The organism is Paenibacillus sp. URB8-2 (genome assembly GCF_013393385.1).
Taxonomy (GTDB): domain Bacteria; phylum Bacillota; class Bacilli; order Paenibacillales; family Paenibacillaceae; genus Paenibacillus_AQ.
Window position 1 is genome coordinate 807,401 of sequence record NZ_AP023239.1, and the last position, 57,671, is coordinate 865,071.

General features: G+C 51.1%; 56 protein-coding genes and 1 pseudogene (2 of these 57 running past the window's edge). 50 read left to right on the forward strand and 7 right to left on the reverse strand.

The genetic code is table 11. The annotated features are described in order from the left end of the window. The 10 genes from PUR_RS03750 to corA all read left to right on the forward strand — a co-directional run. Positions 1 to 284: the 3' portion of a DUF3048 domain-containing protein gene (locus PUR_RS03750; protein WP_179034090.1), read on the forward strand. It extends 802 nt beyond the left edge of the window; the window shows 284 of its 1,086 coding nt (coding positions 803-1,086); its start codon lies beyond the left edge, outside the window; its stop codon occupies positions 282 to 284. Between the two features lie 212 nt (positions 285 to 496). After that, positions 497 to 1,111 (forward strand): DUF47 domain-containing protein, encoded by a 615-nt coding sequence (locus tag PUR_RS03755; protein ID WP_179034091.1) that lies wholly within the window; start codon positions 497 to 499, stop codon positions 1,109 to 1,111. Between the two features lie 13 nt (positions 1,112 to 1,124). Further along, complete coding sequence (locus PUR_RS03760; protein WP_179034092.1) at positions 1,125 to 2,114, forward strand: inorganic phosphate transporter; 990 nt, start codon at positions 1,125 to 1,127, stop codon at positions 2,112 to 2,114. A gap of 312 nt (positions 2,115 to 2,426) precedes the next feature. Beyond that, positions 2,427 to 3,155, forward strand: a complete 729-nt coding sequence (locus PUR_RS03765) for an amino acid ABC transporter ATP-binding protein (RefSeq protein ID WP_179034093.1) — start codon at positions 2,427 to 2,429, stop codon at positions 3,153 to 3,155. A 30-nt stretch (positions 3,156 to 3,185) separates the two neighbouring features. Beyond that, the gene (locus tag PUR_RS03770; RefSeq protein WP_179034094.1) at positions 3,186 to 4,013 is read left to right on the forward strand and encodes a glutamate ABC transporter substrate-binding protein; all 828 of its coding nucleotides are present in this window, start codon (positions 3,186 to 3,188) and stop codon (positions 4,011 to 4,013) included. Between the two features lie 259 nt (positions 4,014 to 4,272). Beyond that, on the forward strand, positions 4,273 to 4,917 hold the full coding sequence (locus tag PUR_RS03775; RefSeq protein WP_179034095.1) for an amino acid ABC transporter permease: 645 nt from the start codon (positions 4,273 to 4,275) through the stop codon (positions 4,915 to 4,917). A gap of 153 nt (positions 4,918 to 5,070) precedes the next feature. After that, a complete protein-coding gene (locus PUR_RS03780; RefSeq protein ID WP_179034096.1) occupies positions 5,071 to 5,721 on the forward strand; it encodes an amino acid ABC transporter permease in 651 nt (216 codons plus the stop codon). 96 nt (positions 5,722 to 5,817) lie between these two features. Continuing rightward, entirely contained in the window at positions 5,818 to 7,101 is a 1,284-nt protein-coding gene (locus tag PUR_RS03785) for an ATP-binding protein (protein WP_179034097.1), read from the forward strand. Positions 7,102 to 7,104: 3 nt separating this feature from the next. Next, a complete protein-coding gene (locus tag PUR_RS03790) occupies positions 7,105 to 8,004 on the forward strand; it encodes a response regulator (RefSeq protein WP_179034098.1) in 900 nt (299 codons plus the stop codon). Then, positions 8,001 to 8,960, forward strand: a complete 960-nt coding sequence (gene corA, locus PUR_RS03795) for a magnesium/cobalt transporter CorA (RefSeq protein ID WP_179034099.1) — start codon at positions 8,001 to 8,003, stop codon at positions 8,958 to 8,960. The genes PUR_RS03790 and corA overlap by 4 nt, the downstream gene beginning before the upstream one ends. A 57-nt stretch (positions 8,961 to 9,017) precedes the next feature. Here corA and PUR_RS03800 read toward each other — a convergent pair whose 3' ends face one another. Beyond that, positions 9,018 to 9,566: a tyrosine protein kinase gene (locus tag PUR_RS03800; RefSeq protein ID WP_179034100.1), complete on the reverse strand. Its 549-nt coding sequence runs from the start codon at positions 9,564 to 9,566 to the stop codon at positions 9,018 to 9,020. Between the two features lie 365 nt (positions 9,567 to 9,931). On the opposite strand from PUR_RS03800, the gene PUR_RS03805 reads away from it, so the two are divergent. From PUR_RS03805 to PUR_RS03855, 11 genes are all read left to right on the forward strand, one after another. Further along, positions 9,932 to 10,222: a YerC/YecD family TrpR-related protein gene (locus PUR_RS03805; protein WP_025333183.1), complete on the forward strand. Its 291-nt coding sequence runs from the start codon at positions 9,932 to 9,934 to the stop codon at positions 10,220 to 10,222. A 4-nt stretch (positions 10,223 to 10,226) separates the two neighbouring features. Next, positions 10,227 to 11,012 carry a sirohydrochlorin chelatase gene (locus tag PUR_RS03810; RefSeq protein ID WP_179034101.1) on the forward strand — a complete coding sequence of 262 codons (786 nt, stop codon included), beginning with the start codon at positions 10,227 to 10,229 and terminating at the stop codon, positions 11,010 to 11,012. A 240-nt stretch (positions 11,013 to 11,252) separates the two neighbouring features. After that, entirely contained in the window at positions 11,253 to 12,143 is an 891-nt protein-coding gene (locus tag PUR_RS03815; RefSeq protein ID WP_179034102.1) for a diacylglycerol kinase, read from the forward strand. Between the two features lie 69 nt (positions 12,144 to 12,212). Beyond that, positions 12,213 to 13,787: a 23S rRNA (uracil(1939)-C(5))-methyltransferase RlmD gene (gene rlmD, locus PUR_RS03820; protein ID WP_179037728.1), complete on the forward strand. Its 1,575-nt coding sequence runs from the start codon at positions 12,213 to 12,215 to the stop codon at positions 13,785 to 13,787. Between the two features lie 200 nt (positions 13,788 to 13,987). Beyond that, a complete protein-coding gene (locus PUR_RS03825) occupies positions 13,988 to 14,977 on the forward strand; it encodes a tRNA dihydrouridine synthase (protein ID WP_179037729.1) in 990 nt (329 codons plus the stop codon). Positions 14,978 to 15,078: 101 nt separating this feature from the next. Further along, positions 15,079 to 15,648: an SF0329 family protein gene (locus PUR_RS03830; RefSeq protein ID WP_179037730.1), complete on the forward strand. Its 570-nt coding sequence runs from the start codon at positions 15,079 to 15,081 to the stop codon at positions 15,646 to 15,648. Positions 15,649 to 15,911: 263 nt separating this feature from the next. Continuing rightward, positions 15,912 to 16,094 carry a DUF3934 family protein gene (locus tag PUR_RS03835; RefSeq protein WP_179034103.1) on the forward strand — a complete coding sequence of 61 codons (183 nt, stop codon included), beginning with the start codon at positions 15,912 to 15,914 and terminating at the stop codon, positions 16,092 to 16,094. Positions 16,095 to 16,183: 89 nt separating this feature from the next. Beyond that, positions 16,184 to 16,474, forward strand: a complete 291-nt coding sequence (locus tag PUR_RS03840; RefSeq protein WP_165099999.1) for a hypothetical protein — start codon at positions 16,184 to 16,186, stop codon at positions 16,472 to 16,474. A 212-nt stretch (positions 16,475 to 16,686) separates the two neighbouring features. After that, complete coding sequence (locus tag PUR_RS03845; protein ID WP_179034104.1) at positions 16,687 to 17,394, forward strand: nuclease-related domain-containing protein; 708 nt, start codon at positions 16,687 to 16,689, stop codon at positions 17,392 to 17,394. A 33-nt stretch (positions 17,395 to 17,427) separates the two neighbouring features. Further along, a complete protein-coding gene (locus PUR_RS03850; RefSeq protein WP_179034105.1) occupies positions 17,428 to 19,617 on the forward strand; it encodes an McrB family protein in 2,190 nt (729 codons plus the stop codon). Beyond that, positions 19,589 to 22,012 (forward strand): restriction endonuclease-like protein, encoded by a 2,424-nt coding sequence (locus tag PUR_RS03855; protein ID WP_179034106.1) that lies wholly within the window; start codon positions 19,589 to 19,591, stop codon positions 22,010 to 22,012. Before PUR_RS03850 ends, PUR_RS03855 begins: the two co-directional genes overlap by 29 nt. 148 nt (positions 22,013 to 22,160) lie before the next feature. Here the strand turns inward: PUR_RS03855 and PUR_RS03860 are convergent. After that, positions 22,161 to 22,601, reverse strand: a pseudogene (locus tag PUR_RS03860) (FAD-binding protein); the annotation flags it as partial. Between the two features lie 52 nt (positions 22,602 to 22,653). Here PUR_RS03860 and PUR_RS03865 point away from each other — a divergent pair. Further along, positions 22,654 to 22,929, forward strand: coding sequence for a hypothetical protein (locus tag PUR_RS03865; RefSeq protein ID WP_197970122.1), 276 nt, complete (start codon positions 22,654 to 22,656; stop codon positions 22,927 to 22,929). A gap of 153 nt (positions 22,930 to 23,082) precedes the next feature. Here PUR_RS03865 and PUR_RS03870 read toward each other — a convergent pair whose 3' ends face one another. Both PUR_RS03870 and PUR_RS03875 read right to left on the reverse strand, forming a co-directional pair. Further along, the gene (locus PUR_RS03870; RefSeq protein ID WP_179034107.1) at positions 23,083 to 24,147 is read right to left on the reverse strand and encodes an iron-containing alcohol dehydrogenase family protein; all 1,065 of its coding nucleotides are present in this window, start codon (positions 24,145 to 24,147) and stop codon (positions 23,083 to 23,085) included. Further along, positions 24,144 to 24,797, reverse strand: coding sequence for an MtnX-like HAD-IB family phosphatase (locus PUR_RS03875; RefSeq protein WP_179034108.1), 654 nt, complete (start codon positions 24,795 to 24,797; stop codon positions 24,144 to 24,146). The genes PUR_RS03870 and PUR_RS03875 overlap by 4 nt, the downstream gene beginning before the upstream one ends. Positions 24,798 to 25,028: 231 nt before the next feature. Here PUR_RS03875 and PUR_RS03880 point away from each other — a divergent pair, with 231 nt between their 5' ends. From PUR_RS03880 to PUR_RS03995, 24 genes are all read left to right on the forward strand, one after another. After that, entirely contained in the window at positions 25,029 to 26,486 is a 1,458-nt protein-coding gene (locus PUR_RS03880) for an ethanolamine ammonia-lyase reactivating factor EutA (RefSeq protein WP_232101705.1), read from the forward strand. A gap of 45 nt (positions 26,487 to 26,531) precedes the next feature. Continuing rightward, positions 26,532 to 27,896 carry an ethanolamine ammonia-lyase subunit EutB gene (locus PUR_RS03885; RefSeq protein WP_179034109.1) on the forward strand — a complete coding sequence of 455 codons (1,365 nt, stop codon included), beginning with the start codon at positions 26,532 to 26,534 and terminating at the stop codon, positions 27,894 to 27,896. Positions 27,897 to 27,918: 22 nt separating this feature from the next. Continuing rightward, entirely contained in the window at positions 27,919 to 28,620 is a 702-nt protein-coding gene (gene eutC, locus PUR_RS03890; RefSeq protein WP_179034110.1) for an ethanolamine ammonia-lyase subunit EutC, read from the forward strand. Between the two features lie 19 nt (positions 28,621 to 28,639). Beyond that, positions 28,640 to 29,542, forward strand: coding sequence for an acetamidase/formamidase family protein (locus PUR_RS03895; RefSeq protein ID WP_179034111.1), 903 nt, complete (start codon positions 28,640 to 28,642; stop codon positions 29,540 to 29,542). A gap of 117 nt (positions 29,543 to 29,659) precedes the next feature. Then, positions 29,660 to 30,286, forward strand: coding sequence for a GntR family transcriptional regulator (locus tag PUR_RS03900; protein ID WP_179034112.1), 627 nt, complete (start codon positions 29,660 to 29,662; stop codon positions 30,284 to 30,286). 29 nt (positions 30,287 to 30,315) lie between these two features. Continuing rightward, positions 30,316 to 31,134, forward strand: coding sequence for a carbon-nitrogen hydrolase family protein (locus PUR_RS03905; protein WP_232101706.1), 819 nt, complete (start codon positions 30,316 to 30,318; stop codon positions 31,132 to 31,134). Positions 31,135 to 31,155: 21 nt separating this feature from the next. Further along, the gene (locus PUR_RS03910; protein ID WP_179034113.1) at positions 31,156 to 31,938 is read left to right on the forward strand and encodes an HpcH/HpaI aldolase family protein; all 783 of its coding nucleotides are present in this window, start codon (positions 31,156 to 31,158) and stop codon (positions 31,936 to 31,938) included. Between the two features lie 53 nt (positions 31,939 to 31,991). Then, positions 31,992 to 33,560: an ABC transporter substrate-binding protein gene (locus PUR_RS03915; protein ID WP_179034114.1), complete on the forward strand. Its 1,569-nt coding sequence runs from the start codon at positions 31,992 to 31,994 to the stop codon at positions 33,558 to 33,560. 28 nt (positions 33,561 to 33,588) lie between these two features. Then, on the forward strand, positions 33,589 to 34,509 hold the full coding sequence (nikB, locus tag PUR_RS03920) for a nickel ABC transporter permease (protein WP_179034115.1): 921 nt from the start codon (positions 33,589 to 33,591) through the stop codon (positions 34,507 to 34,509). A gap of 15 nt (positions 34,510 to 34,524) precedes the next feature. Next, positions 34,525 to 35,424, forward strand: coding sequence for a nickel transporter permease (gene nikC, locus PUR_RS03925; RefSeq protein ID WP_179034116.1), 900 nt, complete (start codon positions 34,525 to 34,527; stop codon positions 35,422 to 35,424). Between the two features lie 28 nt (positions 35,425 to 35,452). Next, a complete protein-coding gene (locus tag PUR_RS03930) occupies positions 35,453 to 36,436 on the forward strand; it encodes an ABC transporter ATP-binding protein (RefSeq protein ID WP_179034117.1) in 984 nt (327 codons plus the stop codon). Then, on the forward strand, positions 36,433 to 37,398 hold the full coding sequence (locus tag PUR_RS03935) for an ABC transporter ATP-binding protein (protein ID WP_179034118.1): 966 nt from the start codon (positions 36,433 to 36,435) through the stop codon (positions 37,396 to 37,398). The genes PUR_RS03930 and PUR_RS03935 overlap by 4 nt, the downstream gene beginning before the upstream one ends. Positions 37,399 to 37,471: 73 nt before the next feature. Beyond that, positions 37,472 to 38,311, forward strand: coding sequence for an alpha/beta hydrolase family protein (locus tag PUR_RS03940; RefSeq protein ID WP_179034119.1), 840 nt, complete (start codon positions 37,472 to 37,474; stop codon positions 38,309 to 38,311). Between the two features lie 16 nt (positions 38,312 to 38,327). Beyond that, entirely contained in the window at positions 38,328 to 39,437 is a 1,110-nt protein-coding gene (locus PUR_RS03945) for a PepSY-associated TM helix domain-containing protein (RefSeq protein WP_179034120.1), read from the forward strand. A gap of 74 nt (positions 39,438 to 39,511) precedes the next feature. Next, the gene (locus PUR_RS03950) at positions 39,512 to 39,931 is read left to right on the forward strand and encodes a DUF1284 domain-containing protein (protein ID WP_232101707.1); all 420 of its coding nucleotides are present in this window, start codon (positions 39,512 to 39,514) and stop codon (positions 39,929 to 39,931) included. Positions 39,932 to 40,085: 154 nt separating this feature from the next. Beyond that, entirely contained in the window at positions 40,086 to 41,627 is a 1,542-nt protein-coding gene (locus PUR_RS03955; RefSeq protein WP_179034121.1) for a bifunctional GNAT family N-acetyltransferase/carbon-nitrogen hydrolase family protein, read from the forward strand. A gap of 12 nt (positions 41,628 to 41,639) precedes the next feature. Beyond that, complete coding sequence (locus tag PUR_RS03960) at positions 41,640 to 42,512, forward strand: carbon-nitrogen hydrolase family protein (protein ID WP_179034122.1); 873 nt, start codon at positions 41,640 to 41,642, stop codon at positions 42,510 to 42,512. Between the two features lie 190 nt (positions 42,513 to 42,702). After that, a complete protein-coding gene (locus PUR_RS03965) occupies positions 42,703 to 44,442 on the forward strand; it encodes a sensor histidine kinase (protein WP_179034123.1) in 1,740 nt (579 codons plus the stop codon). Between the two features lie 11 nt (positions 44,443 to 44,453). Continuing rightward, positions 44,454 to 46,091 carry a helix-turn-helix domain-containing protein gene (locus PUR_RS03970; protein ID WP_179034124.1) on the forward strand — a complete coding sequence of 546 codons (1,638 nt, stop codon included), beginning with the start codon at positions 44,454 to 44,456 and terminating at the stop codon, positions 46,089 to 46,091. A gap of 74 nt (positions 46,092 to 46,165) precedes the next feature. Further along, positions 46,166 to 47,128 (forward strand): ABC transporter permease, encoded by a 963-nt coding sequence (locus PUR_RS03975; protein ID WP_179037734.1) that lies wholly within the window; start codon positions 46,166 to 46,168, stop codon positions 47,126 to 47,128. 9 nt (positions 47,129 to 47,137) lie between these two features. After that, complete coding sequence (locus PUR_RS03980; RefSeq protein WP_179034125.1) at positions 47,138 to 48,019, forward strand: carbohydrate ABC transporter permease; 882 nt, start codon at positions 47,138 to 47,140, stop codon at positions 48,017 to 48,019. A 59-nt stretch (positions 48,020 to 48,078) separates the two neighbouring features. Beyond that, entirely contained in the window at positions 48,079 to 49,659 is a 1,581-nt protein-coding gene (locus PUR_RS03985; protein ID WP_179034126.1) for an ABC transporter substrate-binding protein, read from the forward strand. A gap of 99 nt (positions 49,660 to 49,758) precedes the next feature. Further along, positions 49,759 to 50,583, forward strand: coding sequence for a sugar phosphate isomerase/epimerase family protein (locus PUR_RS03990; RefSeq protein ID WP_179034127.1), 825 nt, complete (start codon positions 49,759 to 49,761; stop codon positions 50,581 to 50,583). A 17-nt stretch (positions 50,584 to 50,600) separates the two neighbouring features. Further along, positions 50,601 to 51,962: an MATE family efflux transporter gene (locus PUR_RS03995; RefSeq protein WP_179034128.1), complete on the forward strand. Its 1,362-nt coding sequence runs from the start codon at positions 50,601 to 50,603 to the stop codon at positions 51,960 to 51,962. A 102-nt stretch (positions 51,963 to 52,064) separates the two neighbouring features. Here the strand turns inward: PUR_RS03995 and PUR_RS04000 are convergent, their stop codons facing one another. After that, the gene (locus tag PUR_RS04000; RefSeq protein ID WP_179034129.1) at positions 52,065 to 52,811 is read right to left on the reverse strand and encodes a ThuA domain-containing protein; all 747 of its coding nucleotides are present in this window, start codon (positions 52,809 to 52,811) and stop codon (positions 52,065 to 52,067) included. Next, positions 52,798 to 53,871, reverse strand: a complete 1,074-nt coding sequence (locus PUR_RS04005) for a Gfo/Idh/MocA family protein (protein WP_179034130.1) — start codon at positions 53,869 to 53,871, stop codon at positions 52,798 to 52,800. Before PUR_RS04005 ends, PUR_RS04000 begins: the two co-directional genes overlap by 14 nt. A gap of 135 nt (positions 53,872 to 54,006) precedes the next feature. On the opposite strand from PUR_RS04005, the gene PUR_RS04010 reads away from it, so the two are divergent. Beyond that, complete coding sequence (locus PUR_RS04010; protein ID WP_332107947.1) at positions 54,007 to 54,897, forward strand: AraC family transcriptional regulator; 891 nt, start codon at positions 54,007 to 54,009, stop codon at positions 54,895 to 54,897. Positions 54,898 to 54,917: 20 nt separating this feature from the next. On the opposite strand, the gene PUR_RS04015 is transcribed toward PUR_RS04010, so the two are convergent. Then, positions 54,918 to 55,742 carry a nitroreductase family protein gene (locus PUR_RS04015; RefSeq protein ID WP_179034131.1) on the reverse strand — a complete coding sequence of 275 codons (825 nt, stop codon included), beginning with the start codon at positions 55,740 to 55,742 and terminating at the stop codon, positions 54,918 to 54,920. A gap of 247 nt (positions 55,743 to 55,989) precedes the next feature. Between PUR_RS04015 and PUR_RS04020 the strand changes: the two genes are divergently transcribed. The 3 genes in view from PUR_RS04020 to aroE are tightly spaced (at most 57 nt apart) and all read left to right on the forward strand, a layout consistent with a single transcriptional unit that may run on beyond the window. Beyond that, on the forward strand, positions 55,990 to 56,736 hold the full coding sequence (locus tag PUR_RS04020) for a FadR/GntR family transcriptional regulator (protein WP_197970123.1): 747 nt from the start codon (positions 55,990 to 55,992) through the stop codon (positions 56,734 to 56,736). A gap of 57 nt (positions 56,737 to 56,793) precedes the next feature. Next, entirely contained in the window at positions 56,794 to 57,471 is a 678-nt protein-coding gene (locus tag PUR_RS04025; RefSeq protein ID WP_179034133.1) for a DUF2271 domain-containing protein, read from the forward strand. Between the two features lie 20 nt (positions 57,472 to 57,491). After that, positions 57,492 to 57,671: the start of a shikimate dehydrogenase gene (gene aroE, locus PUR_RS04030; RefSeq protein ID WP_179034134.1), read on the forward strand. The gene runs 678 nt beyond the window's last position; 180 of the gene's 858 nt are visible here — the first part of the coding sequence; its start codon is at positions 57,492 to 57,494; its stop codon lies off the right edge, out of view.

Consider the following 57,671-nt stretch of genomic DNA (forward strand, 5'->3'; position numbering starts at 1 on the left):
ATAACGGCCTGCCGGTTGAAGCCGCCAACGTGATCGTTATGGGCGCCGACCATACCGTGCTTGACAATGCCGGACGGCTGTCCATCAATCTGGAATTGGGCGGGGAGGCGCTGCTGTTCCAGCGGGGCCAAGTCATCCAAGGAAGATGGGCCCGCAAAGCCGGCGATGTCGTCCGCTTTGTGCAGGACGGGAAGGAAGCGGCGATGTATCCGGGGATTACCCATATTTTAATTGTGCCGAATACCCCTTCTTTTGACAGTCACGTATTGATATCGGCGTCCTAGTACCCATTTCGTTCCAGTCATTCCGAAGATAGCGCATTCTTTCGTAACATTCGACAAACTATTACCTGCGATGTAAAAAAGTTCGCCGGTTTTGCTATCTATCCTTCCTGACGATATGTTAAGATAACAAAGGTCGTCATTCAATTTAATACTGCGTTTACATTTGAATGCTACCGCCGTTCCAAGGAACTTTATGTAAAGGAGTTTATAATATGAAGTTGAGAAAAAAGGACATCTTCTTCGAGACGCTTGAGAATATGGCTGACACGATCGTACAGGCTGCCGATTATTTTGCCCAGCACCTTTCCGATCTGAGCGATCTGGAGCTGTTTGCCGTAGAGATGAAGAAATACGAATCCCAGTGTGACACCTATACGCACACGATAATCAAAGAGCTGAACAAGACATTCATAACCCCGCTGGAGCGTGACGATATTATGGCGCTGACCACGAGCATGGATGATGTCATCGACGGACTTGATTCTTCCGCTACCCGTTTCTATATGTACAATATGACTGTGACTGACGAGTATATCAGCCAGTTCGCCGAAATTTTGCGCCAAAGCTCCTACGAAATTCAAAAAGCCGTTCATCTGCTGTCCCAGAAGAAATTGCTGGCCATCCGGGAACATACCATCCGGCTGAACGATTTGGAGAACCAGGGCGATGAAGTGCTGCGCCATTGCACGAAGGCATTGTTCGAGCAGGTCAAGGATCCGATTGAGCTGATCAAGCGCAAGGAGCTCTATGAACGGCTCGAAACGACTACGGATAAATGCGAAGACGTAGCGAACATGCTGGAATCAATTATTATGCGCAACTCATAAGGGGCAAGTTACTATGGATACATCTTTATTGGTGCTAGGCATCGTCATATTTCTCGCACTCGCCTTTGACTTTATCAACGGTTTCCATGATACGGCCAACGCGATAGCAACCTCGGTCTCGACCCGGGCGCTTCCGCCGCGGACCGCGATTATTATGGCGGCATGTATGAATTTTGTCGGCGCGATTATTTTTACCGGCGTAGCCAAAAGAATCGGCGGCAGTGTAACTGATCCGACGAAACTGGATAACGGGATCGAGATCGTCATCGCGACGCTTGTGGCTGCGATTATCTGGAACCTGATAACCTGGTGGTTCGGGATTCCTTCGTCCTCTTCCCATGCGCTGATCGGAGCGCTTGCCGGAGCCGTTTACGTAGGGGCGGGCCCGGATCATATCAAATGGAGCGGATTTACGGAAATTGTCGAGGGGCTTATTTTCTCTCCGATTATCGCTTTCGTCATTGGATATATAGTCATGACCATACTCAAATGGATATTTGCAAAGCGAAGTCCGCACACCGTCAACAAAGGCTTCCGTACGATGCAGATTTTGACTGCCGCATTCCAGTCCTTCACTCACGGGACGAATGATGCGCAGAAGGCCATGGGGATCATTACGTTTGCGCTTGTGACCTCCGGCCGTCTGGATACGATGGAAGTACCCCTTTGGGTAAAAATTTCGGCGGCCACCGCCATGGCGCTTGGCACTTCGATCGGCGGCTGGAAGATCATCAAGACGATGGGCACGAAGATTTTCAAAATCGAACCGATCAACGGATTTGCCGCCGATATATCGGCCGCTTCCGTTATTTTCTCGGCGACCCTGCTGCATTTACCGGTGAGTACGACCCACGCGATTACATCCGCGATTCTCGGCGTCGGCTCGGCGAAGCGCTTTTCCGCGGTCAAATGGGGTGTGGCGGGCCGGATTATCGTCACCTGGTTTATTACGATACCGATCAGCGCCGTGCTGGCGGGCATTATTTTCAAAATTCTGTTTTAATTTCTGAAACGGCAGGCATAGAACCGGATCGACAACGTCGATTCGGTTTTTTTGTTAGAAAGTGAAATCAAGAGACTAATGTCATAAAAAGTTACAGCAATCCGATAAAAAACATTAATCAATAGAGAAAGAAAATAAAATATCGCACATTCTGCAAGGGAAATTGCGGTTTTTATGCGAAAGTCATTGTAGGAATTTGTAGTTTTTTATAGTCGTTACAGTAAGGTTGTTCTCAAGTGTTACCATAGCTGACAGAGGTCGTTTTTGAAAGATTTCGAATGTCGGACAACATAGAGCAAGGGGGGGCAGTCGTTGATCGATTTTCATAAGGTAGAGAAGCATTACGGACATTTCCATGTGCTCAAAAGCATCGATCTGCATGTGGATGAAGGGGAAGTGGTCGTCGTGGTCGGTCCGTCCGGCTCCGGCAAGAGTACGATGCTCCGCTGCATCAATCGTCTGGAGACGATCACGAGCGGAGGGCTTACCGTGAACGGCGTTGCCGTCAATGACAAGAAGACCGACATCAACAAAGTGCGGCGGGATATCGGGATGGTGTTTCAGCACTTCAATCTGTATCCGCATAAAAAAGTAATCGACAACATTACGCTGGCTCCGGTCAAGGTGCTGGGCGTATCCAAGACGGAGGCCGAAAAAACGGCCATGTATTATCTGGAGAAGGTCGGCATTGCCGACAAGGCGCAGTCCTATCCGAGTCAACTGTCCGGCGGACAGCAGCAGCGGGTGGCGATTGCCAGGGGGCTGGCGATGAAGCCGAAGATCATGCTGTTCGACGAACCGACCTCGGCGCTTGATCCGGAAATGGTCGGCGAGGTTCTTGACGTTATGCGCGCGCTGGCCAAGGAAGGCATGACGATGGTTGTCGTTACCCACGAGATGGGCTTTGCCCGCGAGGTGGCGGATCGCGTAATCTTTATGGACCAGGGACAGATCGTCGAGGAAGCCGCTCCGGAGCAGTTCTTCGCAAGTCCGCGCGAGGAGCGCACAAGGACTTTTCTAAGCCGGGTATTAAGCCATTAATATAAACAGACACTGGGGAGGAACTAGTAAATGAAAAAGAGCTGGAAGCTGTTAAGCGTAATGATGGTCGTCGCACTGTTCATACTGGCAGGATGCGGCAATAACGGCAACAATGCGGGTGGAAGCAACGCGGCTGCGGGAGAGGGCGGTCTCGCGGCAATTAAAGAGCGCGGCAAACTGCAGGTCGGCGTTAAATTCGACACGAAGCTGTTCGGTCTGAAAGATCCTTCGAGCGGCCAGGTTGAAGGCTTTGACATCGATATCTCTAAAGCGATCGCGAAGCATATTCTCGGCGACGAGAACGCGATTGAGCTGAAAGAAGTAACCTCCAAGACGCGGATTCCGATGCTGAACAACGGTGAAATCGATATGGTCGTTGCGACGATGACGATTACGGAAGAACGCAAGAAAGAGGTTGACTTCTCCGACGTCTACTTCCAAGCGGGACAATCGCTGCTGGTGAAGAAAGGCAGCCCGGTTAAAGGCATCGCCGACATTACGAAAGACTCCACAGTGCTGGGCTCCAAAGGCTCCACTTCGGTCAAAAATATTAAAGAAAAAGTTCCGGGCGTAACCGTGCTGGAATTCGACAACTATCAGGACGCTTTCACTGCACTGAAAACAGGCAAAGGCGACGCACTGACGACGGACGACGCCATTCTGTACGGTATGTCCGCTCAGGATCCGAACTATGAAGTTGTAGGCGAAACGTTCACCGACGAGCCTTACGGTATTGCCGTGCAAAAGGGCAACAGCGAAGTGGTCAAGGCCATCAACGACACATTGGCCGAGCTGAAAACGAATGGTGAATACGACAAAATTTATGAAAAATGGATCGGCAAAGCGCCGGCCAAATAAGTTTATTACCAACGAATTTCTTTGAGCGGCAGGCTCACCGTCTGATGTACATGGGGATGTACAAAGAGGGGATATATACAAAGGGACCGGCTTGAAGCCGGCAGCAGCGAAAGGATGGAACGGGCGCATTCCGCCGGCCATCCTTTCGTGCTTGTCAAAGGGCGCCCGTGAAGAGAGAGCGGGAACAATAATTGATTCGGAACGATTAAGAGCACCGGACTGTACCAATCGCTATATATGAAAAAGGCAGGTGATCAAGATGCAGTTTTCCATTTTGACGGATTATTTCGGCACTTATATGGAGGGATTTCGCGGTACGATTCTTTCCAGCTTGCTGGCGCTGGCCGGGAGCTTTCTGCTGGGTACCCTAATCGCGGTATTCCGCATTTCTACCGTAAGAGCGCTGAGATGGTTCGGGACGGGATACGTTGAGTTCATCCGAAATATTCCGCTCCTGCTCGTCGTCTATATTTTTTATTACGGCCCTTCGGCATTCGGGATGTCTCTGGACGGATTTACTGCCGGCACCATTGGCCTTACGGTGTACACGTCGGCGTTTATCGCCGAAGCGATCCGCGCAGGGATAGCGGCCGTTCCAAAAGGACAGACCGAAGCGGCGCGTTCATCGGGCCTGACCTATGTGCAGGCGATGATCCATGTCGTACTGCCGCAGGCGATCAAGCTCGTTATTCCGCCGCTGGGTAACCAGTTCATCAACCTGATCAAGAACTCGTCGGTGCTGACGATCGTGGCAGGCCTTGATCTGATGTATTTCGCGGATATCGTCAACAGCGATACGTTCCGCACGTTTGATACTTACGTATTCGTCGCGCTGTTCTATTTGGTGCTGACTCTGCCGCTCAGCTATGGCATGAGAGTATGGGAGCGCAGATTGCAGCGCTGAGTAACCCCACAAAGTGAAGAAAATGCTTCGAGGCGAAATCCGAATACTTTGCGGGGGCCCCGGAAGAGACAAAACAATCCCCACAAAGTGAAGAGAACGCTGACGGAGCGTATTCCAAGCACTTTGCGGGATGATTTGAAAGGAGGATAAACGATGGATTTTGCCGGCGCTTATTCGGCGGAAAATCTCAAGTTTCTGCTGGACGGATTGTATATTACGCTGATCGTCGCTTTTTGGGCGATTATTCTCAGCTTCTTGTTAGGCTGTATCATCGGTGTGGTCCGCTATGCGAAGGTTCCGGTATTGTCGCAGATCAGCTTCGTGTTTGTGGAATTAATCCGCAATTTACCGCTGCTGCTCATTATCTTCTTTATGCGCTTTGCGCTGCCGGAGGTCGGAATCAAGCTTGGGCTGATCACTGCGGCGGTTGCGGCGCTGACGATTTTTGAAGCGGCGATGATTTCGGAGATTGTGCGCGGCGGGCTTTCCTCGGTCGACAAAGGGCAGATTGAAGCGGGACGCTCGTCGGGGCTTACGGGAGTGCAGACGCTTTGGCATATCGTGCTTCCCCAAGGTCTCCGGCGCATGGTTCCGCCGCTGGTCAGCCAATTTATTTCTCTGCTGAAGGATACGTCGCTGGCGGTGATCATTTCTCTGGCGGAGCTGATGCACAATGCCGGAATCATTATCGGACACGGCTTCAACTATACAATTCCGACGCTGCTGCTTGTAGCGCTGATCTATTTTACGGTCAATTTCCTGCTGTCCCTGCTGTCCAAACGACTGGAAACGAAAAATGCCTGACGCCATGACGAAGTCGGTTTTCGTAGTATTTTATAGGAATTCACTGCGGTTTATGGTACTATAATGGCTAACACTTGCACGCGGGAGTATTGGCTAATGGGGCAGCCGTTTAACAGACATCCATATATTCAGATTCTGCTGGTCGCGGTCGTAACGGCGATTGCCGGGGAGTTCAAGATCAATCCCTTCGACGGCGACATCTTCAGAATCGGCCTGGGCAGCAGTGCATTTCTGCTGTTTTTGCTTTTGTTTCGGCATCTTCCCTTTATGCTCACAGGCGCGGTCACAGGCGTATTTATACTGCTGTTCCGGACGGGCCTTGATTTGGTGGGAACGGATTTAACCGTGCGGGACATTCTGGCCAGGCACTGCTCGGCAATGGTGTATTACATGGTCTTCGCGGTGCTGATGGGTGTCATCAAGGGCCGGGTGGATCGTTTCCATCCGCTGGTGCTGGGTGCCGTGGCGGCCGTCATCGACCTTCTCTCCAATGAAATGGAGCTGCTGACCCGGCTTTTGGTGCTGGGAACGACCTCGTTCCGCCTGAACGAATGGACGTATCTGATGGCGATTGCCATGCTGAGGACCTATTTTACAACCGGCCTGTACAGCAGCATATCCGTCAGCCAGCTTCGGCTGGTGCAGAAGGAACAGAACCGCCGGATGGAGCAGATGCTCGGTTTCGGTTCGGGCCTCTATGGGGAAGTGTTTTATTTGAAAAAATCGATCGGAACGCTGGAACAGGCTACGCTGGACAGCTACGAGCTGTACCGCAGCCTAAAGGACGGCCAAGATGACGCTCACAGCCGCCGGGTGCTTCATATGACGCAGCAGATCCATGAGGTGAAGAAGGATTCGCAGCGGATTCTCGCGGGTCTGACGAAGCTCGTGGACCGCGAGGTAACCGGCGATATGCCGCTGTCGGGCATTCTCCGCTTTACCGTCAAGAGCAACCAGAAGTATGCCGATATGCTGGGCAAACACATCACGTTCACCCGGCAGCTCACCTCCGATTATGCCACTGTTAGCTATATCCCTCTGCTCACGCTGCTTAACAATCTCACCGCCAATGCCGTCGAAGCGATTAAAGATAAAGGAACAATCTATCTGAATGTATACGAAAAAGAGGACATGACCGTGTTCACCGTCACCGACAGCGGAGGCGGAGTGAAAGAGCGCGACCGGGAATTGCTGTTCGAGCCGGGCTTCACGACCAAATTCGATGACGAGGGTGTGGCGGCAACGGGAATCGGCCTGTCGCATGTGCAGGACATTGTTCGTTTATTCGAAGGAGAAATTACGGTGCATAATGCACTTCACGCTGGCGGGGCCATGTTCAAGATTGCGATTCCCACAAAGAAGCTGCACAAGGAGGACTAGAGCATGCCGCTTTCTTTCTGTATTGTAGACGACGACCGGAGCGCAAGAAGGATGCTGCAGCATATTATCGAGGACAGCGGTCTTGGGGAAGTCGCGGGAACGGCCGAGGGAGGACAGGAAGGCGTCCGGTTGATTCTGGAAGAATCGCCCGACATCGTGCTGATGGATCTGCTGATGCCCGATCAGGACGGGATCGAGACGATCCGTTCCCTCCAGGCGCAGGGCTGCAAGTCCAAGTTCGTCATGATTTCGCAGATCGAGAATCAGGATATGGTCGGCCGGGCGTATGAGAGCGGCATCGAATTCTTCATCCGCAAGCCGATTAACCGGATCGAGGTGGAGACCGTGCTGCGCAGAGTGAACGAGCGCTATGCCATGAGCCGTTACCTTGATGAAATCAAATCGAGTCTGGAGAAGCTGGAGGGGCTGCAGTTCGGAGCCGCCCCGGTGATTCCTGCCCGGCGTACGGTCAAGGATGCCGTCCAACCGATTCTGATGAACATGGGAATGATCGGCGAGAGCGGCGGACGCGATATTTTGGCCATTATGGAAATCCTGATGGAGCGGGAGGATACGGGGACGCTTCCACCGCTCAAGGAGCTGTACGAAACCGTGGCCGCGCGTTACAAGGACAATAAAAGCGACATCGCCAAAGAGACGAAGGCCATCGAGCAGAGGCTGCGGCGGGCGCTGGCGACCGGGCTGACGCATCTGGCTTCCATCGGTTTGACCGATTACAGCCATCCCAAATTCGAGTATTATGCGCCGCTTTACTTTGATTTTGAAGATGTGCGAGCCAAGATGAAGGAAATCGAGCAGGGCCGGGAGTCCGGCAAGACCAAAGTGAATATCCGCAAGTTTTTGCAGGTAATGGTTCTGGAGCTTCAGGAGGGAAGGCTATGATACGGACGCTGGCGGTCACCCATCAGGGTGAAGTGCTGACTGATATGCCGCTGCGGGAGATCAGGGTAGAGGAATACAAGTGGATATGGGCGGATTTTTCGGAGCCGGCTCCGGAGGAGACGCGGCTGCTGGATACCTTTTTTCATTTTCATCCGCTGGCGATTGAGGACTGCATGCATGTGCTTCAGCGGCCGAAGCTCGATTACTATGAGGATGTGCAGTTTTTGGTGCTGCATGCGCTGAATGAATCCTCGTTGAAGGCGGAAGAGGTGGATTTATTCGTCGGCAAATCCTTCTTGGTGTCTTTTCATCTTCAGCAGCGAACAGAGCTGGATGAAGCCTGGAATCAGGTCGTGAAGGAAATCCATAACCGGAAGGGATGGTCCGGCGGTTCGATACTGGCAGCTTACACGGTGATGGACAAGCTGGTGGACAACTATTTTCCGAGCCTGTATTTGATTGAGGACGAGCTGGCGGAGCTGGACAGCAGGGGAAGCAATGAGTCCGTGGAGGAACTGATGACCCAGGTATTCGATGTTCGCGGGCGTCTCTTGAAGCTCCGCCGGACGATTGTGCCGATGCGTGATTTGATGTACAGAGTTCTCAATTCCCAGCATATTCAGAGCAATTCGGTGGAGCGTATGTATTTCGGCGATATTTACGATCATTTGCTCAAGCTGACCGATATGATCGAGGCCGACCGTGAAATGACCGCGGACCTGCGCGACAGTTACATATCGCTGAATTCGAACCGGATGAATTCCATTATGAAGACGCTGACGGTAATTACCACCATATTCATGCCCTTGACGCTGATCGCCGGCATTTACGGCATGAATTTCAATGTAATGCCCGAACTGAACACACTCTACGGCTATCCTGTAGTCTTGATGATCATGGTGCTGCTCGGCGGAGGCATGGTGCTGTGGTTTAAAAAGCGGGGCTGGTTCAACTAAATAGACGGCGGCAGCCCGCATGACGTTTTCTGCCGCCGAGCTTAAAGGCGGCGCCGCTTACTTGCGGCGCCGCTTGCCGGAGGATGAGCCTGAACGCCGCCGCCCTGAAGAGCCCGATTTGCGGCGCTTTGGGGCGGTTCTTTTTTTACGCCGGGAAGGCGCATAGGATGCGGAATCCTCTTCCGCCGCGAGCAGCCCCGCCCCGCCCTTCCCCTTACCTTTGCCTATGCTGCCCATAACCAGCTTGAACATCGGGGCCATCTGCTGAAAGCCCTGCATAACCTTCTGCACTTTGCCCATAGAACTGACGATTCCGTCAATTCCCCCCATGCGGTCGATAAGCCCCTTGATCTGATCCATATTCGCCAAATTGGCAAGTCCGCCGAGGTTCCCTAATAGTCCGCCGCCTTTGGCCGCCGTCTCCGCCGCGGCCGGAACCGCAAGCGCAGTTTCGGCCGCTTCCGCACCCAAAGGGGAGAACGCCCCTGTCGTCCCGGGTCCTGGTACCTGAACGTAATTGGAGATCCCGGGATAGGGAGAAGCATTGTACGGTTCAGTCAAAGCGCGGCTGCTCCGGTGGGAATGATTATAGTAATGATGCGGCATGATATCACATTCCTTTGTCGGTGATTTTGCTATACTGTATGTCATGGGCGAACATAAGGTATGGACGTATGCCCGGGGTAACAGGGATAGGAGCGGAAAAGGGCGGATGCCCAGCGGTCCTAGGAAATCTTGAAGAATCCTTGTCCGGCTTTGTTTTTAGCACTCTAATAGAGTAATATAGGAAGGGCGCCGTCAGAGTGGGAGAGGCGAACGGAGCACGGCAGGCATAACCGTTTTGTACGCTGTGGGTGGACATATGTCCGCCATTTTCGTTCTTTACAGCGTGAAATCGTTAATGCTTGAAAAAACTGCTCTGGTGCAATATAGTAAAAGGCAGAAAAGCCATTTTAGGGGATGATTATTTTATGCAGCTGAAGAAGCTAAACGATAAAAGTATCGATCAGTTATTCGAAGCTATTTTAACTTTAAAAAATATGGAAGAATGCTATGTTTTCTTTGATGATCTGTGCACGGTGAACGAGATCCAGTCGCTCTCCCAGCGGCTTGAGGTGGCGCGCATGCTGGGCAAGGGCTGCACATATAACCAGATCGAAGCCGAGACCGGGGCGAGCACGGCGACCATTTCGCGGGTCAAACGTTGCCTTAACTATGGAAATGACGGTTACAAGCTGACTCTGGAACGCCTGGGGCGCTAAGCGTATGAAAGCGGGCGTTCTCATCATCAGTCACGGTTCGCGCGATACGTCCTGGGTGGCGATCGTCGATGAAGCCGTTAACGGTTTATCGCTGCGGGAAGCTGTTCCCGTGGCGGTTTCTTTTTTGGAGCTGGTGGAGGGGCGCTCCATTCAGGACGGGATTGACCGGCTGGAAGAGCAGGGCGTTACGGATATTCTGGTTATCCCCCTATTCGTCTCTTCGGGCAGCACCCACGTCGATGAGATAGCCTATGCGCTTGGGGCCAAGGATGAGCCGGAAAAAGAGACCGATCTTGAGCGGTTTAGAGTAACTGCCCACATTCACTACGGCGATCCCGTCGACGACGACCCGGATATCGCGATCATGGTCTGGGATAAAATCCGGGAGCTGTCGGAAGACCCCGCCAAAGAGACCGTTCTCCTGGTCGGCCACGGGAGCGTGCATTCCGGCTTCCGCCAGCGCTGGGAGCGGGGGATGTCGTCGCTCGCGGAACGCGTCCGCCAGATTAGCGGCCTTGCGGCGGCGGATTACGCGCTGCTGAGTCTGGGCGGTGTGGGCGATAAGGTGCGATACTGGCGGGAGCAGGGACATGAGGTGCTGGTGGCGCCGATTTTTTTAAGCGAAGGTTATTTCACCAAGAATGTCATTCCAGGCAGGCTAAAAGGCTTAACCTACAAATACACAGGCAGAACGCTGCTGCCCCACCCGCTGCTGCCGCACTGGATCGCCGATCAGGTGGAGACGATGCTGAAACGGCTGCGCGGGGAAGAAACGGAAACGGGTCGATAAAGGGCCGGTAAAAGATAAGGCTTGCCTCAGTCGTCCACCGTTTTTCAGATGCATGATTTTACCCGGATTTGACATCCATCCGCGCGGAATCCATCTGCTTCGGGGTGTTCCCTGTGGGGACCGTATCGCAGCTATCCTCCCTGTGTTTTTTCTCTCCCTTCCCGCATATATTGATTGTGCCCTCCAGAATTGGGTATAATCAGTTAAGTTGTTCAATAAAGAAACGGGTGGCGTTCCGGAATGAAAACTGCAAGATTAATATATAATCCAACTTCCGGGCGGGAAGAAATGAGGAGAAGGCTTGCCGATATTCTGGACCGTCTGGACCAGGGGGGCATTGAGGCTACCTGTCATGCGACGACAGGCGAAGGCGATGCGACGGAGGCTGCGGCCGATGCGGTGAATCGCGGATACGATCTCATTATCGCGGCCGGAGGTGACGGTACGCTTAACGAGGTTGTTAACGGAATGGCCGAGAAGCCGAATCTTCCGCCGCTTGGTGTGCTTCCGCTGGGAACTACGAATGATTTTGCGCGTGCTATGGGGATTCCGAAATACTGGGAAGAATCCTGTGATCTGATCATTCAGCAGCAATCGCGCCTTATCGATCTTGGCAAGGCCAATGACCGTTATTTCATCAATATTGCCGGCGGCGGTACGCTGACCGAGTTGACATATGAAGTGCCAAGCAAGCTGAAGACAATGATGGGCCAGCTTGCCTATTATTTAAAAGGGATCGAGAAAATGGCCAGCCTGTCTCCGACGGAGCTGGTGATCCGCGCAAACGGACAGGAGCTGATCCATGACGAGTTCATGCTGTTCCTGATTGCCAACACGAATTCCGTCGGTGGCTTCGAGAAGCTTGCTCCCGATGCCCGCATCGATGACGGCCTGTTCGACGTTATTGCTCTGAAGAAGTGCAACCTTGCCGAATTAATCCGGCTCGTCAGCCTTGCGCTGCGCGGCGAGCATCTGCAGGATAAGAAGGTCGTGTATTTCCGCACGAATGAAATGGAAGTCACCTCTCCCGGCCATGTACAGCTCAACTTGGACGGAGAGCTGGGCGGCACGCTTCCGGGCCATTTCCGTATCCTGCCGCAGCATTTGCGGATATTCGCGCAGAATCCGTAAACAGCATGAAGGCGAAGTTCAATAAACAGCATGAATAATGAAGATCATGAAAGAAGTGAAACCAAGCGAATGAATAATAACCGCAGCGGCCGCCGTCACAGCCGCCGGGACAGTTCGGCGGGAGTCGCCGGACTGCCTGTAAATAAAAACGATGAGGTCGTGCTGGATATCATCGGCATGACGCATGAAGGCGAAGGGGTAGGCCGGGTAGAGGGCTATACCCTTTTTGTGCAGGGGGCGCTTCCTGGTGAGAAAGTCCGGGCTAAGGTTCTTAAGACAAAGAAGCAGTACGGATACGCCAAGCTGCTGGAGCTTGTAGAGGCAAGCGCTTCCCGCATCGCGCCGCCCTGCCCGATCTATGACCAGTGCGGCGGCTGCCAGCTCCAGCATATGGACTACGCCGCCCAGCTGAAATGGAAGCGGCAGCTTGTGGTGGACAACCTGGAGCGGATCGGGAAGCTGGATGTGGTGAAGGATGGGGCAGGAGTGCCGCTGGGCGAACGGAAGCGAATCGGAGAGCCGGGTGAGCGTGACTGTGAAGCGGACGGAGAAGTGCTGGCGGGAGCTCCGCTGGAAGGGAATGCTGCTCCGGGCGAGGTGTCCCGTCGCGGCGGTATCGTGGTGCGGCCGACGCTCGGCATGGACGAGCCCTGGCGCTACCGCAACAAGGCTCAGGTCCCGATCGGCACTGCCGACGGCGGCTTGGTCGGCGGATTCTATGCGCGTGGCAGCCACCGGATTATCGACATGGAGACCTGTCTGATTCAGCATGAGCATAATGACGAAGTCGTTCGCCGGGTCAAGGAGATCGGAAGCGAGCTTGGCATCAGCGCGTATAACGAAGAGACCGGACGCGGGCTGCTGCGGCATGTCGTTGTGAAAAAGGCGTTCCGCACGGGTGAAATGATGCTGGTGCTGGTAACCAACGGCCGGGATATCCCGCATGTTGACGCCTGGATCGGTAGCATCCGCGAGCAGCTTCCTGAAGTAGCAAGCATCTGCCAGAACGTGAACACCGAGCGGACGAACGTTATCTTCGGCGACAAGACTCGCGTATTGTGGGGCAGAGACGTTATTTATGACTATATCGGCGATGTGCAGTTCGCCATCTCCGCTCGTTCGTTCTACCAAGTGAACCCGACGCAGACCGAAGTGCTGTACGGCAAGACGGTCGAATACGCCGGACTGACCGGCCGCGAAACTGTCATCGACGCCTACTGCGGCATCGGCACGATCTCCCTGTTCCTGGCGCAGCATGCGGATCGGGTGTATGGCGTAGAAATCGTTCCTGAAGCCATCGAGGATGCACGGTCGAACGCGAAGCTTAACGATATGAACAATGTTGTGTTTGAGGTCGGCGCATCGGAAGACGTTATTCCGAACTGGAAAGAGCAGGGCATCACCGCCGACGTCATCGTCGTCGATCCCCCGCGCAAAGGATGCGATCCCCGCCTGCTAGAGACGATTCTGGAAATGAAGCCAGAGCGCGTGGTGTACGTGTCCTGCAACCCGTCGACACTGGCAAGGGATTTGCGGGTGCTGGAGGACGGAGGGTATAAGACTGTGGAAGTGCAGCCGGTGGATATGTTTCCGTGGACGGTGCATGTGGAGTCAGTGGCGTTATTAGTGCAAAAGGACAAGTAATACGGAGATCTATTGGAGGAAATAGTAAAGAGGGGAGCGTCCCCTCTTTTTTGAATATATTGGGTGAGTATGCTTCTCTCGGGGTTATGATATACTTTGCTTTTACATGCTGTAAGTGAAGAAGAAGTAAGGGCATGAACAGGTTAGTTTACCATTTCGGGATAAAGATTTGTTCTGATATTCATAGAGAGGTTTTTGATATGACAGATCATTTTTGGCGTGATTTACCACGACCTTTTTTTATACTGGCGCCCATGGAAGAAGTGACGGATGTTGTTTTTCGTCATGTCGTAAGTGAAGCAGCCAGACCGGATGTGTTTTTTACGGAGTTTGCGAATACAGAAAGTTATTGTCACCCGGAGGGGAACCATAGTGTGCGCGGGCGTTTGACTTTTACAGAGGATGAACAGCCCATTGTAGCTCATATCTGGGGAGATAAGCCGGAATACTTTCGTCAAATGAGCATCGGTATGGCGAAAGAAGGGTTTAAAGGCATCGATATTAATATGGGTTGTCCTGTAGCAAATGTAGCAGAGAATGGAAAGGGAAGCGGCCTGATCTGCCGTCCTGAAATCGCAGCGGATATCATCCAGGCCGCAAAAGCCGGGGGACTGCCTGTCAGCGTAAAAACAAGGCTCGGTTTTAGTGCCGTAGACGAATGGCGCGACTGGTTAACCCATATTTTGAAACAAGACATTGTGAATCTGTCCATTCATCTGCGGACAAGAGAGGAAATGAGCAAAGTAGATGCTCATTGGGAACTGATTCCGGAAATCAAGAAGCTTCGTGATGAGGTGGCACCAGATACACTGCTGACCATTAACGGGGATATCCCTGACCGTCAGACCGGCTTGCAGCTCGCTGAGCAATACGGTGTGGATGGTATTATGATTGGGCGCGGTATTTTTCATAATCCATTTGCTTTTGAGAAGGAGCCGAAGGATCACAGGAGTAGGGAATTGCTTGATTTGCTGCGGCTGCATCTGGATCTCCATGATCAATATTCGGCACTGGAACCACGTTCGTTCAGCCCTCTACCCCGATTTTTTAAAATATATGTCCGTGGATTTCGCGGGGCAAGTGAATTAAGAAATACCTTAATGAACACCAAGTCCACAAGTGAAGTGCGCGCGCTGCTCGATGAGTTTGCAAATAAGGAGCATGATGGGGCAGAGGAACGTGGAAAATAAAAAAAGAAACGTGAATTAGATGGAGGATCGGATGAATGGAGACGGGGACAAGCCCAGAGCCAACAAGCCTTTCCTCTGTTTTTTATATGGAGGGGGATTACATGTCCTGGAGCAAATTGAAGCAACAACTGGAGAGCTTTCTCTGTCCTGCGTTAAATGGAAGGGTAGAATACCGCGCACCGGGTTACCGCTATTTACCTGATAAATCAGGGATTTGTTATATTACGGTTAATAAAAAGAATGTACTCAATATGAGTGATAAAACGAGCTCCATCAGATGGTATCAAACGGAGCTGGAAATTAAGAATGATCCAGATATCCAAATTCCTATCAGCAACGACGACATTGAAGCGGTCAGAAAAGGTACCAAGGGGCCAGTGCCGGAGGATCGTTTAATAGTAATTGCTAGAAGCAGAAAAACATCAGAAATTGCAAAAGAGCTTTTGTCAGCACAGGCTTCATTAAGTAAATCCAATTTTATCGTTGTGGCTAATAAGTTTTTAACTACTTCTATAGAGGAGAGCATAGAGAGCAATGATATCTTACTGAACATTCTAGCTTTGGTGGACCGAAGGGTTGGGAAAAAGCGGATCGTAAACATGTCCGAGAAGATGATGTTGAAGCATCCGGCTGTGCAGTATTTCTATGAACTACGACGTAATACATTATGAAGTAAATAATTCTCACCCGCGAATGATCATAGATGGGCAAGGGACACCCGGCAAATGGACAGGGGAGTGATAATTAAGAACTCACTAATTTTAAGTAACTAATAGTTATAAATGTTAAACCGAAGACTTTATTTGATTTAATTCGTCGGCTTTTCATTTGTTGGGCCACTTGCTGCGAGGTTGTTCCCACTGAACACTCGACACAAGTGGAGAGCGTGGTGGTGTTGTCAAGAAAGTAACCTAAATCATAATGGAGTGATCATTTGAGTAAAGCTAAAGGTAAAGGTGGAACAGGCAGGGGAACAGACAAAAAAGGCTGGAATCGATGGCAGGCCAGTGCCAATCGTGAAAAAAACGTGCCCAAGCCATATAAATCCAAAGGCAAAAAAAATGCGGATAGCGAAGCAACACTCAGTCCTCGTAAGGGAAAAAAATCTACGAACTAGGCTAACGCTAAATACGAATATGTAAAATGCGATATAATAAGAATCGATAAAATAAAACTAGGGGTGGTAATCTGAAGAAACAAAAACCAATGTCATTTGACGAGCTGCTAATGGAATTGAAAGGGCAGAAAACAGTACAGGAAACTCCGGGTAATATTTCACTCGATAAACTGTTTAATGAAGCCTTTATGAGCAAACACTCCAGCTATCATAGTTTTGGAGCGTTTTTGGAGAAAGGTAATTTTCAAGCAGTGACTCAGGAGGATATACGTAATATTCCTGATGAGCTATTTGATCGCCATGTTGTAAGAGAGACGGATTTTGCCAATTGGGATTCCATGCTTAACGCGGCAAATTCAGATTATCATTTTAAGAACTGAGCTTCAGTTCATATAGGGCTGCGCCAGAAGGCTTCCGAGATTGATGGGAGTCTTTTCTTGCTGAAAATAGGACCCTATGAACACCCGTCACACTACTACGATCCAGATGATTCTGGGCTACACTCGGCTTTTTCTTTGAAGTGAAGGGTAATTTTGCCATTCTGTCGAATTAACATATTTATTGTCAAATTCACTGGAATGGAGTTCCCATCATGCTTAAGAACCTATTTTCATTTTTGAAGAAAAGCAATACTTCCACTTCCCTACAAAAGGCTAATAAGCCCAAATCGGCTAAACCCCGCCCGAAGATTGAATCCACCCGCATCGGTGAGCTTGGCGAACACAAGATCAACATCCAACTGGACCAGCTACCCAAAGAGTGCAAATCGTTGAACGATTTACTCATTCGCAATCCCAAGTCGCGCACTGGTTACTCCCAAATCGATCATCTCGTGATCTCCCCCTATTGCCTGTTCGTTATTGAAACGAAGAACTACAACGGTGAAATCAAAGGTGGGCGTTCCGATAAACAATGGACGGTGAGCAACCGTTATAAAATGTATAATCCACTCAAGCAAAACTACGGTCATATTAAGGCGATTGAGAATTTGCTGAAGGGTGTCCCTACTGTGAGGTTCATTTCGATGATTTCGTTCACGATGAGATGCCGATTTAGTATAGATCCAGATCTTCGCAAAATTCATTCGGACGAGCTTATCGTCTATGATGTGGAACTGAGCGAGTTCATTTCCAGAAAGCTGCTTCGTTTGAAGACAGAAAATCCCGAGCCTCTATTTACTCAGGAACAGGTCCAAGAAATCTATGACCAACTGCTTCAGGCTAATATCATCGATCCAGAGATTCGTAAACTTCATGTAGAGAAGATAACAGCGAACCAAGGGAAAGCAGCCACGAAATAATCAATATTATTTGTATTAGAGGAGTTATCTGAAATGATCAAACAACTAAGAAGTTGGTGGAAGGATACAGAGATACCTGACCTAATCGGTCGGAAGAAAGTAGACTTTTCCATCTTTCGTGATGGTACACATATTCCAGTAGAGTTTCACTCGGATTTTTTGGAGGCCAATCAAGGGCAACAGCCGAACTTAGGTGAAGGCCGGAAGGTTAAATTGATATACGAAGATCGTAGTTTTGAAGCCACATTATTTAAGATTGATCAAGTATCTGCTGGTCGAGAAGCCCTACAGTTGCGCTATAACGGGAATCAACCGTTGAAGGATTTTTTAGCCCAAACATTCTCTCATTCATACTCCTACATTATGCAAGAAAGAACGAATCAACAAGCAGGGGAGGCGAAAAAGCCACAAGTTGTCATACCGGAGGATAAAGCTGAGTACATAGATTTCTTTGCGATGGGAGTACCTTACGAATACCGTTTAGAATTCTTAACCTATCAAGCGAAACCTAATGTCTGGTGGGTCAATCAAGGGTCAACCATCCAGGCGGAAAAGAAAGAGGGAATTCTTTGGGCACCTTTAGTAAATTCACAAGGCCGAAAGCTATACCATTGGGAAACCATGAAGGAAGTCAAACAAGGAGATATCATCCTTCATTATTCGAATAAAGCCATTCGCTACGTAAGTCAGGTAACGGATGCCGCGATAGATGCCCCGAAGCCAGGGTCCATGGCCAATACGAACTGGCAAGAAGAAGGCCGATTAGTTCGAACTGAGTATGAGGAGCTTGTTCCTCCTATTATGCTTCAACAGTTTAATCAGCAAATCATGCGACTGAATATTACCCAAGGTCCGCTACATTCTGGTGGCGGGGTTAATCAAGGATATTTGTTCCGTTTCTCAAGACAAGGTCTTCACATTCTTCAGTCGCTCACACCAGACGTGAATTGGCCTGATTTCACAATCCTAGATCAAGATGAGTCTACTTCCTCTTCGGAGAGCTCACATGAGGTGATTCCTATTCTGCCGCCGCCAGATTCTAGTATTTCAACATTCCTTCACCAAATTCAATCCTACATCAAGCAAAAAGGCTTCTTTTTCCCTGAACACCTTATTGAGAACTTCTACCTCTCCCTTAAAACCAAGCCCTTTGTCATCTTGGCAGGGATATCGGGTACGGGGAAGACTCGTCTGGTTAAGCTTTTTGCTGAAGCTCTTGGAGCAACGGGGGATAATGGTCAGTTTACTTTAATTCCTGTCCGGCCGGATTGGAGCGATCCTTCTGATCTGCTCGGATATAAAGACCTTTCGGGCAGGTTCAAACCCGGTCCTCTTACCGAAGTGTTAGTTGAGGCAAGAAAGCCGGAGAACCAGCATAGGCCTTATTTTATCTGCCTAGATGAAATGAACTTGGCTCGGGTGGAGCATTATTTTAGCGACCTGTTAAGTGTGTTGGAAACGCAGGATTGGCAGGAAGGAAAGATTCGAACGCAAGGTCTCTTATCTCCCACAATGCTCGATACACTTGAGGATCAAGCGAAGTATGGGAACCTTTCTATACCGGAGAATGTCTTCTTGATTGGAACGGTTAACATGGATGAAACCACGCATCCTTTTAGCAAAAAAGTTCTGGATCGAGCCAATACACTGGAGTTCAATTATATCAATCTTGAGCAGTATCCGGAGTTAAATGAGTCGGAAAATCTGAGTGATCCCTCTGATCTTTCAGAACTGAATCACCTTTTTCTGCGATCGGATTATTTGCAGTTGATTGACGCTTACGATACCAATAAAGAGTTGATTATTCGTACTACGGAAAGATTAGTTAAGATCAATACATTACTTGAGGACATCCACGCTAATGTAGGCTTTCGGGTACGTGATGCGATTTGCTTCTATATGATCTACAACGAACGGTACAAGCTCATAAGTGAAGAAGAGGCCTTTGATTGGCAGTTGCTTCAAAAGATTTTGCCGCGAATCCAGGGGAGTCACTCATCGGTTCGTCGAGTTTTGTTGAACTTGATTAAAGGAGCACTAGGCAATGGGAGTGGCGTTACTGTAAATATTCAAGAGTTAATGGAGGACGCCTCCCCGCTGTACTCGAGATGGAACGCAGGTCAAACCCCACCCATGGCTAAGCATCCGCAAAGTGCACGCAAATTGGCTTTTATGCTTAGGAGGCTGGAGGAAGATGGATTTACCTCATACTGGCTCTCTTAATCAGGCGGTTGAATTGCTTCGTGTAGACACGGAGCTTTTTACACTATACCTTCAAGGCCGTCCTTATCATCCTACAGTGGAGACGCTACAGCTTCATCGGTCCTCCGAACAGGAGTGGGTGAACGCTCAGCTTGGTCTCTTTTGTTCCGAAAAAGCTGGTGAAGCTCAGATTAAAGTCTTTTCGCCGAATGTAGGAAGGATGGTGGAGTGGCAGCCGGGAGAGTCTACCTTTCCTTGCTTTTATGAGACTCAATCGTATGAGTTGGTTATTCAGAAGAAGGCTCCTGGCAGCCTTTCCTTTTATCATGAAAATGTATTGCTTCGGCAAGCCATCAAACCTTTAGGCGAGTCTATTCTTGCGGGTGTTCTTAATTTTGGGAATGAAGTCGGCCTAACAGAATGGGAAATACGAAGTGAAGGGCAGACCTTGCTACGGGTTGAAATGGAGATTTTCCCCTCTAAGATGGATTATAAGCAGGATTATCAGAATATTTTGAATGAAGTGAATGAGCAGATTTACAATCTAGCGTTTGATTTTTTGCGTAAAACCTACCAAATGACAGGCCTTCGGGAGACGCAGCATCAGAGTTTGACGGAGTTTTTTACTATATTACAGCATGTATTTAGGCAGCTATTGGATGCAGTTGAGCGAATTAAAAACAATCCCAATCACGCACTTCTTCAAGATCGCCGTTTAGTTGACGCCAATCGAGTAAAGAAAGCAGGAAGAGAGAATATCCGGGAGTTGACGAAGCATCCTGAACGAATAAGAGAAGACTTGACCTATGGATTCCTGTCTATCGGAGATCGAAAATACACAGCTACTCATTTAATGGAGACGCGTAGACGTCTCTCCTATGATACTAATGAGAACCGGTTCATCCGGTGGATGCTGGAACGAATTCATACCAAGCTGAAGGAACTGAAGGGCCGCTGGAAGGGAAAAAGCCGCACTCAAGACCCGTTTCTAATGAAGAGGATCGACACGATGATCGCCCAGTTGGAGCGGTTAATGAAGGTGGATTTTTTGCGAGAGGTCGGGGCACTGAAACAGATGTCCGTTACGCTTGTTCTCCAAATGGCACCGGGATATCGGGAAGTGTATCGGTGTTATTTAATGCTCTTAAAAGGATTATCCATTCAGAGTGATTTATTCCGCTTATCCATGAAGGATGTGGCTCAGCTCTATGAGTATTGGTGCTTTTTGAAGCTGAATCAATTGCTAGGACAGAAGTATAGGCTTGTTAAGCAGGACATCATTAAGGTTAATCGAAATGGGATTTTCGTGACCTTAGATCGCTCGCGGAGTGCGCAGATGGTTTATGAGAATCCTACGAACGGAGAGCAGTTTATTTTGTACTATAATGCGATTCCTAGCTCGGAACAGACCCCGACTCTGAGTCAGCGTCCGGATAATGTCCTTACTCTGAAGAAGAAGGATGCTGGCGAAGTAAAAGAATACAAGTATGTGTTCGATGCGAAATACCGACTGAATCCAGCGTATGAGGGAACCCCCTACCACAAAGTTTACGGCCAGCCTGGACCTGAAGAAGACGATATCAATACGATGCACAGGTACCGAGACGCCATTGTCTATCAGGAGAAAGGCTCAGGGGAATATGAACGAAGCATGTTTGGTGCCTACGTGTTATTTCCTTATCCTGACGAAGAGCGGTTCAAGAGCCACCGTTTCTATAAAAGTATCGAACTTTTGAATATTGGAGCACTGCCCTTTTTGCCTAACTCTACAAGCTTGGTGGAGCAATTCTTAGACGAAATTATCCAAGATAGTCCGGAAAAAGCCTTTGAACGATCAACACGTCCACGTGGAACTAAAGAATACTACACCAATAAGCTTACAGGTAAAAATGTATTGGTTGGTTCCGTTCGAGGACCCGAACAAGTAGAGATAGCCTTAAAGCATTCCTTCTACCACGTGCCAATAGAGAATCTTTCTGACGAAAAGTTACTGACCCAAATCGAATATGTTGCTATGTGCCAATCCAGAAGAAAGTTTTATGATCCTGCTAAAACGGGGATTCACTGGGTAGGTAAAGTGGTGGATTGGAAGGTGCTGCGGCGTAAAGAGATAAGGGAAATCCCTTCTAAGCCCGATAAGGAAGATAAACCTTACGTGAGATTTACGGTTGAGAAATGGATGAGGAGAGAAACCCCCATCGCGTTAGGAGGACAAGGGATATACACGGTCTTGTTTACGAGTAAGTATATTCTAGATCGAGCACTTGAAATCGCTGAGCTTCGCCTAGAAACGGAGGAAGACCTTCGTGAATGGCGTGAGAAGCGCAGAAAGGGTAGGGTTAAAGTTAAATTAGACCATGATCAGTTCGTGGATTTAGGGAAGGTAGTGGAGGTTAAATATTCGCAAAGCGATTAAAAGAGGCGAGAGGGACGCCATGAAGATCTATTTTACGGTGATAAGTTTCGGCAGCCTCTATCCACGAAAAAAACAAACCGCTTGGACCTTGTGGCCCAAGCGGTTACTTTTTTTCCAATAACACTATATAGCGAATCTTATTGTCTCTTTACTTTACAAACTCAGCCGCTTTAATACCTGCCTGGCGGCCGAAAATAATGATTTCGGCTACGGAGTTGCCGCCGATGCGGTTTTGGCCGTGCAGGCCGCCGGTGACTTCGCCTGCGGCGAAAAGGCCCGGGATCGGTTTGCCTTCTTTGTTCAGCACTTCGGTGTTCGTGTTGATTTTTACGCCGCCCATGGTGTAGTGGACTCCGGGGCCGATCTTGATGGCGTAGTATGGCGCTGCGGACAGGTCGTTGTCCATTCCTGTGGTTCTGCCGAATTCAGCATCTTTTTTATTTTTCACGCTGCTGTTCCAGGTGCCCAGTGTCGCTTTCAGCTGATCCGCCGGAACGTTGATTTCTTTGGCCAGGGCTTCGATGGTGTCGGCTGTTTTCACAAAGCCCATTTTTTCATACTGCTGAATTGCTTTAGCGCGGGATTTTACATGGAAAAAGTTCTGCTGCTATGACGACTATAGAACCCCAACATCATTTGCTTTGGAACTGCTTAAGACATATCCGGGCAGTAATTTTGTTGTAGATGCAAGAAACGGATTTGAAGATGAACAAGAAGATGTGGAATGGGGATTTTTCGTGCTGCTTCCGGCTATGGCCAATACAGATTGCAAACATGTTGTATTCATCTTGAATGAAGTTACCGAAATCGAAGACGAGATGGATATGTGGACAAAAGAATTCTTGAAGTATTTTACAGCGAAGAGAGTTGAAAGTTATGAAGATGCAGTCAAGTTTGGCTTTGAAGTCAGTAAATAGCGATAGTTTAAACAAAAGAAGACGCTTGGATGCAGCTTAGCCTAGCGTCTTTTTGCGTCGTTTACGCTCTAACAGAAGGACCGTTCCGACTCATAGCACACAGGGGCAGCGGCGGGTGTCGGAAATTGAAGTTCCTTAGACATCCTTCCTTAATTAAGTCAAAATCCGCTGCAGCGTTTCATCACTCCGAAGCAGACCCAGCGCTTTCTCGCGCATCTCCGGCAGATGCAGATACGTCCGGCGGGACGGTTTAATGGACGGGGCCAACGCAATTGCCCGTTCAAAATCCTCTCGCTTCATCCCAAGCGTCGCAACGAAATCGAAAAATCCGGTTTCGCCAAGGAATTTGCGAACCCGCTCCACCCGATGCTCCTGCACGAGACACATCAGGTAAGAAGCTACGCCCACCTGAATGCCGTGCAGCTGCGGCCGCTCGACAATCTGGTCGAGGGCATGGGAGATCAGGTGCTCGCTGCCGCTTGCAGGCGCGCTGCTTCCGGCAATCTCCATGGCAATTCCGGAAAGCGTAAGGGAATCCACAATCTCTTTAATAAAAAAGAACTCGCGGATATCGGTATAGGGCATGCGCACAATGCTGTTTACCGATTTTTTGGCCATCATCACCGCAAAGTCATTCACGCGGGTTGCGCCGCGGGATTCCTCAAACCGCCAGTCGAAAATCGCCGGGATTTTGGAGAGGATGTCCCCTAGTCCGCTGTAAAGGAACTGAATCGGCGAATTCCGGACAAGTCCAAGATCCACCAAAATGCCGTAAGGCATCCGGGCGGGAACCGACGTGCGGCGGCCTTGGACATAAAGGGAACAGCCGGAGCTTGCAAAGCCGTCGTGGGCGACTGAAGTCGGCACGCTGATAAACGGCAGCCCGTTTAAAAACGCGATATATTTCGCAATATCCAGTCCCTTCCCTCCCCCGATTCCGACAACAGCTTCTGTACGAGCCGGAAGAGTGAAGGCGGTCTTCGCAATAGATTCAAGGCTGTTGTCCAGAACATCCCGGTTGTCCAGCACTTCAAGCTGCGCTTGCTCCGTTAACGATTGAACAATTTGCGGCTCGCATAGAGGGCGAATGCCTTCGCCAAAGCAGAGGACAATGCGGGAAAACCCGGCCTTGCAGAGCAGCGCCCCAAAATGGGAAAGAACCTGGTCGCCAACCTCCAGAAGCGCAGGAATTGCGATTTCATGGGCCTGGCGCTTCATTGCGGCCACCCTTTTTCTTTCAAATAGCCGGAAATGGCATGATAATCGTCAACCGGTACATGACTGATTCCGTCCCGCGTCAGCAGATCGCGCAGCTCGCCTCGGGCAAAAGCGATGTCGGCCGCTTTGGCCGCTTCAAGGTCGGGCTCGCTGTCCCCGGCAAATAAAACCGTGCGGTAGCGCCCCCGGATATCCTCAAGCACCTTGCGTTTATCCAGCCCGAAAATCTCCGAGAAAAAAGGGTTCGCGGTGTCGGGAACAATCCGCAGCGCGCCGTTTTCGTGTACGGCCGGCATGGAAATGACGGTTACATTCGGGATTTCCAGCGCCTGCATGAGCCGCTCGATATACCATGACGTACCTGCGCTTACGATATAAAAGTCTCCCCCGCGCGCCTGAACCTCATGGACAAAATCAATCGCCCCCGGCGTGAGCGGGATTTTGCGGATCTCATCCAATAGCTGCTCTTCCGTAAGATTAAGCTTGCCGAAAATATGGTTAAGAAACTCCACATTAATCTTCGTTGTTTTCTTCCAGTCCTGGTAAAATTGATGCCCCCATTCCGGGAAAAAACGGTCAATCATCAAATGATAAAAATCCCGCTGCGAAAGCGTGCCGTCAAAATCGGAGAGAAAAGCAAATGGTTTCATTATTAGAGAACCCCCCAGAACAATATATTTCATATTTAAGATTACCATATCCTTCTTTATTATTTATGAGCGATACCCATTTCAGATTGAAGCTCTGAAAATTCTTCTGAAAATTAATTAAAATTTTATTGAATAATGCAAAACCCTGCCTTATAATAACGACATGAAACCTGTATACAAGTTGGTATTCAAGATAGCGCGTCGAATTCATTGGGCACGTTATAGGGAGGGATGGGGCAATGGATGGATGAGCTGTCATTTACAAGCGTCGGCATCGACATCGGAACCAGTACGACCAAACTGATTGTCAGCAGGCTTCGGTTGGGGCGGGTATCAGGGGCCTCCCATTTACCCCGCTATGAAATTGTAGAACGGGAGCTGCATTATGCAAGTCCGATTTACTCCACGCCGCTGCTGTCCCAAGATGAAATCGATATGGATGAGGTTGCCCGAATTCTGCGGGATGAATACGATCATATCGGTTTGAGCCTATCCGAGGTCAAATCGGGAGCCGTCATCATCACCGGAGAAATGGCAACCAAGACGAATGCCCGCCGGGTCGTGCATTACCTGGCGGAGCGTTCCGGGGATTTCGTCGTCGCTGCCGCCGGAGCGGATCTGGAAGGACTGCTGGCCGGTAAAGGGTCCGGTGCCGAACAACGGTCCAGGGAGTTTCCGGGAGTTGTGGCGAATGTCGATATCGGAGGCGGTACCTCGAATGTCGCTTATTTTCGGCAAGGGAGAGCGATTGGTACCGTCACCATCCATGTCGGGGGGCGGTTGATCCGACTGGATGATCGGGGTAATGTTCATTCGGTTTCTCCGCATATGCTGAAATGGCTGCAGGAACGCCGGACTCCGCTGGCGGCAGGAAGCAAGACGACCCCGGATCAGCTCCAAGGGATAGCCTCCGCGATGTGCGGCGAAATGCTGGCTTATTTGGCCAAGGAAGCTGTCGATTCATCTTTTCGGCATTTAATCGCCGGATCGCCGCCCGCCGGACCGCTGCCGGAGATAGACGAACTCATGATTTCCGGAGGGATCAGCACCTTAATGGCGGACCGGGAAGTCCCGGAATCCATGACTGCCATTGCCAGGTACGGAGACATCGGGCCGCTTCTGGCCAGCTCGCTGCGGCAGCAAGAAGACCGGTGGCCGTTCCGGATCGTCACCTCCGCACAAACCGTACGGGCGACCGTCATCGGCGCCGGTATGCAAAGCGTCGAAATCAGCGGCTCCACCGTACATATCGATCCGTCTTTGCTGCCGCTCCGCAATCTTCCGGTCCTCCATCTGGAGTACACGGGGATTAGGCCCGAGGATTGGAACCGGGAGGCCGATGAGGCTATGCTGGAGGCCGCAAGGTACGCTCTGCCGGAAGCCGAGGCTCCTTGCGCTATCGCTTTAAGCGGAGCCGTTATCCACTCGTACTCTGCACTGCAGCTGGTAGCTCAAACACTGCTTGATACATTTACCAGTCATTTTCCCGATGCGAAGATAATGGCGGTTGTCTGCGAGCATGACATGGCCAAGGCGCTGGGCCAGGCGTTGTCCATCCGCTGCGGGAAGCGTCTGGGCATCGTGTGCATCGATCAAATCCGGGTGGAGCGCGGCGATTATATCGACATCGGAGAACCGCTGCCCGGCTTTCTCGTCCCTGTTGTGATCAAGACCTTGGCTTTTTCATAACCCATAACCGATAAACCATAACCGATGCGGAAAGGAGGCGAATGGATGATCAAGAGCATGAACATGCTCGGGCAGACCTACCGTTTTGACAGTCTCAAAGAAATTCTGGCCAAAGCGAACGAGGAGAAGTCGGGCGATCAGCTGGCCGGAATCGGAGCAGCGGATGCCCGCGAACGGATCGCCGCCAAATTTGTGCTGGCTGACCTGACGCTTAGTGAAATCAGGAATGATCCGCTGCTGCCGCCCGAAGAAGATGAAGTGTCAAGGGTGATCGGAGAGGGGATCGAAGAGACGGTGTATGACGGGATTCGGAACTGGAGCATCGCCGAGCTTCGCGAGTATATTTTGTCCCATAAAGCGGGGCAGGATGAACTGAAGCGGCTCGGTTCCGGCATGACCAGCGAAATGATTGCCGCGGTCGCCAAAGTGATGTCCAATCTCGATTTGATTGCGGCCGCTTCCAAAATCCGCACGGTTACCCGGTGCAATACCGAAATCGGGCAGCGTGGCGTGCTGGCCACAAGAGCGCAGCCGAATCATCCCTCGGACAGCATTCCCGGCATTTTGGCCGCGATGTACGAAGCGCTCAGCTATGGCATCGGAGACGCGGTCATCGGGATCAATCCGGTGATTGATTCGGCGGAGAGCGTCCGGGCGATATTGTCCGCAACCAAAGAGGCGATGGACCGGTGGAGCATCCCGACACAGAATTGCGTCCTGGCGCATGTGACGACCCAAATGAGAGCGATCGAGCAAGGAGCCCCGGTGGATTTGCTGTTTCAAAGTCTGGCCGGAACCGAGCAGGGCAATAAGGGCTTCGGCGTGAATATCCGGCTGCTGAACGAAGCGGATGAGCTGATGCGCATGAAGGGGGCTTCACAGGGGCCGAATCACTGGTATTTTGAAACCGGGCAGGGCTCGGAGCTGTCCTCATACGCTCACTTCGGGATTGATCAAGTGACGCTGGAGTCGAGATGCTACGGGCTGGCCCGGCAGTACAACCCGTTCCTCGTCAACACCGTCGTTGGTTTTATCGGACCGGAATACCTGTATGACAGCAAGCAGGTCATTCGGGCCGGATTGGAAGACCATTTTATGGGCAAAATGCATGGGCTTCCGATGGGCGTGGATGTATGCTATACGAACCACATGAAGGCGGAGCAGAACGATATGGAGAACCTTGGCGTGCTGCTGACGTCGGCGGGCGTCAACTTTCTCATCGGCGTGGCGATGGCGGATGATTGCATGCTCAACTACCAGTCTCTCAGCTTTCACGATCTCGCCGCCCTGCGGGAAACCTTTGGTCTAAGGCCGGCACCGGCGTTCGAAGAATGGCTGATCAAGATGGGGATTATGGCCGATGGCAGGCTGACGGAAGCGGCCGGCGATCCGACCCTTTTTATGGGATAAACTACATTTGCGGAGGTGCGGCATGGAAGATCGCGAGAAATTGGAGGCGTTAAAGAAGAGCACTCCAGCACGGATCGGGGTGGGGCGCGCGGGAACCCGGCCGCTGACGCATACGATGCTGCAATTCCGGAGAGATCATGCCGCCGCCGTGGATGCCGTGTACGGGGAAGTGGAGGAGACGATCCTTCGGCAGCTCGGATTATTCACCGTGGAGACCTGTTACGGGAATAAGGAAACCTATTTGAAACGCCCGGATCTCGGACGCATCATTACAGACGAGGGCATTGCGGTTATTCGGGAAAAATGCGTCAAGCAGCCGCAAATCCAGATTGTCGTGTCGGACGGTCTAAGCGCCGATGCGATCACCGCGAACCTCCCCGATGTGTATCCGGCTCTGCTCGATTCCTTGAGAGCGAATGATCTGAACCCGGGAACCTCATTTTTTGTGAAAGGGGGGAGAGTCGCCTGCATGGACCACATCGGGGAGGTGCTTCAGCCGGATGCGCTCGTGCTCCTGATCGGTGAACGGCCCGGGCTCGTAACCGCCAAATCCATGAGCGCTTATATGTGCTACAAGCCCCGCAAAGGCATGATCGAATCGGACCGGAATGTCATATCGAACATTCACAGGGGCGGGACGCCTCCTTTGGAGGCGGCGGCGCATATCGGCACGATGCTCAAAGGGATGCTGGAGCGTCAGACGAGCGGCACGAATTTTTTCTAAAAAGAGAGGAGGAAGCCGCATGCATGTTGTGGAGCGTGACCAATTCGTATTCAGCTTCTCCGGGAATCACCCGCCGGTATTGACTGTGCAGAGCGGGGACCGGGTTGTTTTACGGACGAACGACTGCTTCTCTGGGCAAATCCGGGGGGATCAGGATCTTGTTACTTCCATCGACTATGGAAAAATCAATCCGGCGGCCGGACCGGTCTTTGTGGAGGGAGCGCAGCCGGGGGACATACTGAGGGCGGAGATTATCCGCATCTCCCTGGACGGTCAAGGCGTTATCACGACGCTTCCGGACATCGGGACGTTAATTCACCATTCGGAGATCCGGTCGAAGACGGTGCAAATCCGGGAAGGAAGGCGCGTACAGTTCTCAGGCAGGATTGAGTTCGAGTGCGCCCCGATGGTTGGAGTCATAGGCGTGGCACCTTCGGAAGGCGAGGTCGCTTGCGGGCATCCCGGGCGGCACGGCGGGAATTTGGACTCGAGCTGCATCGCGGAAGGCGCAAGCGTGTATCTGCCGGTGTTCGTTCCCGGGGCTCTGTTTGGGCTTGGCGATCTTCACGCCCGCATGGGCGACGGGGAAATGTGCGGAACCGGAGTGGAAACCGCCGGAGAAGTCGAGGTTCGCCTGACCGTGCTGAAGGGCGTACCGCTTACCGCTCCCGTAGTCGAAACGAAGGATTCCTGGCATGCCGTCGCAAGCGATCACGATGTTCTGGAGGCAATACGGCAGGCGAGCGAAGACATGCAGAGCATGATCGTCCAGCGATGGGAACTGACGCCGACGGATGCCTATTTGCTGATGGGCGCGGTGGGTGACGTGCAGATGAGCCAATGCTGCAAGCCTTGTCCGGTGGAGACGGTCGTTCGTGTACGGATGCCCAAGCTTGAAGGAATGCCCGGATTGGCCAGGTAGATAAAATTTTAAATACCCTATTGAAAAGGAGGGGCGTTTATTTTATATTAAACCTGTATACAACTTGGTATACAAGTAACGCATGCAAGAGCGCATGCCGCAAAGGGTGAGATTCTGTTGATAGAGAAAAGTGAGAAAGTTCTTTTAAAAGATACCGCATACGACAAGATCAAAGAAAAAATGATCCGGGGAGATGAGGAATACACCTCGGAAAATACGCTGGTTCAGGAGTTAAGCATGAGCCGGACTCCGATCCGCGAAGCATTAAACCGGCTTCAGTATGAAGGCTTCCTAAGGATATTGCCGAACCGGGGCATCGTCTTCACCGAGCTATCCGCCAAGGAACGCAACGAGCTGATCGATATGAGGATCGCCATTGAGACGTATTCGCTGAGGCAAGCCGCTGACCGGATTACCGACAACGACATTCAGGAGCTGACCCGCATCATCGGCATGCAGGAAGAGGCTTACCACGCCGGGGATTTTGCCGAACTGGTCGAGAAAGACGCGCTGTTCCATCATTACCTGCTGGAGATCGTCGGGAACTCGCAATTCATCAAAATGTACCGTCACGCGAGGGAGCGGCAGTTCACGGTACGGGCCGGAAAATGGCTCAAACATCAGCCGGATGTGCTGCAGACCTTTATAGAAGAACACAGAACCATTTTGAACGCAATCATCCGGAAGGATATCCCCGCTGCGATTCAACATCTGGTGGAGCATTTGGAAAAAGGGAAGCTGTAACGCTTGAAACGACAGGAGGCGGCATTGCTTTGAAATTTCGAGTAGTCATGGCGCAGCTGGAATCGACATCGGACAAGCAAGTGAACTATGAAAAAGCGGTATCGGCAGTCCGGGAAGCCGCTTGCGGCCACTTCGCCCAAATGGTTGTTTTCCCCGAAATATTTATGAGCTTTTTCCCCGCGCACACTCCAAAGCATATCATCGTGGATGACGCCGAGACCCTTCAAGGTCCGTTTGTCACCGGTATGAGGAAGCTGGCTGCCGAGTATGGCGTATGGTTGATTTTCGGAATGAAGGAATTGGTGGATGAGCATAAGGCGGACCGGGTGTACAACACGGTAGTCATTGTTGATAGCGGCGGCTCGATCGCCGGATCGTACCGGAAGACCCATCTGTATGACGCTTTCGGGCTGAAGGAATCCGACACGATCATGCCCGGCGACCGTCTTTTCGAGCCGATTCAGACCCCATTTGGCAAGCTCGGATTGTTCGTCTGTTATGAGCTTCGCTTCCCCGAGATTGCCCGCTATCAGGCGGCCCAGGGGGCGGAAATCATTATTGTCCCTTCCGGCTGGGTCCGCGGGCCGATGAAGGAGCGGCATTGGAGCCACTTGATCACGGTTCGGGCATTGGAAAATACGGTGTTCATGATTGCCTGCAACCAGGTGAGCGATTTCTACAGCGGACAAAGCCTTGTCGCCGATCCGATGGGCGTCCTGATGGCCGCCGGACCGGAGAACGAAGCGCTGATCGCTTGTGAACTCGATCTTTCCCGAATCGCAAGCGTACGTTCCAAGCTGCCATCGTATGAACAGCGAAGACCCGAGCTGTATTCATCCCTGATTTGATCCCGGAAGGAGCCGATTCTAATGAATAAATTGAGCAAGCTGCTGCATAATCAACAGTCCGCCTACGGGATGATCGTAACGCTGAAGGACCCCGCCGTCGTGGAGATGCTGGGACATGCCGGGTATGATTTTGCCATCATTGATATGGAGCATACGACGATCGATTTCGGGCTGGTGGAGCATATGATCCGGGCAGCGGAATGCGTGCAGGTGGCCTCGGTGGTTCGAACTCCCCAGAATGACTATGGCGCCATGCTGCGTGTTCTCGAAGCGGGAGCCGATGGCATCATGGTTCCCCACCTCACCACGCGGGAACAGGCCGAACGAATCGTCGGCACCGCCAAATACCGTCCGGTCGGCTCCCGCGGACTCGACGGCTCCTCAAGAACCGCGCAGTACGGCACAACTCCTTTCCAGCAGCACCTTAAACGCCAAAATGAACGGGTCACCGTGATCGGCATGATTGAAGACGAATCGGCTTTAACCAATCTGGACGATATTGTCAGTGTCGCCGGTCTGGATTTGCTCTTTGTCGGTCCGGCGGATTTGGCCGCTTCCTTTGGCTGCCAAGAGCAATTCGATCATCCCATCGTCATGGAAGCCATCGAAGCGATTATCCGAACGGCCCGCGAGGTGGGGCTTGGCGTCGGCATTCCGGCTTTTACGGCAGAGGAGGTGGACAAGTATTCCAAATGGGGAGCCAACTTTTTCACAGTTCCCCCTATTGATACACTCCTCTTCAGCCGGGCAATGACCGCCCATCTAAGCGACGTTAAGCATAATGAAAGGTTGTCCATGATGTAGGCTTAAAAGACGTCTTGTCGTTCATATGACCATATCTAAGGAGGAAATAAAGTATGCGATGGAATCAGGCGGGGAAGGTAGTAGGATTGATGTTGATTGTGTTGGCTATGATTTTGTCCGCATGCGGTTCGAGTCAAGGGGCGGCGAATGGGACGAAGGCGGAGACGGAAACGAAAACAGAAGCCAAGGGACTGGTTATCACCTTGAAAGGTGACCCTGTCGGCTTCGATCCTCAAAATACGACCGATACCATTTCCAGCCTTATCAACTATCAAATCTACGACAGGCTTGTTACCTTCAATGAGAAGATGGAGGTTGTTCCTCAATTGGCCAAAAGCTGGACAACCTCGGAGGACGGGAAAACCTGGACCTTCGAGCTTAATACGGGAGTCACCTTCACCGATGGCACTCCATTTAATGCGGAAGCGGTAAAGACAAGCTTCGAGCGGGTAGCCGACGAAGGGAAAAACTTGAGTCAGCATTCGCTGGTAGGCTCATTTATCGATAACATTACCACGAACGGCGAGAATGAGGTTGTCTTTCATTTAAAAGCCCCGCAGGGAGCCTTCCTGGGGAACCTGGCTTCCGTTGCCAGCAGTATCCTCAGTCCCAAGTCCATTAAAGAGAACGAAGAGGGAATTGCCAAAAACCCGGTTGGAACCGGCCCGTTCCAATTGAAAAAGTTTACGACCGGGGATGCGGTGGTGCTTGAAGCCAATAAGGATTATTGGGGCGGGGCGCCAAAGATCAGCACCGTCACCTTCAAAAATGTTCCCGAAACCGCCTCCCGGGTCATCATGCTCGAAAATGGAGAATCCGACCTGATGGAAGGCGTTCCGATTACGGAAATCGAACGGCTGAAGCAGAACAGCGAGCTGGTCATCAATCCGATCAAGGCTAACCGGATCGCGTACATCGGGTTCAATACGACGGTCAAGCCTTTTGATCAACCGGCTGTGCGCCAGGCGCTGAACTATGCGATTGACAAAGAAACGCTGGTGAACAAACTGTATGACGGCCGGGTTACCGTTGCCACCTCCGCCATCGCGTCGAGAACGATCGGGTACAGCAACGTAGGATCCTATCCTTTTGATATGGAAAAAGCGAAGCAAATACTGAAAGACGCGGGAATCGTACCGGGGAATTACAAGTTCCGGTTAATTCTGGCCGCCAACGTCGTTCAAGATAAACCGGCCGCCGAATTTGTTCAGAACAGTCTGCAGCAGTTGGGATTCAATATTGAACTGCAAACGCTGGAGCTTGGCACCTATTTAGAGACGCTTAAAGACCCGGGTAAATACGATTTGTTCGTCAGAGGCGCGCTTGCGACCACCGGTGATGCCGATCCCTTGTTCCGGGATGCTTTGTTATCGACCAGCGCTACGAATTATGCCCATTACAACAATCCGGAAGTCGACAAATTGATTCTTGCGGGGCAAGAGCAGTTTGACCAGACGCAGCGTCTGGAGAGTTACGCGAAGGTGCTGGAGCTGGTTAAGACCGACGCGCCGTGGATTTTCCTACATGAGGATATGGCTCGCTACGGTATGTCCAAGAAGGTTGAAGGAATCACCTTCCTCCCTACGTATGTCTATGATTTGCGCAAGGCGGTCAAGAATTAACGAATATTGAATTGAAGGAGGAATCCTTTTGTTAAGCTATGTCGTCAAACGGGTGCTGCAAATGATTCCGACCTTGCTGGGCGTATCCCTCCTCTGCTTCATCATCATCCACTCGGTTCCGGGGGATCCGGCGCATTTGATCGCGGGAGTCGATGCGACGGACGAGCAGGTGCAGAGCGTCAGGGAACAACTGGGTCTGGACCGGCCGTTACTCGAGCAGTATTTCAACTACGTGTCCAATCTGGTCAAGGGCGATCTGGGCGAGTCGATGCAATCCGAGCGTCCGGTCCTCGAGGAAATTATGACGAGGTTTCCTAACACAATCCTGCTGACGGTGTTTTCCGTTGTCATTATGGTGATCATCGGCCTGTTTGCAGGCATCCTCTCCGCGACGAAGCCGAACAGCATCCGGGATAATGTGACGATGATGTTCTCGCTGTTCGGCATATCGATGCCGGTGTTCTGGTTCGGAACGATGCTCATTCTGTTGTTTTCCTATTACTGGCCCCTGCTTCCTTCTGGAGGAAGCAGCGGGTTCCAACATTTCATTCTTCCGTCTATCGTCCTGGGGCTGTCCTCCTCCGGTGTGCTGGCCAGGCTAACCCGCTCCAGCATCCTGGAGGTGATTCATCAGGATTTTATCCGTACCGCGCGCGCCAAAGGGGTCAAGGAAAGGCTCGTTATCTATAAGCACACCTTGAAAAATGCGCTCATTCCGATCATTACGATCATCGGCTTGGAGTTTGGCACTTTGCTCGGCGGCGCCGTTCTGACAGAGACGGTATTCTCGATGAACGGACTTGGGCGGTTTATTATCCAATCCATCGAGTTCCGGGATTATCCGGCTGTTCAGGGCTGCATTTTGTTCGTCGCGACGATCTTCGTCGTTGTCAATCTCGTAGTTGACCTGTGTTACAGCGCAGTGGACCCCAGAATCAGGTATGAGTAGGAGGGAGCGTAAGCAATGAGTAAGAGCTCAATCCTTCTGATGAGCCGAGAAACAGAGGACCCTGTATATCATCGGCGCTCGCCGTGGACATTGATGATTCAGAGGTTCAAAAAAAATAAACGCGCCATCGTAGGATTATGGATGGTTGTCATCTTTGTATGTATCGCAATTTTCGCGAGATGGTTAGCGCCGTATGATCCGATTGCGCAAAATATGCAGATTATATTGAACGCTCCTTCGCTGAGCCATCCGTTCGGGACGGATGAATACGGCCGGGACATTCTATCGCGGGTGATTTACGGAGCGCAAATCTCCTTGATGGTTGGAGTTGTCGGGGTGCTGATTTCCATCGTATTCGGTGTGGCTCTCGGCACAGTTTCGGGTTACTTCGGCGGCAAAGCCGACATTTTGATTATGCGGATTATGGATGTGTTCATGGCGTTTCCAAGCTTCCTGCTTGCGCTCGCTATTGTCAGCGTACTCGGCCCGGGCATGGTGAATGTGATGATCGCGATCGGCATCTTCTCGATTCCCGCCTTTGCGAGGATTTCCCGCAGCTCCGTCCTGTCGGTGACCGGCAAAGAGTACATTGAGACGGCGAAATCGATGGGCTCGGGTCATATGCGCATCATTTTCAAGCATGTGATTCCGAACAGTATCGCTCCAATTATAGTCTTGTCCTCGATGCGTATAGCGACGGCCATTCTTACAGCCTCTGGACTAAGCTTTCTCGGTATGGGCGCCCAGCCGCCGACGCCGGAGCTGGGGGCGATGCTGAGCTCGGGCCGGGATTATTTAAGATCCGATCCTCATGTCAGCACGATCCCCGGCTTGGCCATCATGTTTATGGTCTTGGCCTTTAATATGCTGGGAGACGGGATACGGGACGCGCTCGATCCGAAAATGAAGCTGTAAATGCCGTGCACAAGGGGGAGGGTAGGCTTTGGAACGTGAACTGCTGGCGATAAAAGGGCTCAAGACTTATTTTTATACGGATGAAGGGGTGGTTCCGGCCGTTGACGGCGTAGACATCACCATCCGGGAAGGGCAGACCGTAGGCGTTGTCGGAGAGTCCGGCTCAGGAAAAAGCGTCACCTCCTTAACGGCGATGCGCTTAACCCCGGGGAAAGTAATGGAAGGCTCCATTCTGTTTGACGGCAAAGATCTGCTCGCTTTATCCGAGCAGCAAATGCAGGATGTCCGGGGCAATGAAATGGCGATGATCTTTCAAGAGCCGATGACTTCGCTGAATCCTGTGTTTACAGTCGGGCAGCAGATTGGAGAAGCGGTCAGGATTCATTTAAAGTACAGCAAGAAGCAGGCTAGAGCCCGGTCCATCGAGATGCTGAAGCTGGTCGGCATCCCGAGACCGGAACAGATTGTCGACGAGTATCCCCACCGTCTGTCCGGAGGGATGAGGCAGAGGGTAATGATCGCGATGGCCATGGCGTGCAATCCCAAGCTCTTGATTGCCGATGAGCCGACAACCGCGCTCGATGTAACGATTCAGGCGCAAATTCTGAACTTGATGAAAGAGCTGAAATCGGCGCACGGTACGGCGATTCTGCTCATTACGCATGATCTTGGCGTTGTGGCGGAAATGTGCGACCGCGTGGTGGTTATGTACGGAGGCAAGGTTGTGGAAGAAAGCGACGTGATAACGCTCTTTACAGAGCCGAAGCATCCCTATACGCAAGGGTTGATGAAGTCGATGCCGACGCTGGACTCGGAGGAGACGCGGCTTTACTCGATCAAGGGAAGCGTGCCGGCTCCCGGCAGCTTGCGGGGGGGATGCCATTTTGCTCCCCGCTGCGAATTTGCGATGGAGGTCTGCCGCAGACAGGAGCCGCTGCTTACGGAAATCGGGCAGGGACACTTCACAAGATGCTGGCTCCATGCATCCGGGGAAGGGGAGGAATCGCCATGAGGCAGTCTTTGGTTGAGGTCAGAAATTTAAAGAAGTATTTTTCGATTAAAAAAGGGATCTTTGGCCGGACCGCAGGCCATGTCAGAGCGGTGGACGGACTGGATTTCACGATTTATAAGGGGGAAACCCTCGGTTTGGTGGGGGAAAGCGGCTGCGGTAAGTCTACAACGGGAAGAACGCTTCTCCAACTGCTCCATCCGACGGAAGGCCAGGTCTATTATCAGGGAAGAAATCTGGTAGGCCTGTCTCCGGCCGAACTCCGGAAGGTCCGCAAGGATATGCAGATGGTATTTCAGGACCCGTACGCTTCCCTCGATCCCCGCCTTACGGTCTTCGATATTATTGCCGAGCCGCTGGAGATTCACAACGTTACCCAAGGAAAGGAAAAAATACGGCGGGTCGAGGAACTGCTGAATACCGTCGGCTTAAGCGGCTACCATGCCAAGCGGTATGTGCATGAGTTCAGCGGCGGACAGCGGCAGCGGATCGGGATTGCCCGGGCGCTGGCGCTAAACCCCATGCTGATTGTCGCCGACGAGCCGGTATCCGCCCTGGACGTATCCATTCAGTCCCAGGTCATTAATCTGATGCAGGATCTGCAGGAGCAATTTGATTTGACGTATTTATTTATCGCCCATGATTTAAGTGTGGTGAAGCATATCAGCACCCGGATCGGCGTGATGTACTTAGGAAGGCTGGTGGAGCTGGCCGACAAGCGGGACCTGTTCGATTCCCCCAAGCATCCGTATACCCGGGCTTTATTGTCAGCCGTCCCGTCGCCGAGTCCGTTAATCAAAAAGGAGCGGATTGTGCTGCAAGGGGATGTTCCAAGCCCGGCCAATCCTCCTGCGGGCTGCACATTCCACCCGAGATGCAGCGAATGCATGGAGATATGCAAGACGGACAAGCCGGAGCTTAGGAAAGTGGAGGGGCGATACGTCGCCTGTCATTTGTACTCTTAATGCGAAAGTGAGGCGGACAAGCCGGGGCCGGAGTGTATCACCGGAAGATATCAACTAACGGAGGAGACAGGGCATGAGATTAGACGGACAGCCATCGATAACGCCGGCAAGCGGCGCAACTTCGTTATATGCATGCCAATACGATCAAAGGTTTTCTTACTGTGCCTATATTCCAAGCTCATCTAACGATACCGGCCCGCGGCGGCGCCCGCTGCTCGTCGTGATTCACGGGACGGACCGTTCCGCTCAGCGGTACAGGGACGAGTTTCAGGATTTTGCCGACAGCACCGGCGCCGTTGTCCTGGCGCCGCTCTTTCCGGCAGGCATCGGAGAACCGGGAGAACTGAACTCATACAAGATGATTAAGTACCGTGACATTCGTTTCGACCGCGTATTGCTGGCGATCATTGAAGAGTTTACGGCCCGATATGGAATTTCGCAGCGGCAATTCCTGCTGTTCGGCTTTTCCGGCGGCGGACAATTTGTTCACCGTTTCTTTTACCTTCATCCTGACAGGCTGCTGGGGGTATCGGTTGCCGCCCCGGGTAACGTTACGCTGCTTGATCCCTTCATGGATTGGTTTACGGGAACCCGCGACTTTAAGGAAGAATTCGGTATGGATCTCCCCATAGAGGAGATGCGCCATGTTCCCGCCCAATTGGTGATTGGAAGCGAAGATAACCAAAGGCTGCCCAGTGGCAAGGAGCATCCCTTTTGGCTTCCGGGCGTTGAGATTGCCGGGAATACGCGGCTGGAACGAATCCGGTCGCTGAGGGATAATTGGACATCGAATGGGATTCGCGTCCGGTATGATGAAGTTCCGGGCGCTGCCCATGAAGGCATCAAGCTGTTGTCTCCTGTGAAAGATTTTCTGGCGGAAACATTGAATGCGAATGACAACCATTTCAAATGAAGAAAGAAGGGATTATATGCAGATTAGAAAAGTAATCCTCAAAATTCATCTGATTCTAAGCTTGTTGGCCGGGCTATTCATTGTCGTTCTCTCCTTGACAGGCAGCGTTCTCGTATTTAAAAACGAGCTTACCCAAACCATGTATCCGGAGCTGTTTAAAGTGACCAAAGGGGAGAGGATTTCTTATCAGGATGCACAAAAGTCCATTTTGGCCCAATATCCCGAAGCGCAGTTTCTGAGAATTTACACCCCCGATGAACCGGTTACAGGCGGCGCGTTCCTGTTCTGGATCAATAATGATGGCGAAAGGGTGTATGTATATTTGGACCCTGCCACCGGGAACATACTCGGAACGCTGGATGAGAGCGCCTTTCCCAATAAGCTAAGCGTGTTTCATCGTAATTTACTGCTGGAAAAGTATCACGGGTTTGAGATTGTCGGGATCGTCGGCTTCATGTTCACGTTCATTCTCATATCGGGTCTTTACTTATGGTGGCCGGGAATCAAAAGTATGGCGCAGGGCTTCAAACGAAGGAAGGCCTCGAATCCGTATATTAAAAAGAATGACCTTCACCGGTTAATCGGGATTTATTCCATCCCTGTCCTCTTGATCATTGCATTCACCGGCGCCGTTTATCCGTTTAGCGAGAAGATATTAGGCTGGTTCGGCACAGGCTGGACGCCGCCGGCCCAAAAACTTGCCGTTCAAGTTAAGCCCGAAGGCAGGCTGCCTGTGGACGAGCTGGTCCGGCTTGCCGAACAGACCACACCGAACAGCAAAGCAACCCTCATTATTCTGCCTACTAAACCGGAGAAGAACATTGATATCCGTCTAACCCGTTTCTACGATCCCGGAGCCGGACATACCGGAAATGTGAAGGTGTGGATGGACCCGTACAACGGAAAGGTGCTGGAAAAATGGGACCCCAAAATCAATAACGTGTTTTACCAAACGTGGGTATTTCCTCTGCACGTCGGCTCTTATGGAGGGATAATAACCAAAGTCTTGTACTCCATCGTCGGTTTGATGCCTTCCATATTGATGTTTACCGGTATCTATATCTGGCAGTATAAAAAAAGACGGCGAAAAAAACAGCAGGCCGAGGTTCAGCTGAACGCGTCGTAAATAAATCATCTTCCTTAATGGTTGTAGAACCCTCTTCCTTTCAGTAAGCTGAATATATAAGGGGGAAGACTGAAGTGACGATACGACTGCGCGGGCACCATCTGCTCTGCCTGCTGGGATACCGCGGGATGGGATATTCCGCGGATTTTTGCGTGAACATGACGGGGATTTATGAGACCCTTCGAACGAAGCCGGATACCCGGATCGAAATTGTCACAGGCGTAGACGATATTTGCCGTGCGTATCCGCCGGATCAAGATAATCATTGTGATGGAACTGTGCATGAACTCGATCAGGCGGTTTTGACCAAGCTCGGACTTGCGCCCGGCTATCAGGGAGAGTGGCGGGAGGTGTGCGGGTATGTAGCCAGGCAGGTGGAGCCTTCCGACATCGAGAATTTATGCGTAACCTGTCCGTGGAAATCATATGGGGTATGCCAAGAGGGCGTGAAGCTCGTTAGAGAAGGACTGCCGCTGCCCAAGATTGAGCCATAGCCTAAGAAGCCAGTGGGTATACTCCCTACAGAAGACCAGCCTGCATGAGCAATTGCATGATTGGCACTATTTATGTTTCTTTCCATGCGCTGCGGGATAATTAACGGTAAAGAGTTGAACTGCAGCACACTTTACTGACGAATGGGGAGTTACTATGGCGGATGACGGGCATATTTCACCATTTGAAAAAAAGATCATTATACGCAGAATTGAACGCAAGGATTTTGACGATATTATTGAGCTTCAAAAGGTATGCTTCCCGAGCATGGAGCCATGGAAAAAGAGTCAGCTCGAAAGCCATATCCGGATTTTTCCGGAAGGGCAGTTATGTGTGGAATACGATTCGCGCATTATCGGGTCTTGTTCAAGTCTAATCGTCAATTTCAACGAATATTTGGAGCAGCATACGTACGACGAAATCACGGATAAAGGCTATATTAAAAACCATAATCCAAACGGTGAAAATTTATATGGAATGGAGGTTATGGTTCATCCGGACTTCCGCCGCATGAAAATCGGAAGACGATTATACGAGGCCCGGAAGCGACTGGCGGAGGAGCTCAATCTGAAGAGCATCATCGTCGGGGGCCGGATACCGGTTTACCATAAATACAGCGACAAGCTGACTCCGCGGGAGTATGCCGAAGAGGTGCTGCAGAAAAATATTTATGATCCCGTTCTTACCTTTCAAATGATGAACGGCTTTACTCTGAAACGGATTATTACGGATTATTTGCCGGATGATAAGGAATCCATGACCTATGCCGCTCTGCTGGAGTGGAACAACATTGAGTATAAGCCGAAGAAATCCAGAATCCATAGTAAAATGTCTTTTCCCGTACGGATTTGCGTAGTGCAGTACATGATGAAAAAGATTGAATCCTTTGAGGAATTCGCCACGCAGTGCGAGCATTACGTGGATGTCGCGTCTGATTATAAATCCGACTTTGCCGTGTTTCCGGAGAATATAACGATGCAGCTGCTTTCATTCCTCGAAGAGAGGTCTCCAAGCCTGGCCGTACGCAAATTGGCGGAATTCACCCCGAATTATATGGAACTGTTCTCCGGACTGGCCGTTAAATACAATGTTAACGTTATTGGAGGGTCCCATTTTGTCGAGCGAAACAACCGGATTTACAATGTAGCTCATTTATTCCGGCGGGACGGTACGATTTCCGAGCAGACCAAGCTTCACATCACTCCCAATGAGCAAAAGTGGTGGGGAATCAACGGCGGGAATGATTTGGAGGTGTTCGATACCGATTGCGGGAAGGTTTCCCTTCTCCTCAGCAATGACATTGAGTTCCCGGAGGTTTCGAGAATTGTAGCTGAAGAGGGAGCGCAAATCATTTTCGTGCCGTATTGCGTGGAAGACCGCCAGACCTTCCTTCGGGTAAAATACTGCGCACAGGCAAGAGCGATCGAGAACCAGGTGTTTGTGGTGACATCCGGAACCGTCGGAAACCTGACCCACGTCGACAATGTCGATATCCAGTACGCGCAATCGGGCATTTATACACCGTCGGATTTCTCTTTTTCGAGGGACGGGATCGCCGGGGAATGCAGTGAAAATACGGAAACCGCCATTATGGCGGAAGTGGATCTGGAAGTGCTGCAACGTTACAAAAAAACGAAGGACGTGCTGACGATGAGTGACCGGAGGACGGACATCTATTCGCTTCACGTCCGTTCGTAGAGAGGACAGCTAATGACACAACTTAGAATAGCCGTTATGCAGTATGGGCTGAGTCCTATCCAAACGGAAGCGCAGTTTTGGGACGGACTGCAGTCCAGAATCGATGAGGCTGTGAAAGAAAAGGCCGATCTGCTTGTCTTTCCCGAGTACACGACGGCCCATTTGCTGTCCATCGTTCCCGCCATGAGCTATGAAGAGGCCTGCGGGTATCTAGACGGAATTACGGCGGTGTATCGCGACTTTTTCCAGTCTGCCAGCGCAAAATCCGGCATAGTCATCTTGGCGGGAACCCATATTTGCAGAGATGAGCGACGGTTTGTGAATAAAGCGTCGCTGTTTTTCCCCGACGGCCGGGTGGAAACGCAAAACAAGCTTCATCTGACTCCGGAAGAGCAGCAGGATTGGAAGCTTGGGCATGGGGATGGATTGAACGTGATTGGGACTCCGTGGGGTAAACTGGCGATTTTGACCTGCTACGATATCGAATTTCCCGAGGCGGCCAGAATCGCTGCTGATAAAGGAGTAGAGCTTATCTTGTGCCCTTCCTATACGGAGACCGTCAGCGGCTATTACCGGGTAAGGAATACCTCCCAGGCGCGAGCCATTGAAAACCAGTTGTTCGTCGCCTTGAGCGGAATTGTCGGAGAGTTGAAGGAGAAGCGCTCCCAGGTGGATCGGGGGTATTGCCAGGCGGGGCTGTTTGCGCCCTGCGACTTTCCTTTTCCTCCGGATGGCGTGATCCAGGCAGGGGTGGTTAATGAGAGCATGCTGGTAATTGCAACCGCCGACTTTTCGATGCTTCGCGAGAACCGTGAACGAGGTACCGTCGCTCCGTTTTACGACCGCAGACCCGCCCTATACCGGAAAGAAAACGAATGGATTTGAAAAGATGGAAGGCATATCGTAAAACATTTTACGAGGCCTTCTTTTTTATTTGGACAAAAGGGGTTTCACTGTTTCCACATGAGATTTTTGATGTAATTTTTCTGGTTTTAGTTTAGCATATAGAGAAGAACGTAAACGCTTACTCTGGAAGTTTTCACGGTTCTTTTACATTACAAGGTGAGGGATAAACATGAGGATTAAAACGAATACGCTGGGGTTTCGGCTGATACTACTTTTTGCCGCCATTATGATACCTATTCTGGCTGTTCTTTTTGCAGCGGGCTATTATGCCAAGGATGTCGTGCTCGCACAGGTGTCCAAATCTTATCAGAATCTGGTCAACTCCAATCTTCAGATGATCGAAAAGAGCCTGGATGATATTACGACGAATATGATTGATATGGTCGATCACGACGAGAATTTCCAGAGGTTCGGGCGGCCGGGCCTTTCGGATTCCGATTATTATTTTGCCCAGATGGGACTGATCCAGCGAAACCAAGCTTATCAAGCCTATTACCACACCGTCGATATGTTCTACGCCTACTCCAGGCCGAATGATGTGCTGGTCACTTCCAACATCCTCGGCTCTACGGAAAGCTATATGGACAATATCAAAAATTGGATTACCGGCTCCATTCATCATCCGAAATCATTGGAGAAACTGCTCTATAAATGGTCGATTGTCCGGATCGGAGACGAGTATTTTTTTAACCGGATCTTAAGCGACGATCTCACCAATAACGCCTATATCGGGGCCTTGATCAATATCAATTCACTGAAGTCTGCTCTCGGGAGCCTCAATCTGCAGGCAGGGGGAGATGTCCTCTTTGTCGCCAACGACGGAATTGTACTGTCCTCTCCTTCTGCGTCCCTCGGCGAAGGCTTCCGGCTTCCGGCGGATAAAATGAGCAAGAATTCTTCTTTTTCGTTAACGGAGGAGCACAGGCGGCTCTTTGTCATCTCCAGCCAATCTCCCGAGATTGGAATCAATATGGCGATCGTTCTTCCTAATTCCGAGCTGCTGCAGGGACTGAATGAATTTCAGACTTTGGTGAATCTGCTGCCGCTGTTCGTCTTTCTGATTCTGCTGCTTTATCTTTATATCTTCCGCCGAACGGTCATTCGGCCCATCCTGAAACTGCTCAGCGCCATCCACCGGATTCGGGGCGGCGCGATGGAGACGAAACTGCCGGATTCCAATCTGGTCGAATTCCAAAGCATCAATCATGCCTTTAACAGTATGGTAGAGGAAATTCAATACCTGAAGATCGATGTGTATGAGGAGAAGCTGAATGCCCAGAACGCCGAGCTCAAGCATTTGCAGACGCAGATCAATCCCCACTTTTTTCTTAATACGCTGAACATTATTTACCAACTGGCGGAGCTGCAGCGGTATGAACTCGTGAAGAAAACGGTACGCCATCTGGTGCAGTATTTCCGGTTTATGCTGCAGTCGAAGAGAGATACGATCACGCTCGGCCAAGAGATGGAGCATATCCGCAATTATCTCGAAATTCAGAAAATGCGCTATCAGGATTCCTTTGACTTTGACATCCGGATTTCGGATGAATGGCTTGGCGCCTGCATTCCGCCTCTGCTCATTCAGCCTTTTGTGGAGAATGCCATGATTCACGGCATGAGCCTGAAAGGCGAGTCTTTTACGCTTCAGATTACAGCGGGTCCCTATGAAGACAAGGAAGGGCTGATGCGCATTGATGTGCGGGACAACGGCAAAGGCATCCCGGATGATAAGCTGGAGGAGCTGAATTCCCCGGAATATGCCCCCGCATCGGAAGACAAGCATATCGGGATTTGGAATGTGAAGAAGCGGATAGCGATGCGTTATGGGGGAAAGGCCAAGATTGATCTCTGCCACAACGAACCAAAAGGATTCCGGGTACGGATGATTCTGCCCATCGAATATATTTGAGGAGTGAGAAAATGACAGAAATGCTGATTGTGGATGATGAGAAATTTGCGGTGGAAGGAATTTGCCGCTGCAACGACTGGAAAGCGCTTGGAATAAACGAAGTGCACACAGCCAATCACGCCGATGAGGCAAGGGAGATTATGCGGGACCGCCGGATCGATGTTCTGATTTGCGATATTGAAATGCCTGATGAAGACGGATTGTCGCTGGTCCGGTGGGTAAAAGAGTGCTCTCCCCACACGGAGTCCTTGTTCCTCACCTGCCATTCGGAGTTTGCTTATGCGAAGCAGGCGATCAATCTCGGAAGCTTCGATTATTTGCTGAAGCCGGTAGACGGGGAGGAATTGGCCGGGGCCGTCACCCGCATGGTGCAAGCCATTAAGGAAAAGGAAGAGCATGAGCGCTACACCGAGATGTACCGTAAATACTATTCGCTGTGGAAGAAACAGAAACCGCGGCTCGTAGAACGCTTTTGGCAGGATCTGTTGTCCCGGAGGCTCCTTTCCTTCGGCGATTTTCTGGAACGCGCGCTTCAGGATGCGCAGATTGATCTGCATCCGGACGACAGGGTGCTGCCTATTCTGATCAGTATTGAAGAATGGAATAAGCCTATGGATTCCCGGAATCAGGAAATCATGGAGTATGCGGTCAAGAAGGCGGCGGAGGAAATTTGGCTTGCCGGCCAGCCTGGAGAAGTCATTACGGACAAAGCCGGCGTGATGTTCGTCGTCGTGTACGCTTCCGGTTCAGCGGAGGATGCCGCAGCAGCAAGCAAGACGGATTCCAGCTTGGATCGATGGATACAAACAGGCAGTCGTTTTATCAACGTGTGCCGGGAGTATTTTTATTGTTCGGTGACCTGCTACGTGGGCAAATATGCCCTGCTTCAGGAGTTGCCCGGTCTATGCGACAATTTGAAAAATATGGAGCGTGACAATATCACCGGAACGCAGTCCGTTCTGCTATATACTCCCCAGACTCTTCAGGCTTTGCCCTCCGCCGGTCCGGGCGAGATTCATATTTCGGAATGGGCCAACTATATGCTGAACGGGGACAAGGAGATGATGATCCGGCTGATTCACCGGATTGTCGGCAGACTGGAAGCGACGCCGAATGTTCAGGGGAAGCATTTGTCGACCCTTCATCAGGATACGCTGCAGATTATTTATCATTTTCTTCAGGTTAAAGGGATCAGCGCCAATCATGTTCCCCAGTTTCCGATGTGGGCATCGGCCCAAATCCGCAGCTTGCGCCATTATATGCATTGGGCGGAGAGCCTGGTCTCCGCCGTAATGGAGGCGGCCTTTGAGCCGGATGAAAGGGACGGAGTCATCCAGAAATCCATCCGGTATATCCACCATAATGTGGAGGAGGACCTGTCGCGGGAGGATGTGGCCGCTCACGTCGGACTGAATCCCGCTTACCTGTCCCGGCTGTTCAAGAAGGAAACCGGACAGAACCTGATCGACTTCCTGATTGAAGCCAAAATGAACCGGGCGAAGGAACTGCTGGACACCACAGGCATGACGGTCAGCGCCATCGCACAGCAGGTGGGCTATTGCAACTTTTCCCATTTCACCAAAATGTTCAGGAAGCAATTTGAAGTAAATCCGCAGGAATACCGGAATGTCACAAAACGAATAGACTGAGGTTACAAAAACGGTGGGGACGATCCTTTGCCAAACGTATAATGAAGCCATACCAAATCAAAGAGGGTGGACTTATGGCTTCGGTAGAGGTCTTGGAAGCAAAGGCTTCCATAACGCGAAGTAAGACAAGAAAAGGAAAGCTGTGGAAGTACCGGTCGCTGATCATTCTGGCTTTGCCCGGAATCCTATTAATGTTTATCAACAATTATTTGCCCATGTTCGGCATTTTCCTGGCGTTCAAGGATCTGAATTACACCGATGGCATTTGGGCCAGCAAGTGGGTGGGGCTGGACAACTTCAAATTTCTGTTTGCTTCCAACGATGCCTGGGTGATTATCCGGCATACGATTTTTTACAATCTGGCCTTCCTCATCATCAACACCGTACTGGCCATATTGCTGGCTATCTTGTTGAACGAAGTCAAGAACAAGGTGATGTCTAAGTTCTTTCAGAGCACGGTTATTCTGCCGAATTTCATCTCCATGGTTATTGTCGGCTATCTTGTATACGGTTTCCTCAATCCGGATCTCGGTTTTGTCAACAAGTTCATCATGGAACCCATGGGCTGGGAGCCGGTTAACTGGTACGCCACGCCGGAGCATTGGCCTTATATTTTAACGATTGTAAACACCTGGAAAAATGTCGGCTATGCGGCCGTTGTTTATCTGGCGGCGATTATCGGCATTGATCAGGAATATTATGAAGCCGCTGTCATTGACGGCGCGAGCAGATGGAAGCAGATGACGAATATTACGATTCCGCTTATCGCTCCGGTCATTATCATCCTGACGGTGCTGGCGATCGGCAGAATCTTCAATGCGGACTTCGGTTTGTTCTATCAGGCAACGATGGCGTCGGGCATGCTGAAGTCGACAACGGATGTTATCGACACTTATGTGTACAACGCGCTGATGGTTACGGGCGATACCGGACTGGCCTCGTCGGCAGGCTTGCTTCAGTCGGTGGTCGGCTTCATCCTGGTCGTGTCGGTGAATCTGATCGTACGTAAATTCAGCAAAGATAACGCCTTATTTTAGGAGGGAAATATGTCGACACAAAAACGGACTCACCCGCTGATCATCGCGGTTCTGTCACTCTTCAGCCTGGCCTGCCTGATTCCGTTCTGGCTCGTGCTGATGATATCCATTGCCGATGAGAAAGAAGTATTGAAGCACGGATACAGCTTCTGGCCCCAGAAATTCAGCTTTGTCGCTTATCAATTTCTGGCGCAGGACGCCGAGAAGATTCTGAGAGCGTACGGAGTATCCATTTTCGTTACGGTGATAGGCGTCGTCGTCAGCTTGTTCGTCACTTCGGCGATGGCGTTCTCCATGTCCCGTAAGGACTTTCCGCTAAGAGGCGCACTCAGCATCTACATCCTGATCACGATGCTGTTCTCGGGCGGCCTGCTTCCCTGGTATCTGGTGTACACGCGATTCCTCCATGTGCAGGATACGCTGCTTGCCCTGATTATCCCCGGCTTGATCGGCGGCTTTAATGTCATCATCATGCGGACCTTCTTTACGAACAGCATTCCGCCGTCGCTGATTGACTCCGCCCAGATTGACGGAGCCAGCGAATACAGAACCTATTTCAGCATCATTCTTCCGCTTTCGCTGCCGGTTATGGCAACGATCGGCCTGTTCATTACCGTATCGTACTGGAATGACTGGTTCACAAGCCTGGTCTTTATCCAGAATGAGAAGCTGTTCTCTCTGCAGTATTTGCTGAACAAAACCTTGATGAATGCTTCGTTTCTCCAGAGTATCGCCAATAAGGCTTACAGTTCCACAGCGCAGGTTACCCAGCCTCTGGAATCGATCCGCATGGCCATGGCCATGATTGCGATCGGACCGTTGGTGCTCGTATTCCCGTTCTTGCAAAAGTATTTCGTGAAAGGGCTTACGGTAGGGGCAGTGAAAGGCTAATACCGGGACAAACCGGATTAGTATATAGAAATATTAGACGAACTTAGGGAGGTTGCAATATGAAATGGTTAAAGAAAGGTTCCGTCATTCTGTCTTCACTTATGCTGACGGTTGCTATGACGGCGACAGGATGTTCCAGCAGCAATAACAGTGGCAACGCCAATTCACTCCAGGCATCCAGCGGCGGAGACAGTGCAGCAGGCGGGCTTAAGCCGTATGAAGTGGTTATGGTCTTCCCCGACGCGCCGCAGAAGGATAATGAGCTGGTTCAGAACGCAATGAACGATTATCTGAAAAAGACCTACCCGGACATGAACGTGACGGTCAAGCTGAATCCGATCGATTGGGGAGCCTGGAGCGACAAGACGAATCTGATGATGGCCTCGGGCGACAAGTTTGATACGATTTTTACCGCGGACTGGCTTGGTTTCCAACAGGAGGTAACCAAGGGGGCACTGCTTCCTCTGGATGACCTGCTTGCGAAGTACGGACCGGACATCGAGGCAGTGGAAAAAGATTATCATGATCCGGCGAAACGCGGAGGAAAGCTCTACGGCATTCATACCCATCAGGAACTGGGCGGCGCACAGGGCATTTATCTCGATAAAGCGCTGGTCGACAAATATAAATTTGATCTGAGCGCGTTTAAATCGGGCAAGGTCGAAGAGCTGGAACCGATGTTGAAGACGATTAAAGAGAACGAGCCCGGCATCACTCCGCTCGTTATGCCGAGTTACCCGCTAGACGCCTATTACTCCTCCGGCACGCTGGATCAGATCGGCAATTTAGCCGCTTTGAATGTGAAGGATACGGCGCCTGATGATTTCACCGTCACTAATATGTACAGCACTCCGCGCTTTATGGAACTGGCCAAGATGACCAACAAATGGTTCAAAGCCGGATATCTTAACAAAGATGCCCTGACTCCGGGTCTGGATGCCTGGAAAAAAATTCAGGCGGGCCAAGGTTTCGCGCTTGTAGGGGATATGGACATCCTGGCAAATATGGAAATCGGCTCGGTATCGAAATCGCCGAACGGTTCCCTCAAGGCCGGAAGAGAAATGCTTCAAATTCCGCTCAATGTCGACAGATTGCAAACCGGTAAAATGACGGCGACGATGCAGGCGATTTCCAAAACGTCCAAAGACCCGGAACGCGCGATGATGCTCCTCAACCTGTTCTTCAAGGATAAAAATCTGCTGACCTTGTTCAACTTCGGTATTGAAGGAACGCACTATGTGCTGAAAGACGGCCAAATTGCCCTGCCTGATGGCAAGACCAACAACGATGTCGGATTCTATCATGATATTATGTGGCAAATCGGGAATCAGATGCTGAATTACACTCGGGTAGGCGAAGATCCGAACAAATATCAGAACTATGAGAAGTTTAACGCATTGGTTTCCGGTAACCCGTCCCGGATATTCGGATTCGTCTTTGACCCGGAACCGGTGAAGAATGAAATGATCACTATCGACAATGCCAACAAAGCATTCGTAGACGGTATCAAGTCCGGCCAGCTCGATCCGGAGGAAAATCTTCCGAAGCTGCTTGAGAAGCAAAAAGCGGCAGGCGCTGATAAAGTCATCGCCGAAGCGCAAAAACAGCTTGACGCTTGGCGCGCGGCAAACGGCAAATAAGAAGGGAAACATATGGGGATCGGAAAGGGCATAATCTCTAGGGATTATGCTCTTTTATACTGGTTAAAGAATTAACGCTAAAAGAAGGGCAGTTGATCTATGTTTCCGTTCAAATTATCTTTAAACGCATCGACCCTGTTTCCGTTCGGGTTAGGCATTAAGGAGCAGCTTCGCATTGCTGCCGAAGCGGGATATGAAGGCTTCGAAATCTGGATTCGCGACCTGGAAGCTTATGTAATGAATGGCGGTTCCATTCGGGAGCTGAAACGGTATATCGCCGACACCGGAATCTCTTTCGTAAATGCAATCGCTTTCTTCAAGTGGGCCGATCAATCGCCGGAAGTAAGGGAGGACGGATTAAGGCAGGCCGAGCGCGAGATGCACATGCTTGCCGAGCTGGGCTGCCCTGCCGTTGCGGCGCCGCCTTTCGGCGAGGTGGAGCAGGTCACGCTTGATGAGATGGCCGTGAACTATGCACGGCTGGCAGAACTCGGCGATCAAACCGGAGTCGTGCCTTACCTGGAGTTTTGGGGAAGGGCGAAGAAGCTGGCGAGGCTCAGCGAAGCGATCTATGTCGCAGCGGAAAGCGGGCGGGTGGACACCCGGATTTTGCTGGATCCGTTCCATATGCACACCGGAGGAAGCCGGCTGGAGGGTTTGTCCTGCCTGAACGGAAACCGGATCGGCATTGTCCATGTGAACGATTACCCGGCCTCGTCCGATCCGCTGCTCGTTACTGACCAGGAGCGCTTGTTCCCGGGTGACGGTGCCGCGCCATCCTCGCGATTGGGGGAATTGCTGCGTCAAATCGGGTACACCGGCTATTTGTCATTGGAGCTTTTTAATGAGGATTATGGCGATATGTCTGCCGTGGAAGTGGCTTCGCACGGAATCAACAAAATCAAGAAAGCCTACGGGACATAAGGAAGAAGGCGTCTAGCATGAACAGAAGCCAGGCAGGGAGCTTATCCCTGTTTGCTATTTCTTGGCCGATATTTATTGAATCCGCCCTCCAAGTGCTCTTGCGGACGACGGATACACTGATGCTGAGCAAGGTTTCGGATGAAGCGGTTGCCTCTGTCGGCGTGTCCAACCAGATTATCATGTTTGCTTTGCTGACATTCAACTTTATCGCACTGGGTTCTACCGTTGTCGTCACCCAGTATCTCGGTTCCCGCCGGACGGGAGAAATCGAGAAGATCGTGGCTTCATCGCTCGGAATCAATTTTGTATTTGGCCTCCTTATGAGCCTGATTGTCGTCTTGTTCAGCGGGAAGCTGCTGCATATATTCAATCTGGGGCCGGACCTGTTTGAAATGGCCCGCACTTACTTGCTGATTACCGGCGGAGCGCTTGTACTGCAGGCTTTGAACACGGTGACGGTCGCGATTATTCAATCCCACGGATTTACCCGGCACACGATGATGGTAGCCGTCGGGATCAACCTGCTGCACGTCTTCGGCAACTATATGTTTATTTTCGGTCCCATGGGGTTTCCCAAGCTTGGCGTGACGGGGGTAGCGATCTCAACGAACGTAAGTCAGTTGATCGGTTTAACGATCAATTTGTTCATCCTCCGGAAGGTGGTCGGCATTCCTGTTCAATGGTTCAATCTGATTCATTGGAAACGCGAGCTTGTGTCCAAAGTGCTGCAGGTCGGCATTCCTTCATCAGCGGTCAATTTGTCGTACAACGTAAGCCAGATCGTGATCACCTCGTTCATTACGTCGCTTGGCCCCATGATGCTGACCACCAAGATTTATACGCAGAACATCACGTTCATCGTCATGATCATCGCCGTATCGATTGGAAGGGGCATCCAGATCATCGTAGGTCATCTGATAGGGGCGGGCGAGCGTGAGGAAGCCTATAAGCAAGTGCTCCGCAATCTGTTCCGCAGTATGTTGATTACGCTTACGGCCGTCGCCATAATCTGCTTCTTCCGCTTTCCAATGCTTGAAATGTTCACCGAATCGAAAGAGATTATCCGGATGGGGGCCACTCTGATCCTGCTGGGCTTCCTATTGGAGCCGGGGAGAAACTTCAACATCATCTTCGAGCGCTCCCTACAGGCGGCGGGCGATGCGCGGTTCGCCATGAAATCGGCAATCCTCATTATGTGGCTGTTCAGCATGCCGCTTATGTATCTGCTCGGGATTCATCTGGGTTATGGCCTATACGGCATATGGGCCGGATTTATTATTGATGAGTGGGTGCGGGGACTGGTCCTCTATATGCGCTGGAGAAGCAGAGCATGGGAACGCAAGGCGCTGATGCCCTGCGCAGAGGAGGTTTCGGTCTGACAGAATGACATTCGCGGAAGAATTTCTTTCGGTAAATGGGCTTAAAAATAGGGTGCCGGGACAATGGCTGTCCGGGCACCCTTTTTCAACTTATAAGGAAGATTAGCTGAGAACGGTGTTCTCCCGCAAAGGTTCAATGGGGGCTACGCGGCCGTACGATATATTCGCCCCTTGCGTCGGAGCCGCCCAGTGTACGGCGTTCTTAATTACATGCAGCACCTCCGGCTGATGGTAGATCGGGAAGGTCTCATGCCCCGGCCGGAAATAGAAGAGCTTGCCTTTGCCCCTGCGGTAGCAGCATCCGCTGCGGAACACTTCGCCGCCTTCGAACCAGGAGATGAAGACCAATTCGTCCGGGGCCGGAATTTCAAACCGCTCCCCGTACATTTCCTCCTTGGGAATTTCGATATACTCACCCAGCCCGTCGGTGATGGGATGGCCGTGTTCAATGACCCACAGCCGTTCTTTCTCACCGTCGTCCCGCCATTTAAGCGCGCCGGTCTTGGTGCCCAGCAAACGTTCGAATACCTTGGAGCCATGCCCCGAATGAAGAACGATGAGGCCCATTCCTTTTAGAACCCGGTCCCTTACTTTATCCGCAATATCATCCCGGACCTCGTCATGCGCCATGTGGCCCCACCAGATGAGCACGTCGGTATTGTCCAAGACATCATCTGTTAATCCATGCTCCGGTTCGTCCAGCGTCGCCGTTGCGACTTCCAGGCCGGGGGCGGTTTTCAGATAGCCGGCAATGGCGTTATGAATCCCTTCAGGGTAAATGCCCGCCACTTGCGGATTGACCTTTTCATGCCGGTATTCGTTCCACACAGTTACTTTAAGCGTATTCATTTGCGATAACCTCCTGTTTGATGGATACCCATTTTTGTTCGGTAAAAGATTCAACGATAGCGTCAACGGCCAGTTGATTAATATATCCGTCCGCCATTGTGGCGTTCTTGCCGTCTCCGCGGCCATTTAATAGATTAAAAAAGGCTTGCATTTGTCCCAGCTTGAACGAATCGGGAATCTGCACCTGGCGGAACTGCTTATCTTCCTTGTCGGCCAATTTCACCAGCAGCGTATCTTCTTCATCCAGATTATACACAAGAGCGCCTTTGGTTCCGTAAATCTCAATTTGCTGGTAATTTCCGCGGCCGTAAGCAAATCTCGAGATGTTCATGGTGGCGGAGATTCCGCCTTCCATTCTGGAAAGGACATGGCAATAGTCATCGACGTCAACCGCTCCTGTGCCCGGTCCGTCCAGAAGATTCCGCTCATGGATGATCGTTCCGGCATCGGCGAAGACGCGCTCTGTATCACCGACCAGAAAGCGGGTCAGATCGAGAATGTGGCAGCCGAGATCACCCATGGCTCCGGAGCCCGTAAGCTCCTTTTGAAATCTCCACACCAGCGGGACCTCCTCTTTAATGCCCCAGCTCTGAAGATATTGGCTGTATACATGATGAATGGTTCCCAGCTTGCCTTCTTCGATCAGCCATTTGGCGTACCGCGCGGCTGTTTTGTAGCGATAAGAGAAGCAGATCATATGAGGGATGGGATCGCGCTCCAGTGCTTCCTTGAGGACCGCCGCTTCTTTGGCCTCCAGAGTAACCGGCTTTTCAAGGGCGAAGGGCTTGCGGTGCTCAATTGCGGCCAAAGCAATGGCAAAATGATTGTAGTTCGGCGTGCCGATCGTTACGGCGTCCAGCTCCGGATCTTTAAGCAGATCAGCATAGTTCAAATAGGTGCGGGACTCCGGGATATTCCACTCCTTGCTTCGGGCGGCCAGCCGTTCTTCATTGCAGTCGCAAATGGACCAAATCTCCGCGTCTTCGCTTTCCAAGATCCCTTTGCTGTGAAAGTCGGCGATTCCGCCCAGTCCGATCATACCGATTTTTAATTTCCCCATATTCATCATCATCCTAACGGTTAAGATTGGTGGAGACTCCTTTGTCAGTATAGTCTGTGATAGAATGAATGAGGATGGCGAATCTAGACTCTTTTTGTACAATAGCGACTTTTGGAACGATTTAAGCTGATGGGGGTGCTCTGCTTGCTGGCCGTAAATATCGATCTCGTGCCCCGCATCACATGGATGGGGTTTGTTTCCTATAAGAGTCCGTGGATTCATTTCAAGCGCAACGTGAACGAGTACATTATGTATCTGATCAAGAGCGGCGAGCTCCATATTGAAGAGAACGGGCACCGGTATGTATTGCAAAAAGGGGATGTGCTGATCCTTGAGCCCAATCTGGATCATGAAGGGTTCGAGAAGCATACATGCGACTACTACTACATTCATTTCAAGCATCCGGATATAACGCATCTTAGTGTGGAGGACCCGGAGTCTTTTGCCAAAAGATTTATCTTCGAGGATCAAGGCGCCGAAGAGAGCGTCAAATGTTGCTTTCCGAAGCACTTCACCCTTACGGACAAATCGGTTCTGTCCCAGATCTACAACAGCCTGAATGAAATGCTGCAGCTGTACCGGCGCAAAAATTATAACCGGAGCCTGACCGCGCTAAAGCTGTCCGAGCTGTTCATTCTGCTCTCGCGCGAGAGTCTGCTGGAGGAGCTGCAGAACAACCGGAAAAGGACAACGAAAGCGATTATCAAGGCTCACGGTCTTTTGGATTACATCCACACCAACTATCAGAGTAAAATCACAAGCCGGGATATCGAAGCCCTATTCGAATGCAATTTTGATTATTTGAACCGAACGTTCAACAAGCTGACGGGCCACTCGATCACCCATTATATCAATAAGGTAAGAATCGACCAGGCTCAGGAGCTGCTGCAGGCCACGCACTTAAGTATCGGTGAAATCGCCTATCTCGTCGGTTTTGGGGACATCTATTATTTCAGCAAAGTATTCAAGAAATATGCCGGACTGTCGCCCGCCGCGTACTACAAGAAGATACGTGAAGAGGAGTAGAGTATCTCCCGGCAACTGAATTAGTGGAATGTCTCCGTATCGGACTCATAAAAACTGACTTCCAACGGGTTTCTATCCACTAATCTTGGATAACGATACTTCGGGCTGCCTACCATAACGGCGCCTGTTATTTTCTTCCCCTCGGGAATATTGAATAATTTCAACAGCGGGGAATGATCCTTGAGCGCAATCTTCTCAAATATTCCGGCCCAACATGAACCTAATCCAAGCGTTGGCGCATACAGCTCCAAATAGGCCAAGGAAAGAATGGAGTTTTCTCTGCCTCTTGGGAAATTCTCATCAGCAATGGCCAGAACAAGAGCGGGGGCTCCCCGTAAAATCGTGTCGATCCCATTCTCATGATAAGGCTTGAAAAAGTTATCCCGTCCCTGACTGAGCTGGGCATCCCTTTCCAATTCTTCAACTGCCGTTGCAACAGCCCGGCTAATGACATCCTTATTGTCAATTATTATGTAGGAGACGCCCTGCAGATTGCTTCCCGAAGGGGCATAGTGAGCGATATTAACAAGCTGTATCAGCTTTTCTCTTGGAACGGGAGCGGCTTTATAGGACCGGATGGAACGTCTGGAGCGAAGGAAGTTTTCCGCTTCCTCGGGGCTTAATTTAGGCAGCTTTTTTGAACTCGTTTGATCAGCAAGCGGTGTTTTCTCGTTATCAATAGCTTCTCTGGGACAGACCGCTACACAATGGCCGCAGGCAATACAGTTTTGTGGAAAAACTTCTTCTGGACCATTTTCTCCAAGCTTCAATGCCTGTTCCGGACACTCGCTTATGCAAATCCCACACTTCGCACATTTGTCTTGATCTACCATTATCAAACTCATGATTCTTCCTCCTTCAGGAAATCGCATTCCGAGTCACCCTATCCGGGTGGAGTAAGCATTGCCATTTGATCTCTGAATCCGATGATACAATAAAACCCAACATAAATAAAATGAATATTAATCATATGATTCATATCAAAAATGGTATGTAAAAGATCCTCTCCTTCCTTGACCTCTCCCATAGAGCGTTGTTACAATGGTTATACCACTATTGGTATAACCATTTTGAATGCGGAGGAGCGACCCTATGCCGCCGGCGGAGAAACAGAACATCAGAGAATACGTGATTCAGCATATTTTGGAAAGAATTGAGCGCGGCGAGTTGAAATCCGGCGATAAGCTGACCAATGAGCGCGAGTTGTCGGAACGGCTTGGCGTTAGCCGGGTTCCGCTTCGCGAAGCGATTTCGGCGTTGTCGACGCTGGGCATTCTGGAGGCCCGCCAGGGAGAAGGCACGTTCATCAGCGAGTATAACCCCGGCGCGATTGGCAAAATCATCCGGACGTACCGCTTATTTGACCGTTCCCTGATCGAGGAGATTTTTGAAGCGAGGGTTCTTCTGGAGGCCGATGCGGCCAGGCTGGCCGCCGTGAACCGTACCGACGAGGATTTAAGCACAATTAAAGAGGCTATGTTCAGGCATGAAGAAACGGTGCGCCGGTATTCGGAGAAAGAGGCGGATATCGCAACCGTTCTGGAATGCGACAACGAGGTTCATTTGGGAATCGCCGCCGCCGCTCATAACAATTTCTTTCTGCAAATCATCGATACCGTTCGCCATGCAGGGCAGAGCCGTCATATTTTTGCCGAAAAATACACGGTGAACCCGCATCACTTTGAGGAATCGGTTGCTTATCACGGCAGCATTGTCCGTGCCATCGAGCAGCGGGACTGCGAGGCCGCCTACCAGGCGATGAGAGAGCATATTCTGCACATTCGGGCGGCGCTGGACGTGGACAAGCTGAAAGAGGATTTCGACGGCAAAAGGGAATAAGCATCGAAGCGTAGACCTCACTTTGTGGGGCTATCATTCGAAAAAGGAGTCTTGGTCATGAAAAGAATACAGGGTGCCGGGCTGCTAGTGACGGCGCTTCTTCTTGTGCCGCTCGCGACGGCTTGCGGCGGGAGCGATCTGGCGGCATCAAGCAGCCGGGAGGCAAATTCACTGACGGGGACGGCAGCTGGCTCATCGCTGGCTGCTCCCACGGGCAGTCCCTCTGCCGCCGGAGTGCAGGCTGCCGCAGGAGGCGCGTCCCGGAAGCTGGAAATCTCATTTCCTTTCGTCCGTCAGGACGGAATCGCGACCAATCAGTTCGCCGTATGGGTGGAGGATGGCAAAGGCCGGTTTGTCGCAACGCTTTACGCCACCCGGTTTATCGCTACCGGAGGGTATAAGCTGCGGCCGGAGGCCATTCCGACCTGGGTGAAACATTCGGGGCTTGCGAAGGCTTCTTCGGAAGAGGCGGACGCGGTCTCGGGAGCGACGCTTTCCAGCGGTCCGCTCAAGTTTACTTGGGACGGCAAAGATCGGTACGGACATCCTGTTCCGGCGGGAAATTACCGGTTCTATGTGGAGGGAACGACCCGCTGGGAGAACCGGATCTTGTATGAGGGAACGATTGCGGTCGGTAAAAAACGGGCGACGGCGAAAGCTGCGGTCAAATATACGACCGAAGAAGCAACACAGAGCGGCATGATTGGACAGGTAACCGCCGTGTATACGCCTTAAAGAGGAAAGGAGATCAGCAGATGGAAAAGAATTACCGATCGGAGCTTGTAGGGGCTTTCGGCTGTCCGATTGACGAGAATCCTACCGGAGTCATGGAAGAGGCGGCTTTTCAAGCGAAGGGTCTAGACTACCGGTATTTGACGATTAAAGTAAACGAGGGCGATCTTGAGGATGCAATGAAGGCGGTGCGCGCCTTTAAC

Bases quoted from the DNA above. Each gene is read 5' to 3' on its own strand.
- PUR_RS03755 (WP_179034091.1), top strand. From the start codon at position 497: ATGAAGTTGAGAAAAAAGGACATCTTCTTCGAGACGCTTGAGAATATG.
- PUR_RS03760 (WP_179034092.1), top strand. From the start codon at position 1,125: ATGGATACATCTTTATTGGTGCTAGGCATCGTCATATTTCTCGCACTC.
- PUR_RS03770 (WP_179034094.1), top strand. From the start codon at position 3,186: ATGAAAAAGAGCTGGAAGCTGTTAAGCGTAATGATGGTCGTCGCACTG.
- PUR_RS03775 (WP_179034095.1), top strand. From the start codon at position 4,273: ATGCAGTTTTCCATTTTGACGGATTATTTCGGCACTTATATGGAGGGA.
- PUR_RS03780 (WP_179034096.1), top strand. From the start codon at position 5,071: ATGGATTTTGCCGGCGCTTATTCGGCGGAAAATCTCAAGTTTCTGCTG.
- PUR_RS03785 (WP_179034097.1), top strand. From the start codon at position 5,818: ATGGGGCAGCCGTTTAACAGACATCCATATATTCAGATTCTGCTGGTC.
- PUR_RS03790 (WP_179034098.1), top strand. From the start codon at position 7,105: ATGCCGCTTTCTTTCTGTATTGTAGACGACGACCGGAGCGCAAGAAGG.
- corA (WP_179034099.1), top strand. From the start codon at position 8,001: ATGATACGGACGCTGGCGGTCACCCATCAGGGTGAAGTGCTGACTGAT.
- PUR_RS03800 (WP_179034100.1), bottom strand. From the start codon at position 9,566: ATGCCGCATCATTACTATAATCATTCCCACCGGAGCAGCCGCGCTTTG.
- PUR_RS03805 (WP_025333183.1), top strand. From the start codon at position 9,932: ATGCAGCTGAAGAAGCTAAACGATAAAAGTATCGATCAGTTATTCGAA.
- PUR_RS03810 (WP_179034101.1), top strand. From the start codon at position 10,227: ATGAAAGCGGGCGTTCTCATCATCAGTCACGGTTCGCGCGATACGTCC.
- PUR_RS03815 (WP_179034102.1), top strand. From the start codon at position 11,253: ATGAAAACTGCAAGATTAATATATAATCCAACTTCCGGGCGGGAAGAA.
- rlmD (WP_179037728.1), top strand. From the start codon at position 12,213: ATGAATAATAACCGCAGCGGCCGCCGTCACAGCCGCCGGGACAGTTCG.
- PUR_RS03825 (WP_179037729.1), top strand. From the start codon at position 13,988: ATGACAGATCATTTTTGGCGTGATTTACCACGACCTTTTTTTATACTG.
- PUR_RS03830 (WP_179037730.1), top strand. From the start codon at position 15,079: ATGTCCTGGAGCAAATTGAAGCAACAACTGGAGAGCTTTCTCTGTCCT.
- PUR_RS03840 (WP_165099999.1), top strand. From the start codon at position 16,184: ATGTCATTTGACGAGCTGCTAATGGAATTGAAAGGGCAGAAAACAGTA.
- PUR_RS03845 (WP_179034104.1), top strand. From the start codon at position 16,687: ATGCTTAAGAACCTATTTTCATTTTTGAAGAAAAGCAATACTTCCACT.
- PUR_RS03850 (WP_179034105.1), top strand. From the start codon at position 17,428: ATGATCAAACAACTAAGAAGTTGGTGGAAGGATACAGAGATACCTGAC.
- PUR_RS03855 (WP_179034106.1), top strand. From the start codon at position 19,589: ATGGATTTACCTCATACTGGCTCTCTTAATCAGGCGGTTGAATTGCTT.
- PUR_RS03870 (WP_179034107.1), bottom strand. From the start codon at position 24,147: ATGAAGCGCCAGGCCCATGAAATCGCAATTCCTGCGCTTCTGGAGGTT.
- PUR_RS03875 (WP_179034108.1), bottom strand. From the start codon at position 24,797: ATGAAACCATTTGCTTTTCTCTCCGATTTTGACGGCACGCTTTCGCAG.
- PUR_RS03880 (WP_232101705.1), top strand. From the start codon at position 25,029: ATGGGGCAATGGATGGATGAGCTGTCATTTACAAGCGTCGGCATCGAC.
- PUR_RS03885 (WP_179034109.1), top strand. From the start codon at position 26,532: ATGATCAAGAGCATGAACATGCTCGGGCAGACCTACCGTTTTGACAGT.
- eutC (WP_179034110.1), top strand. From the start codon at position 27,919: ATGGAAGATCGCGAGAAATTGGAGGCGTTAAAGAAGAGCACTCCAGCA.
- PUR_RS03895 (WP_179034111.1), top strand. From the start codon at position 28,640: ATGCATGTTGTGGAGCGTGACCAATTCGTATTCAGCTTCTCCGGGAAT.
- PUR_RS03910 (WP_179034113.1), top strand. From the start codon at position 31,156: ATGAATAAATTGAGCAAGCTGCTGCATAATCAACAGTCCGCCTACGGG.
- PUR_RS03915 (WP_179034114.1), top strand. From the start codon at position 31,992: ATGCGATGGAATCAGGCGGGGAAGGTAGTAGGATTGATGTTGATTGTG.
- nikC (WP_179034116.1), top strand. From the start codon at position 34,525: ATGAGTAAGAGCTCAATCCTTCTGATGAGCCGAGAAACAGAGGACCCT.
- PUR_RS03935 (WP_179034118.1), top strand. From the start codon at position 36,433: ATGAGGCAGTCTTTGGTTGAGGTCAGAAATTTAAAGAAGTATTTTTCG.
- PUR_RS03940 (WP_179034119.1), top strand. From the start codon at position 37,472: ATGAGATTAGACGGACAGCCATCGATAACGCCGGCAAGCGGCGCAACT.
- PUR_RS03945 (WP_179034120.1), top strand. From the start codon at position 38,328: ATGCAGATTAGAAAAGTAATCCTCAAAATTCATCTGATTCTAAGCTTG.
- PUR_RS03955 (WP_179034121.1), top strand. From the start codon at position 40,086: ATGGCGGATGACGGGCATATTTCACCATTTGAAAAAAAGATCATTATA.
- PUR_RS03960 (WP_179034122.1), top strand. From the start codon at position 41,640: ATGACACAACTTAGAATAGCCGTTATGCAGTATGGGCTGAGTCCTATC.
- PUR_RS03965 (WP_179034123.1), top strand. From the start codon at position 42,703: ATGAGGATTAAAACGAATACGCTGGGGTTTCGGCTGATACTACTTTTT.
- PUR_RS03970 (WP_179034124.1), top strand. From the start codon at position 44,454: ATGACAGAAATGCTGATTGTGGATGATGAGAAATTTGCGGTGGAAGGA.
- PUR_RS03975 (WP_179037734.1), top strand. From the start codon at position 46,166: ATGGCTTCGGTAGAGGTCTTGGAAGCAAAGGCTTCCATAACGCGAAGT.
- PUR_RS03980 (WP_179034125.1), top strand. From the start codon at position 47,138: ATGTCGACACAAAAACGGACTCACCCGCTGATCATCGCGGTTCTGTCA.
- PUR_RS03985 (WP_179034126.1), top strand. From the start codon at position 48,079: ATGAAATGGTTAAAGAAAGGTTCCGTCATTCTGTCTTCACTTATGCTG.
- PUR_RS03990 (WP_179034127.1), top strand. From the start codon at position 49,759: ATGTTTCCGTTCAAATTATCTTTAAACGCATCGACCCTGTTTCCGTTC.
- PUR_RS03995 (WP_179034128.1), top strand. From the start codon at position 50,601: ATGAACAGAAGCCAGGCAGGGAGCTTATCCCTGTTTGCTATTTCTTGG.
- PUR_RS04000 (WP_179034129.1), bottom strand. From the start codon at position 52,811: ATGAATACGCTTAAAGTAACTGTGTGGAACGAATACCGGCATGAAAAG.
- PUR_RS04005 (WP_179034130.1), bottom strand. From the start codon at position 53,871: ATGGGGAAATTAAAAATCGGTATGATCGGACTGGGCGGAATCGCCGAC.
- PUR_RS04015 (WP_179034131.1), bottom strand. From the start codon at position 55,742: ATGAGTTTGATAATGGTAGATCAAGACAAATGTGCGAAGTGTGGGATT.
- PUR_RS04020 (WP_197970123.1), top strand. From the start codon at position 55,990: ATGCCGCCGGCGGAGAAACAGAACATCAGAGAATACGTGATTCAGCAT.
- PUR_RS04025 (WP_179034133.1), top strand. From the start codon at position 56,794: ATGAAAAGAATACAGGGTGCCGGGCTGCTAGTGACGGCGCTTCTTCTT.